The following is a 57671-nucleotide window of genomic DNA, read 5'->3' as shown; positions in this document are numbered from 1 at the left end:
AAGCGAGACTTGAAGTTTTCGTCCATCAAGAAAGATTGCATGAAAATCAAGAGCAAAAAATGAAAAATAGATTCTTTCCACTTTTGATCAAAGCTTTTGCCGGGAAGTAAACCGACTCAACTTCGGAAAAAACGGTTTTACTGAAAGTTTGTCCGAAAACCTAAAATGTAGGAACTCCAATCCGAATTTAACAAGGTTTATCGTCCATTTACGGAGGAAATTTGTGGGAACTCCCCCGCGTTTTTGGTTCCGTGCCTATCTGCGTGTTAAAAACGATTTCATGGAAGGTTTCGGGGTAAATTCTTATAAAACCCTCGCGTTAGGAAACTTTGAATTTCTAAGATTGGAAATGCCCGCGCTAAAACGGGGTTCGTTTTTTGAAAGTATAGATTCTCATTCTTTCTTTTGATCAGAATGAGAACTCAAAACAGGATTTTATGAGCAATTTATAAAAATGTAAATTATGAAAACTGAATTCTTTTGAAACGAGCTCTGGAAAAATTTCAGCCCCAGCGGCTTTGGTAATAATGATTTCCGGAAGGCGCGATTTCAAAACCTTCAGGGTGTTCGACAACAAGGCTGGATTCTTTTAGATCCTCCAGGTGAGGTCTGAGTTGATAGGCAGATTTGGCCGTGTTGATTTCCAGATCTCCCATCGTGATCATCCTTCCTGATTGGGAGGCGTGATAGATATCCTGAAAAATTTGCGTGGAGAGAGGATTCATAACAAAAAGAGCCATCCTTATCTTTCAAGTGCGATTCTTCCGTTGTCAAAACGTTTTTATTTTTCCTCGCAGAAACTCGAATATTTTTTTAATGTATCTTCGGCAAGGATGGCGGAATCCGTTTCCCTTAATTGACGATAGATTTCGATCACGGATTGAATGTCGATCCGAAACTGACATGTATTGCCGATTCTGGATTGAGCGATCGATCTTAGATACAAAGTCAGCGCGTATTCCTCACTTTGCTTTTCTCCCAGTCGTTCTCGAATTGCTAAAGACTGATCATAGAATCGGATCGCGGCTTTGTAATCGCGAAATTTCTGTTTGATAGCGCCTAACGTGGTGAGTTTACTCGCAAGTTGTTTTAGATTTACAGGAGAATATCGATTCCATTCCTCTTCGATTTTTAAAATTTCCGATTTGCCGTAGTTTTCTTCTGGACGAGCGTTCGTTTCGTGATTCGGTTCGGGGAAAAGCTGAATTTTCGGAGCGGTTTTTGTTTCTCTATGGATGGATTCCTCCATCTTTTGTTTTTGTTCTTCTGATTTTTCCATTGAATTCTCAAAGTAGACGACTCGACCTTGAAAGTCCTTGGGGAACAAAGGCTCTTTCATCAGGGTTAGTATGAGAATCATGAGTAAAATCGCTTTTGTCTTCGATTGCATCTTACTCATTAGGATGCAGGATTTGGAAAAAATTACAAGAATCCCGTTCTATTTCCACGTTAGAGATCGCAAAGCGATGTTAAGAATGTATTAGAATTCGCTTTTTCCTAACGAAACGATTTCTTGAATTGAAATCGAAATTCTTTCTTATTTTGTGTTTTAGTTTTTTTATCGAATCCGTCTATTTTTCAAAGAAAAAGAATGGAAAAGGAATCTTCTCTAGTGGATAATCGTGAGCCTATGCGCAAAAAGAACCACATGCCTGAAACAAGAAATCCAACCGAGCTCGTAGAATTTCTTTCCAAAGAAATGGAAAACCCTGCGTTTGACGAATGGCTTTCCGAGCTTGCCGATAAGGCGATCGAAAACGATAAGTTTGTATGGAGTTTTTTGTATCAGGTGATGAGGGACGCCGATTCCGGAAGACTTTCCTGGGGTTATCACAAAAGGTTTCTCTCGGGAGTAGTGCAAATTCTTTCCAGAGTCGGGGATAGCCGGGCTTATCGCGCGATCATCAATTACGTAAAGTCCTTGGATCGTCAGATCCCGATCGGCGCATTGGAGTTGATCACAGACTTGCTCCCTTCTTTTGCGGAAGTGGACGCGGACGAAATTTTAAAAATCGCCTCCCTTTCGGATCCTCTCAAATCCGCGTTTGGAATTCTCGCTCTCTTTCAATTGATCGTACAAGATAAGCTTCCGGCCGATCGTGTGGAAGAAGTAAAAAACTTCCTTAAAAATTATAAGAACTACGCTTATTATTTGGAATCCGTCATCGAACAAGCTCAGGATCATTTGGAAAAAGACGATTCCAATATTCTTACTTTTTTTGAAGGGATAGCGGTTTAGAGCCGAGTTTTTCTTTTTTTCCATTTCGACAAAGATAAGAACCGGGTCTTTCGGAAGTCTCGGTTCTTTTTTTATTTCCTAAGAGTCCACTTCCGTTTAAAAAGAATTCGACCTTTTTACAAGTTTCAGTCATTCTTTGCAAAATCATCAAAGAATATTAGGAGATTAGAATGAACCTTGTACTGAAGGGAATTCAATTTTTAGATCGATTTTCGATCTTGTATAGAATCGGCGGCGTCGGCCTGAGCGCCTTCGTCATTTTGGGAATCGCGGTTCCCGACATGAAGTTTCATTCCGCAAAAAAGAATAAAACCGAATTTACGTTTGCGGAATTCGTTTCTACGCCTGCGGATCAGATCCCAAGGTATATCAAGATCAAGGACGGGGTTGTTCCTGCAAACAACTACGTGATCTCCACAAAAAAGGATCGTCTCCAGCACATCACGTATCCGGTCGCAACTCTTGACAAAGCCGGATCGAAAAAGGTCAAAGTGATCGTAAAAGACAGCGCGGTAACTCAGGAAGAACTCGACAATGGAACTTATTTTTCCTCTCCTGCGTTTGCGATTGAAGGAAGATTTAACGATACTTCTTTGGACAGCGAATCGGAGAAAATTTATAAGGACATGGGATATGTTTTGGATACGCCGATCTATTTGATCGAAAGAGGAAGCGAACCCTTGGGATTTTTTCCTGCGTTGGGTCTTGCGATTGCGGCCTTTGTTTTCGGAATTTTTGTAGCGGCTTCCTTGTTACCCGAATCCGTTTTAAGAAAAATATTTCCTTAAAAACCGCCCCGTTTTCCCGGAAATATTTTGGATTCTAAAAATTCCCCGAATCGGAGAACTCGTTTCGGCGGTTTCTCTCCGGAAGGAAATAGAAGGCAGACGGAAGCTTCGCTCTGCCAATGATGATTCGGAAAAATTCTTTTTATTTTTCCGGATTCGATCTGCTCTTCCACATCCCAGATAGACCGAAAGAGAATTCCGGATCCACCTCTCGCGATGAACTCTGCGAGAAAGGATCCGTTGTTCGATCGGATTCCTCTGTCTCCTGATAATTCGGAAATTGTCTTTTTCAATTCGGGAATTCTTACGTTCGATTGTTCGTCCACGAATAGGATAGAATGTTTTGCCAAATCGGAAAGGCGGGAGGGAGTTCCTACTTTTTCCAGGTAATTCGGAGAAGTTACGGCGATGATTCGGTTCGGCAAAAGAACCCTACAACGTTCTCCTCGAATCGGCTTCATGATACGGATTCCCAGGTCAAAGCGGTCTTCGATCAGATTGAACTTTTCGTTTCCGAACACAACTTCCAATTGAATTTCCGGGTTTTGATTTCGAAACTCCGCGAAGAGGGGAGGCAAAATCCGGGTTGCGAACGGGGCCGGCGCCGTAATTCTAATTTTCCCTTTGAGTTCCTTCTCAAAAACGGTTTCCTTTTCGGCGGCGCGGAGTTCCGTCAGAATTCTTTCAGCGCGAAGTCGAAAACGATTTCCCGCTTCCGTCAATCGGATCGTCCTTGTAGTCCTTTCAAAGAGAGTCACCTTGAGAGCCCTTTCGAGTCTTGAAATTCTTTTGCTGATCGTCGGCAGGGAGGATCCGGTTTTTCTTGCGGCCTTCGCAAAATTTCCTTCTACACAAACCGCTTCGAATAACTCTAAGTCCAAAATACTTTCGATATTCATTCTTTCCAATTTAGAAATAATCTCTTTCAAATTCAAGCCATTGTGGAAAGAATCAATTTCTGTTAGAATCATTTCAAAATTAATTGGAGAATGTTCCCATGAAAGCAATGATCATCCGCAGTTTCGGCGGCCCCGAGGTTTTTGAAGAAGGTGAAGTTCCAAAGCCCGCAATTCTTCCGGGTCACGTTTTGATCAGGGTCAAGGCGACGAGCGTAAATCCGGTGGATTACAAAATTCGAAAGTTCGGTCCGGCGATCGCGCCCGCTTTTCCGGCGGTTCTCCACGGGGACGCCGCCGGAGTAGTTGAAGAGGTGGCAGATAACGTTTCTCGATGGAAAAAGGGGGACGAGGTTTTCGGTTGTGTGGGGGGATTGATCGGAACCGGCGGCGCTTTGGCGGAATACATTCTCGCGGATGAAAGGTTGATCGCGCAAAAACCGAAAAATCTGAGTTTCGAAGAAGCCGCGGTTCTTCCTCTGGTTTCGATCACTGCGTGGGAAGGTCTTTTTGAAAAAGGAAACCTTCAAGCTGGAAATAAAATTTTGATTACAGGAGGAGCGGGCGGCGTCGGACATATCTCAGTTCAACTCGCACGCTGGGCGGGTGCGAGAGTTTTGGCGACCGCAACCGGAGAATCCAAACAGAAACTCGTCTTAAAACTCGGAGCCGAAGCCGTGAGCGGAAGGACGGAAGCCGAGATTCAAGAGATCGCTCTCAAACATTTCGGCTCGTCGGACTTCGATCTTGCTTTCGACACAGCTGGAGGTAGCGGATTTGAAACCGCGATTTCAATGGTAAAAAGAAAAGGAAAGGCGATTACGATCAACGCGTCCGGAACCTTTGATCTCGGAAAGGCACATTCTAAAAGTTTGGATTTGGCCGTGGTCTTTATGTTGATTCCTCTTTTGTATGACGAAGGAAGGGAAAAACACGGTTCTATTCTGAAAGAAATTTCCAGGCTCGCGGAAGCGGGGATTCTGCGTCCGATTCTCGATCCGGAAATTTTCTCCTGGAAACGGATCGGAGACGCACACCGGAAATTGGAAGAGGGAAAAAGTTTTGGAAAGATCGCGGTGGTGATCGACTGACGCGCCTTGTATTCTCATCCGCAATAAAGAAAGAAACCGAAAGATTTGAAAAACGATTGAAGCAAAACTGCATTTCGATTTAAACTCTTTTGCAAGAAGGTATCATCCATGCAGTCGAAACTTTTGATCCTATTTTTCGTTCTCGGAGTTCTTTTCCCTGTCGCCGGAGCTTTTGCGAAAGAAAGTTTCTACGATTTCAAAGTAAAGGACATCCAAGGGAATGAAGTTCCTCTTTCGAAATATAAAGGTAAGGTCGTTATGGTCGTAAACGTTGCTTCGAAATGCGGCTACACTTATCAGTATGACCATCTCGAAAAGGTTTATAAAAAATATAAGGACCAAGGATTTGTGGTCGTAGGTTTTCCCGCGAATAACTTTGGAAGCCAGGAACCCGGTTCGGACAAAGAAATTGAAACCTTTTGTAGAATTCAAAAAGGCGCTAGTTTTGATATGATGTCAAAGATTTCCGTCAAAGGAAAGGATCAACATCCTCTTTATCAATATCTCACGAAAAATTCTCCAAACCCGGGAGATGTACAGTGGAACTTTGAGAAAATTCTTATTTCCAAGGATGGAAAGATCGAGGCTCGTTATCCTTCGGCGGTGGAACCGGACAGCGCGGATGTCTCTCGGAAAATCGAAACTCTTCTCAGATAAGAAAGTTCCATTGAATACAAAATCCAAATTTCGTTTCGTAATTTTCGGCTCGATTCTTTTTGTTCTGAGTTTTTTTTCCCTTCGATCGGAGGATATTCTTAAAACCGAAGAGATTCCACAGCCGGTTTCCATCCAAAAGGGGTTGACGAAGATGCTCATCGCTTCGGAGACGATTTTTAATACATTCCAAAATTATGATATTTTAATTTTTGGAGAAGAACACGACGACTTGATCGGTCACAAGATTCGTTTGGATTGGTTCAAAAAAATATCGGCCTTGAACGAGGTTGTTCTTTCTCTGGAGATGTTGGAGAGGGATCAGCAAAAAACTTTAGATGAATATTTGAGCGGTCAAATCGGAGAAAAGGCCTTTTTTAATTCTTTAAAACTCTGGCCCAATCATCTCAGAGACTATCATCCATTCTTACAATACGCAAAAGATCATAGAATTCCCGTGATCGCATCCAACGTTCCGAGAAAGTATGTGAATCTAGTTTCCTCTTCCGGGCTCGAAACTTTGTTTTCGGTCCGTTCCGTTTTTTTACCTCCGAAATATCTAATTCGAAAATTCTCCCAAGAAGGGTATGAGAATAAGATCAAAAATACTCTCAAAGAACATCCGGGCATGCATTCGGACGAAACTCTCGAGAGAAAATTTATCGACGCGCAGTATCTCTGGGACGCAGGAATGGCCGACACGATCGCGAACTCGTTTTTGACCCGCGGAAAAAAAGTCGTTCATATCAATGGAAGATTTCATAGCGACGAAGGATTCGGGGTTACATATCGACTTCGGGAGCTCGGTTTTAAGGTGCTTACCGTTTCGATGTTCCCTCTCAAAGAAGAAGAATCGATTCCTTTGGAAACCCTTACCGGAAACGATTTTACGGTCGTTACGGAAAGGAAAGAAAAAGAGAATTAAGTGCTTGTCTGGATCTAGAAGATCCTCCGACAATTAAGGGGATGATGGAGACAGGGATTCAAACTCTAAGAAGTCCTCGATTTCTTTGCCCTGAATGCGGGACCGCGTCGCGATTGCCGGAAGGAGTTCCGACGGGATCGGTCTTCCGGCTGACTTGCTATCAATGCGGTCATAAGGCTCTGGTAAGAATGGAACTTTCTCCTCCACCTTTGCCTCCTCGAGAATCGATCGTTTCTATTCCGAAAGTCAATCCTCCGAGGCCGGCGGATCTTTCCCGAAGGGAAGAGCCTCTTCGAAATGCGGGAACTCCCTCGATTTCCACTCCACAAATCGATCCCGAACCCACGGGGCCGGGATTCTTAGAAAGAATTTCGCTCGCTTTTACCCAAATCCGGGTTTTGTTCCGTGAAAAAATGCGGGAACTCCCGCAAAAGATTCGTGACTTACGAAAAAGCCCGAATCCCGATCCGCTTTTTGGCGAGGAACGACCCCTTCTTCGTCGGGAAAAGATTTCCTTCGAAGAAAAACCGTTCTTTTCCGTCCGTCGAGAGATCGAAGAAAATGGTCAGCCTCGGATCAAAACCCTGGCCGAAAGACTTCGGGATCAGATGTCTTCTCATCGCCTTCGACTTCCGAATTTCGTTCTCCTTTTCGCAGGTATCGTCATTTCCCTTCTCCTTTTGGGAATGATCGTTTTTTGGGTGGGCGTGATCACTCGAGAATCCGAACTCCAACAGATGATTTCTCTTTTTTACAATCACCAGCCTTCCGTGATCTATGATCGGGACGGAAAGAAGGTATCGGAGATTTTTGCAAAAAAAACCAGCAATTTAGAATGGGACGCGTATCCCGAGAATCTCAAGAAGATCGTTCTTCTTGTGGAGGATCGAAGATTTTTTTCCCATAGCGGAATCAATTATCTTTCCATTGCGAGGGCGATCCTCGTCAACATCACGAGTTTTCGTTTTAAACAGGGTGCGTCCACAATCACACAGCAGCTCGCGAGAATCCTTTTGGACGACCGTGAAAAAAGCCTGATTCGAAAGATCAAAGAAGCTCAACTCGCTTTCGCTCTCGAATACACGTATGAGAAAAAGCAAATATTCTTATATTATCTAAACAATGTTTATCTCGGACACGGGGCCTTCGGGTTTGCGAGTGCGGCCGAATTTTATTTTAAGAAGAATCCGAACGAACTCACAACCGAAGAGATGATCGTCTTAGCCTCTTTGGCTTCCGCGCCGAATCGATATTCCCCTCTGAAAAATCCGGATTTATCCAGACAAAGGGTCAATGCGATCATTCATTCCTTTCGAGAAGATGAAATTCTAAAGGAGAATCCAAAAACGAAGTTGGACGAACTCTACCTTTCGTTTCACATGCGTTCTCCCGGAGAAACGGTCTTTGGAAATCGAAAGGATCATTCTCCATACGTCACGGAACACGTTCGTAAATTTCTAAATTCTCTCTATCCAGATTCCAATATCTACGAGACCGGAGGTTTTTCGATCTACACTACGATCGCGGAACCGGTCCAGGCCGAACTTCAGAAAATCGTAAAGTCTTACGTGGACAACGTTCAAAAGAACGGACTTGTTCGAAAGACAAAACTTACGGATAATAAGAACTCCAGTGAAACCGCGGTCTTTCGAAAGTATGTTCAGGATCTTTCGCCCGCACTCGAACTTTTTATGGACACGGATTCTTTTTCTGGTGCGAACGAGTCGGGTCTTCAAGCCGCGTTAGTCGCCGTTGATCCTTCCACAGGAGAAATCCTGCTGATGCACGGAGGATCCGAGTTCAAGGCCGATAATCAGTTGGACAGAACCACGGGGATGAAACGTCAGACAGGATCTTCCATCAAGCCCATTCTTTATTCCGCCGCGATAGAAAACGGCCTTATCAACGCTTCTTCTCGAATTTTGGACGCACCTCTCATCTATCGAAATCAAACCGGAAACTGGATGCCGGAGAATATCGGAAATCAATACGACGGAGATATCAGCGTTAGACAGGCTTTAGCCAAATCCAAAAACACGGCCGCGGTTCAGATCGCGGAGAAACTCGGGATTTCAAGAATCCAGGAATTTTTTCAAAAGTTTTTCTTTCCGGATTCTAAAATGCTCCAGTCCAGATTCAGAGGAGATCTTTCTCTGGCTCTCGGTTCCTTGGAAATTTCACCTCTTGAAATGGCGTCGGCGTATTCGGCGTTTGCAAACGACGGTTCGATCAAACGTCCTTATCTGATTCAAAAGATAACGGATCGTTCCGGAAAGATTATCTATGAAAGAAAGGCGACTGACGAGTTCGGTTTAAAAGTTCCCGAAGAAAGAAAGGTCTTGTCCTCTCAAGTTTCTGAGATCATGATCGATCTTCTTCATGGAAGCGCCAACTCGGCCGGAGTAAGAAACACGGGATATAAAGGAGAAGTGGCAGGAAAAACGGGAACTACGAACGATAACCGGGACAACTGGTTCGTCGGTGTCAAACCGGGATTGTCTATGGCGATTTGGCTCGGATACGATGATCCCAGTTTCGGGCTCGGGTCTTCTGCGTTAGGCGGCACAGTGGCGGCTCCGCTTTGGGGCGCGGTTGCGAAAGTTTTCGAATCGGCGGAAGACTCGGAAGAATTAAAACGAAGATATCCGGTAACCGAACACGCGATCACGGCCACTGTCTGCGAAGAATCCGGAAAACTTCCGGGGCCATCCTGCAAACACGCCAAAAAGGAATTATTTAAGAATGGGACCGTGCCGTCCGAAGTTTGTCCACTCAATCACGGAAGCGACGCGAAGCGGGAAGTTCTCAGAAATGTATTCTAAACGTTTTGCTTATATTCTCTTTTTCTTAAGTTTTGTTTTGAGTTTGGAATCTGTCTCCTACGAAGACGCTTACGCGATGGAAAAAGAAGATCCTCTTTTTTCGATTCCACTTTATGAGGAATTGCTCAGAACTTCCCAGAAATCAGATATTCGTAAGACCGCTTCCTCCAGGCTTTTCTTTCTATATGAGAAATATCGCAAATACGTTCCGGCGATCTTGATCATGAGCCGTTCCGGGAAGATCACTGATAAAAAGGGAAAGTATCCTTCCATCGTGACCGAACTCGCGAGCGGATTAAACGTGAGTCCTTCCTCGCTGGTTTCGGTGATTTCAGGTTGTAGTCGGCCGATTCCCGATCCCGATTCTTTTTTGCAAGAACCGGCTCCAAAAGAAAATTCTTCGGAAACCGTCGCGGAAGAATCTCTCGAAACACAGACGACTCCGGTTACCCACGAACTTCCGTTTTTATTCAGGGTTCTTTCTAAAAAGGAAAACGCTCCTCTCTATAAGGCTTGTTATGCGGTAAAAATTAAAACGGGAGATTACGACGGCTGGGAAAAAATTCACGCCTTCGGAGAGATGAGAAATCTTTTAAGTCCTGAAACTTCTCTCGCTCTGAGAATCAGTTATACTCTTCATTCCGATCGCGGAAGCGCTTACAAGAGAATCTACGCAGGCGGTAAGCTAAAATCGTTAAGCGAAGACGGTAAATCGGATATTTTGTATCTCTACGGAAAGTTTTTGAGAAACCTAGGAAAGTTGGATTCTTCCGCGCGTTATTTTTGGATGAGCGGTTCCTATGGAAATAAGGAGCGTGGAAAAATAGAAACCGCAAAAACACTTCTTGTCTCGGGAAGAAAACAAGAGGCTTGTGCTCAAGTCGCAAAAGGATTTTCCGCAGGAGACGAATCCGAGGAACTCTTAAATAGAATCTGTTTTAGAAACTTCGACGACGGTCATCCTGGACAAGAAATTCTGAAGGCCATTAGAATTTTGAATTCGGATGCACCCGATCCTGTTTACGGATATCTTCTCGGAAAAGGTGTCTCGCAAAAGACGGACGACGCAGAGCCGGAAGAGTCTTCCGAAAATTCTTCCCGTTATGCGAAACTTCTGGATGATAAACTTTTTAGCGGTGATAAAAATCCGACTCCGTTCTGGGATTTTAGAAAGGCAGAAACGACTTTCTTTTTGTCAGCAACCCCCGCGTTTCTCTGCAAACAGGGACGTTCTTTGTTATTTAAGAAAAACCTTATACAGCCTCAGAATTGTGTTCCTTTTCAAGGGGCTTCCTCGGAGGCAATTTTAGGGAGCGCCCTTTTTACGACGGACCAAGACGAATGGAGTCTTGTGTTCGCGAATTCCGCGTACAATGCAATTCCCGGACGTCTTGGTTTTCGAAATGAGGTTTCCGAAGAATCCCTTCAAGTAACGAGCATCGTCTATCGTAAAGCCCTAAATCGTTTTTTTGCAGAAGGATATTCCAATGACGGAAAGTATCGTTTTTATTCGATCGATTGGAACAATGCTCAGGTGGACATTTCTGAGGGTAATTGAAGATTGATGTTTTTTGTTCATTTTTGTCTTTCCTACTGATTCCTCAAGCTTGTTTGATTCCTGTCTCAAAGATTCAGGAAAATTGTAAATCTTTCCTATAGTATTAATTTTTCTTAATAGATCCTAAAATTGAATCCTATAAAATGAATCGATTCATTGTTTGAGAGAATGTTTAGAATGAGAAATTAGATCGGATCCATCCTTTCAAGCGGAAGAAAATGTTTTGGCTGGCGCGCGGCTGAATTTAGTGTGTTGTTTTCTAAGGATCACGTGTAAGCAAGTCGTATGTTTTCGCTTCTTACGGAAGCTCAAAACGCTCTCGCTCAAAAATTTCGAATTGGACTCAGCAGAATCTCCCTAAGGGATGATTCCATCTTCCTGATCCGTTTCTGAATATTATATTTTTGTGAAATAGATGAGAAACCAATGGTGGGAGAACTCAGTGCAACGCTCTCTATGGATCGCGTTGCAGGGAAGGATTCGGGTCAACGCAGTTTCGAATCGTGCTCGACGGCGTCTTTTTTGCGCACACATCCATCCAAGGATTCGTATCGTATTTTTTCGCCTCTTACAGAAGCTCAAAACACTCTCGCTCGCAAGCTTCGAATCTCTCCGGATTCGTTTTAGTATATTAGGTTTTTATTGAGTAATTGAAAAATAAATTTGGGCAGGGAAGGATTCGAACCTTCGAAGACATAGTCAGCAGATTTACAGTCTGCCCTCGTTGGCCACTTGAGTACCTACCCGAAGAGAAATGAGCTGCCTATAGGAATCGAACCCACAACCGTCTGATTACAAATCAGATGCTCTACCAATTGAGCTAAGGCAGCAATTTTACTATGTAAACCAGTATTTCGGGCAGTTTTCCTTGGTCAAATAAAAAAACCGAGAAGCCCTCTTGTTGGGATCGATTTCCAAACCTAGGAGTCGATCGCTCTTAAAATCGGATTATTTACGGCTTTCCAAGGAAACGAATCTGAAAAAGTGTTTCGGAAGTCGGAACTCTACCGAAAATGGAATGAAATGATTTTAACCCTGATCAATGTCGGAATGGCGATTTCTCTCCTTAGCTTTTATACGGGTTATTATTTTCGTTTTAGAAAGAATTTTCTTCATCGCATTTTCAATCTGATCGGAACTTCCCTGAATTTAACCACTGCCCTCGGACTTTTGTACGTGAAATACCTAGGTGTGGGTCTAGAAAATGCGGGAATCGTTCCTACAGTCGATCGCTGGATCATCGACACCCACAGAGCTTTTGCCGCGCTGACTTTGATTTTGATGCTTCTGATGGCTTGGTCCGGAATCGCTCGAAAAAAAGAATTTCACAGAAAACTACACTATATTTTCCTTCCTCTATACACCGTGATTTTCCTTTCCGGCCTGGTTCTGTTTCGATCTACGAACTGACCTTCTTTCGGCACCTCTTTCGTGAGGTTGGAAATCTCTATTGCAATCACATAGGAAGAATATGAACGAAATCAACGAACTCAAGAATTTCGCAAACGAACTCAGAAAGAGCGTGATCCGAATGGTGACCGCCGCAAATTCCGGACACCCGGGCGGACCTCTTGGTCTCGCCGATATTTACGCAGTTTTATATAAGAAAATTCTAAATCACAAACCCTCCAATCCGGAATGGGAAGAAAGAGACAGATTGATTCTTTCCAACGGTCACGTCTGTGCGATTCGTTACGCGGCGATGGCTCATTCGGGTTACTTTCCGGTGGACGAACTTCTTACCTTCCGCAAGTTGAACAGCAAACTCCAAGGACATCCTTCCACACGTTATATGAAAGGAATCGAAAGTTCTTCCGGTTCCCTCGGGCAGGGGCTTTCCGTTTCCGTAGGCCTCGCTCTCGGCGCAAGAATGAAAAAACAAAATCATAAAATCTACACTTGTATTTCCGACGGAGAATGTGGAGAAGGAATGACTTGGGAAGCGGCTCAATCCGGCGCCCATTATAAATTGGACAACTTAATCGCGTTCATGGATAAGAATGGAATCCAAATCGACGGATTCACAAAAGACGTGATGAATCTCGAACCTCTTCGAGAGAAATTTCTTTCCTTCGGCTGGAATGTTTTAGAAGCCGACGGTCATAATATCGAGCAGATCATACAAGTATTTGAAAAAGCAAAACTTCACAAGGGTTCTCCAACGATCATTTTGTTCAATACAATCCTCGGGAAAGGTGTTTCTTTTATGGAGAACAATCCCGGATGGCATGGAACTCCTCCAAAACCGGAAGAAGAGAGAAAAGCTCTCGAAGAATTATCGGCGCTTTCCGTTTGAGTTTTACGGCTCCCCAAAAATTTGGGGAGCGTTTGCTTTTTTTAAATTCTTTTCGAATCCTCTTTTCATTTTTTTAGCACTTTCTCCAGTCGACCGTAAGACATAGTAATTTATCATTCGCATTTCATTTTTTCCAAAAACAAATTTCATTCTGAATTGACTCATTTTGTTTTTTGGAAAATGATCTAGTTTATGCCATCATCCGATTTTTACTTTGATTCTCTTTCCTTTCCTCCTGAGAAGTTAGAAGAAAAATTCTATCAGTTAGAATTTGCAGGTGCGGAAGATAAGATTCGGGTGATGCGTGAGATTGCCGAAATGGTTCCCTGGCAATATAGAATCAGCGACTTTGTGGATGAGTTTAAGGATCCGACCTTGAGGGTTTATGCTCGTTCCATCTCTTCGATCGTTCATCTTGAACGTATTAACTCGCGTTATATGCTTCTTGCGGGTAAAGGACATATCAACGACTACTCCGATTTGGAAGAAGCGGTTTTTCTTCTTTCGAGCGTGGGCGACCCGGACGCTTCTTATCACGAATTTAAAATCTATCTCGATCAATTGGCCCTCCGAGTGGAGGAACTCTGCGACCTCAATCCGGAATACGTTTCTGAAGAACTCAAAGTTCATTTTTTGACGAGGGTTCTTTCCTCGGAAGAGAACTTTCAGGGGAATAATGACCAGTATGACGATCCGAATAATTCTTTCGTGACTCGAATCGTCCGCACTCGAAGAGGGATTCCGATTTCCTTGTCTTCCATCTATCTTCTTGTAGGACAAAGACTTTCTCTTCCTCTCTACGGGGTGAATATGCCTCTGCATTTTCTTCTGCATTTTGATTCCCCCGACTATGAGACGTTTATTGATCCGTTTCACGGAGGGGTTCTTCTGGATAAATCCACTTGTATCCGTTTTTTGGAAGCGAACAGCTTTACCCCTAGTGAAAGATATTTCACTCGTGCGAGTACCCTTTCCATCATCAAAAGGATGTATCGAAATCTGATTCATATCTATCGTAAGGAGCAGTTTCGGGATATGGAGGATATTCTCGCTCGTCAGCTCCTGATTCTTGAAAACAAACTGAAAGCCTAAGTTTCCAGCAAAGAGTTCTGCTTGAGCCTGTACAGATATTTTGAATACTGGCCCCACGGGAAGAGGTAGTGAAAGTATCGGTACTGAAAGATTCTTTAGTTCGGAAGTTTGATAAAAAACTGGAAGCGATCATTCGCGAGGACCTCAAAATTCTTGCAGAAATCAAAACTTATACAATCCGATCCGGTGGAAAAAGGATCCGTCCGATCTTACATTACTGCCTTTGTCAACTCCTCGGTTATTCCGGCAAATACTGGCTGGATGTAGGAGCCATCGCCGAACTCATTCATTCCGCGAGTTTGCTTCACGACGACGTCGTCGACGAGGCCGAGACCCGACGCGGTCTTCAGAGCGTGGGTTCTAAATTCGGAAATAAAACCGCGATTCTTGCCGGAGATTATCTCTTGGCCTGCGGAATCGACCATCTCAACGGCCTTGGTTATCCGGAACTTATGGACATTTTTACTCAGGTCATCAAAGATCTTTCGGTTTCGGAACTGATCCAGATGGAATGGGAAAAAAATCCAAAAATCACATTAGAAATATATAATAGAGTGGTTTATGGAAAAACCGCGTCCCTTTTCGGTGCGGTCACTGCTGCGGCCGGAGTTCTTTCCGAAAAACAGGAAAAAGAAAAGAAGAAGCTCAGGCAATTCGGAATCGATCTCGGTTCCTTTTTTCAGAAGAAGGACGACGCGATCGATTATTTTTCTCCAGCGAGCAAGAGCGGAAAGGTTCCTCTCAAGGATTTTTACAACGGTTTGTACACGTATCCGATTCTTCTTCTTTTGGAAAAGGCGGAAAAGAATGATAAAAAGCTGATTCATTCTTTGTTTGCAAAATCGGAACGGTCTCAAGGAGACGGAATCGTAATTCTAAGTTTACTTTCCCGTTATCAAATTCGGGAGAAGATGGATGAAGAGTTTCAAAGTATCGCTGAGAATTTGATGAAATTCTTGAACGGTTTCGAGGAATCCGGAATTCGTAATCTATTAAAAGATCAAATTCTAAAACTCTTAGAAGAATAGATTTTATTCCTCTTATAGAGTTTTTTTCTGTTTTTCGAAGATGACCAAACGTGTGATTTTGTTTCACTTATCCAAGCTGGATTCCAATCCGTAAGGAGACTGAATTTTTCTCAGTCCGAAAGGAGGAGAAATACAAAAAAACATTTCGGAAGAGTTTGTCTCAAGTCGAATACTCGCTCTTATCGTTTCGATTCATATTCGCACTCGCTTTGAGAAGGGTTGGAAATCACCGGAATCTGAAAGAGATATTTTTGCAGAAATTTCCACTCAAGGAAGATCGAGCAATTAGAAAATTATGATTTTATAATGGAGTTCAAGTCTCCGTTTTTTTCTGAAGTCTAAAATCCGGCAAATCCGAATCGATAAATTGGAAAGAGGATTCAGAAATAAGGGGATCTCCGTAAGAATTTTGTAGGAATTCCTACAATTTGGACTTTCTACTTGCAAAAAGTGAAATTCTGTGATAAAGGAAAGTCCTCCGGAATTTTTCCACCACCCACCCCTCCACCCGAAAATCGGGCGGGGCCCGCGACTTTTACGGAAGAGTTGTCGGAGTTCCGACGAATTCTCCTTGAGGTTCAGGTGCTTTTGGAAAAGGACCATTTGGAGTCGAGGAGAATCGGTGTCCTCTGTTGAAAAACTCGACTTTGGAAAATGTGCTTAGAGGAAGGCAAAATCGTTTGCAGCAAACGCATAACCGAAATTGCATATAGTTAAAAGAATGGGAGAGAGTAAAATGGCGCCTAAAATTTTTCCTCAGATCGATTCCGATCTGGATTTGGTTTTCGAAAGAATCGTTGACGTTCCCCGTGAATTGGTCTGGGCTGCATGGACAAAACCGGAACACATCGTAAAATGGTTCACTCCCGCTCCTTGGAGGACAATCGATTGTGAAATCGATCTTCGTCCAGGCGGAATTTTCCGTACCACGATGCAATCTCCAGAAGGAGTAGACTTTCCGAATCTGGGTTGTTATCTGGAAGTGATTCCGAACGAAAGATTATCCTGGACCGACGCATTACAACCGGGTTTTCGCCCTTCACCGGACCCGACAAATCCTTTCGGTTTTTTTACGGGGATCCTCACTTTGGAAACTTACGGTAACGGAACTAAATACGTTGCGACTGCTATTCACGGAAACGAAATCAATCGTAAGAAACACGAAGAAATGGGTTTTCACGAAGGTTGGGGAAAGGCTCTCGATCAACTCGTAGAACTTGCTAAAACAATAAAACTCTAATATAACAAAACGGCGATCCTCTTGATCGCCGTTTTCCCTCTTTTTTTCTCGGAAAAAAAATCTTACTGCGTCGTTGCACTTCCGCTCGGAATTACATTCGGTGCGTTGCAGGAAATATTTCCAGAGATCGTAACCGAAGTTCCTGCGGCAGACGCGGTCGAAACGCAGGTTTGATTGTCCTGAGTAAAACATTGTTGTGTGGTCGTTACGGAAGTACAGTTTACGTTATCGGAAGTATAACACTGATTGAGAATGCCTGTCGTTGTCGAGCTTGCGAGTAGTTTTCCCGTAAGAGAAAGTTCGATGTCCATATACTGAAGCGTCTGTTGCTGGGCCGCGCCGCTGCTGTTTGGATAAACCGGAATTCCGGATGCTCCCCATTCTACCTTACCCACGTTTCCGGTAACCGTCTTTCCAAAGCTTCCTCCGGAATAACTAAAACCCTGTTGCGGATCCACGGAGCCTTGGTATTGGGAAGAATCAAATTGAAACCGAAGCACCAAAGATTCTCCCGTAGTTTTCATGATCAATTGGCTTGTAATCGTATATCTTGTGTTTGTCGAACCCGAGGTGGTCGTAGGAGTGGTGGTTGTCGTCCCCGTAGTCCCGGTGGAGGAGGTGGTAGTTCCGGGAACGGCGACTCCGCAAGAGGATATTTTTTTCCTCATCCACTTCTCCGTTGATAAAAATGATATCGTTCGTTCCTACGGCTAAAACCTTAAGATCGATTTTGTTTTGGTCTTTGTCGTTTTGACAATTGAGAAAAATCACAGAGCTCAGAATCGATATAAAGAGAATAGAATAAATACGTTTCATAGGATGCCTTTAATTCATTCTGATTGGAAAGCAAAAGAAGGTCAAGAATGAAATTGAACTCCGCTTTCTCGTTTCGACCCACGCTTTGGAAGATCGTTCCGTTGCACCCCGATTCTGAAATAAAAATGGAAAGAATGGTTTGACACGTTCGGAAAAAGGAATGAACTCCCGGCGCATGGAAAAAAGTCCGAAACCCGCAGAATACAAACCGGGGATTTTAGAACGCTGGGGTATTCGCGTTTTACAAAATCTCTCACAAAGAGACAAAAGAACCCCCGGAAATTGGACACGTCAAGAATTTGGAACCGGTTCCAGGAAGATCCTCGGTTGGACCGTTTTCTGGGCCTTACAAACCGGTTTTTGGACCACATTCTTTATCATTCTTGTTGAAAAAATATTTCCGGAATCGCCCGAACTTTGGTCTCCCGTCTTCTTGGAAAAATGGTTTTGGACCGGACTGGCTCTTTTGTTCGGAACCGTTTTGGAGTTTTATCTTCTCTATCGGATCGGTCTTTCCTCTGTCTACAAGATGACTCGTCTTGCGGGTTTGGACCTGGAGGAGGATCCGGATCTGATCACGGGTGTCAGCAATCTTCTTTCGAGATTAGCCCTCGAAATTCCGGATCCGGATCTAAGACTTCTGGGAATCGATCCTTACCGCCTCACAAACAAACAAAGTCTTTTTATTACGACCCTACTCTACAAAGCAAAGGTCTTCCTCTCGAACTTGGTCGCAAAAATCGTAATTCGAAAAATTCTCGCGAGAAACTCGTTTCGAGTTTATGCCGACTTCGTTGCGGCTCCCATTACCGCGATTTGGGACGCAATCGTACTTTATATTATTCTTAAGGAGTTGAGGACTCGGCTTCTTACTCGGATTTTATCCAAGGAACTCGTCGAGGATATTCTTTCGCGAAAGAATATCCTAACCCGCGAAGCTAAGATCGCCTGCATGACCGCGATCGGAAATTCTGTGGTTTTTACGCAAAGATTTCATCCGAACCTGGAATACATTCTTATCAAACTTCACAAGGCCTTTCAGATCGAAAATTATCACTTTCGTCTGGATGAATGGGAATCGTTCGAAAAACTTCTGAAGGATTTGAATGAAGAAGAAAAAGAACTCTCTCTAAAAATATTGAGCGTAACTTGCTGTTTTGATGGTAAAATTTCCTCTTTCGAAAGAAAACATCTTCCGCTCGTCTTTGGAGAGAAATCAAAGGAAAGATTGGAATGGGTAGAATCTCTTGCGGGTTCAATCGGACGCGGGGACTTGGAAGAAGCAAGAGAACTGTCCAGATTGAATTTTTCGGTTCCTAGATAGGATCATTGAATGCAGCTATCAGTCCACTGGTTTGAATCTATTTTTCAAACGATTCCCCTTTCTCTCTTAGAGGTCTGGGGAAGTTTCGGCTATTTCCTGGGTTTGATCCTTATGATTTCCGCGTTCGGGGGTTTTACTTACAAACCCGGAGGAAAATTCTGTTTCGGGAGAGAGCGTCAGTCTTGGGATACACAAGCGTTTCTGAGCATTCCTCTCACTTTTGTTCTCATTTTTATAACCGGCTATTTGGGTTCGTTTATCATTTTGGTTCCGGGAGCTCAAACGTTCGAGTCTCTCAAAGACCTTTCCGTTTTTCTCTGTATCGTTTTGTTCGGTTATCCCGCTTTGATCGCGGTTCCTTTTGCCTACGGTCTTTCCGATTTGATAGAAGGAGTTCCACCCGACTTTTTAGCCGATTGGCTTTTGGGATACTTTATAAATCCTGCATGTTTTTGGGTCGCTTATCAATTGATAGGAAGGGATCCCGATTTTCGTAAGGTCAAAACCTGGTTTTACTATTTAGTTTTCGTTTTTGTCTTTATGGCGATCGAGCCTCAACTCTGGGGATATATCTGTGCGAATCGTTTTACACCCGGGATTTCCTATAGAAACATTACTCCGGCTTTGTTTTTTACGACCTCGATCACCTGGATTTTAGCGCCGTTTGCGATGCTTGTCGTATTTCCTCTTGCAAAAAAATACGGGCTCTTCTGGATTCAAATCCCCGGTCATGTGAGAGAATTCGCATTCCATAGAAAGGAATGGCTTTGGAGCGAAGTTAAGGATCGAAACGAAGAGGATGAAAAGCCGATCCTTGGTTTGCCGATCCGAATGTTCATGGTGACTCCGTTTATCTTTCTCGTTATGGTTATGGTCGGAATGACCGCCTATCTCAATCTAAGAAGTTCGGAGAATGCGGCGGATAAACTTGCGGGAAGATTACATCAGGAAATTTCGGAAAATATAAATTTTCAATTGGATCGTTATTTGGAGAATTCCAAAAAACAGGAAGAACCTCTTCGTTTAAAGGGGATTCTTCCCCTTCTAAAATCGACGAGCATAGCTGAACACGGTCGTGCGATCATCATTGATCGAACGGGAGTTCTGATCGCTTCTTCCAAATACGAAAACGCCGGAGGTTGGAAGGAAGGAATAGAAGGGGATCCCGTTTTTGTAAACGCAATCCAGGCTCTGAGAAAAAATCTGGGGGATCTCAACTCTTTAAAATCTCCCGTACAATTTAGTTTTGATGTGATCACGGCAAAACCTTTGTCTTTGGAAACTTGGCTCAATCAGGCGACTCCCTACGAGGACAATCATGGAGATAAGAATTGGATCGTGATCACCTCGATTCCCGCCGCATATTATTTGGAGGGAGTAAGAATCGGGAGTAGTCAATCCGCGATGGTGTTTGCGATCGCGCTTACACTTTCGCTTCTAATCGGAGCGTTTCTTGCCGGGATTGTAACGGCTCCGATTCAAAAAATTCTGAATGCAAGCCGCGCGATGGCTCACGGAGATTTTAAACAAAGGGTTCCAAGCAGCCGTCTGGAAGAATTGGGAACTCTATCCCACTCCTTTAATCACATGGCGGAACAACTGCAGGAATCATTTCGAAGAACGAAGTCGAGCGAGGAAAGATTCCGAGATCTTGTGGACACAACTCCCGGAATCGTCTGGGAAGCCGATGCTACAAACTTTAATTTCACTTTCATAAGTCAACAGGTCGTAAGTATGCTCGGCTATTCCGTCGATGAATGGAAAGAACCTGGCTTTTGGGCGGATCATCTTCATCCCGACGATCGGATTTGGGCCGTCGATTATTGTATCGCCTGCACGGGAAGAATGGAGGCCCACGACTTTGAATATCGGTTTTTGAGAAAGGACGGAAGTTCGGTTTGGCTCCGGGATATCGTAAAAGTGATCGTTTCCGACAATCGGCCAAAATGGCTTCGAGGTGTGATGGTCGACGTGACCGAACTAAAACGAATCGAGGAAAATCTTAGGGAAAGAAATCAGTTTATAGAGTCGATTCTGGATATCACTCCTGATATATTATATATTTATGATATAGTAGAGAAAAAAAACGTCTATAGTAACAATGGGATCGAGATGGTTCTTGGATATTCGGTGGATGAATTGCAGTCGATGGAAGATCATGTGGTTCGAACTCTGATGCATCCGAGCGATTACGAGATTTATCTCAAAGAAATCCTTCCGCGTTATGAGAAGGCAAGCGATAAGGATTTGATCGAACACCAATATCGAATGAAACATAAAGACGGAAATTGGAGATGGTTGATTTCCAGAGAATTGGTCTATAAAAGAAATTCGAACGGATCTCCCACGCAAATATTCGGAATTATCTACGATATAACCAAAAATAAGGAAGCCGAAGAGACGATCTTGGATCTCAATGCAAACTTGGAAAAAAAGATCGATCTTCGAACCGAGGAACTTCGCAGATCGAATATCGATTTGGTGGAAGCGGTTCACAATCTCGAAAAGACGATGAAGGAGCTTCACGGAGCGCAGGATCAATTGCTTTTATCCGAAAAGTTGGCCGCCATAGGTCAGCTCGCGGCGGGAATGACCCATGAACTCAACACACCTCTGGGAGCGATCGTATCTTCAAACCGGGCCATACTTGAAATTCTTCAAAATGAAATTAGGGAAATTCCAAATCTGATTTTTAGTTTTAGCGAGGAAGAGGTTCAGGATTTTAAAATTCTTTTAGCGGAAAGTCTACAGGACGCTTCCCAATCGGAGATCATACCGAATCGGAGTTTGAAAAAGGAACTGGTTCAAATTTTTCAAAACGAGGGAGTCCCGGATTTTGATAACGTAGCGAACTCAGTGTTGGATGCGGGAGTGTATCGATTGAAAGAAAAACTCCCAGATCTTTTGAGGACCGAAAAGAGAATGGAGATTTTGACGGCAGTGTCCTCTTTTTCAACGATCGTAAGATTGAGCAATGTCATTTCGATTGCGAGCGGAAAGGCCTCTCACGTGGTCGAGGCTTTGAAGAATTATCTAAATCCGGGAATCAACGATCAAGAAGGCGAAATCGTTCCGGTGGATATAAAATCCGAAATTGAAACCATTCTTACCTTATATCATACAAAGATAAAATACGGAGTCGAGGTTTATAGGGATTATCGGACGGAAGAACTTTGTCTTGGAAACGGAAACAAACTCAATCAAGTTTGGATCAATCTTTTGAATAATGGTTTGCAGGCGATGAATTATCAAGGCAAGATAGAAATCAGAATTGAAAAACAGGATTCTTGGATTATAACTTCTTTTATCGATTCTGGGAGCGGTATTCCGGATTCAGTAAAAGACAAGATCTTCGAACCTTTTTTTACCACAAAAAAACAAGGCGAAGGAATCGGACTCGGGTTGGATATTTGTAAGAAAATTATAGAGAAGATGGGCGGTAAGATAGAGTTCGAGAGTGTTCCTGGAAAAACGACATTTAGCGTGCGGTTGAAGTCTGCAGGCTCGGTATAACGGAGATACCTTTAATAAAATACTATGAATAATAACGCGATTCTCTGTGTGGACGACGAACCGATTATCTTGATCGCTTTGAAACAAGAATTGAAAAAACAATTCGGAAACGAATTTCAATATGAAACGGCGATCAACGCAAAAGAAGCTCTTGAGGTTGTGGATGAGTTGGTAGGAAACGGAATCAACGTTATTCTTATACTTTCCGATTGGAGAATGCCCGGTATTAAGGGGGACGAATTTCTAATTTTAGTTCATCAAAAATATCCAGAGATACGCTCTATTTTGATCACTGGGCACGTGGACGAAGCCGCAGTGGAAAGAGTAATGAAAGAAGCTGGAACATACGCCGTTCTTCCTAAGCCTTGGGACCCGAAACAATTGTTAGACGCGGTTAAGGTTTGTTGCGGTAAGAATTAGGTCGATTCGGCATTATCCTTCGTCGCACGTGGATTGAAATTTCATTTGCCCGCCTGTGCTCACCGAAAGACTTTGTAATCAAAGAGGTCCGCTCTTTTTGGGAGAGTTTAATGAAAATTCATCGATACGATTCCATACCCGATGTGCAGGAGATCGGCGATGGGATTTTCAAAACTGAAATTCCTCAGCCGTTCTATTCACCTAACAACATTTATATTCTCCCCGACGGCGAGCCTACGATTATAGATTCGGGTTATATTGAAAATCTAGGACTTTTACAAAAAGCGCTCAAGAAGATCGGTCTTTCTTTGAGCAAAATCAAACACATCATCTACACTCACAATCATCTGGATCATATGAGCGCGGCTTTGACTCTTCGTTATTATACCGATGCGAAGTTATACGCTATGGCCGGGATGGCCGCGGGCATCGACAACTACGTGGAATTTGTCCAAGTTTTTCAAAGGGCGATGCGGAGATTGGTCTACAAAGGGCATCACGATAATTCAGTTCGAGCGGAGGAGCTCAAAAGAGTGGACACGGGAATTTTCGAATTCCAAGACGCTCTCAATAATTCGGAAAGGGTCGATCCTTATTTAAACTTCGACGTAGAACTCGTAGAGGGGGACGTGATCGTGGCCGGCGGAAGAGAGATCGGAATTCTTTATACGCCGGGGCACAATCGATGGCATTTGACTCCATATATTCTCGGAGAAAAAATTTATTTCACTGGCGATTTGGTTTTGCAGAACATTTCCTCTATCTATGCGGAAATCGACGGAAATCTCTACGACTATCACCGATCCTTAGATCGGCTTTCCAAACTGCCGATCCGAAGACTTCTTCCCGCGCATGGACCGGAACCGGAAGATCCGCAGAGGGCGATCAAACTTCTTTCTAAAACTCTCAATCTCTTGGAAAGGGGAGTGGTTCGTCGTTTAAAAGAAAACGATCAGGATCTTTCCACTTTGGTATTGGAAGCAATGGGAGAAAAAGTAGCGAATAGCGGTTACTATAACACCGCTTTGGCGATCATGCATTCCCTGATTCGAAAACTGATAGATCAAGGTCAGGTTCAGATTCTGGAAATCGACCCTCCTTATGAAAAGTATCGCTGGATCGGCGGCGAATAGGAATTGCTTTTTCGTTTGAAAATCGACTGATTTTTTCGAGGGCAAAATTCTTCAGAAATAAATAAAATAGAAAGTAGATCAAAGATAAGAATCCCAGATAAAAAGAAATGGAAATTCAGGTTCGTTTCCGTTTGTCTGATTTTTTTCGAAATTAAACTCCGCTCCAGTAACCCTATCTAGGATGGATAACCTTCTCCACAAGTTGTTTGGATCTTCAGAAAGAATTTGTTGGAACTCCGACGCTCCTCCGTGAAAGTCGCGCGCCCCGCCCTGATTTTGGGTGGAGGGGCGCGGTGGCGGGAAAAACTCCGGGAAACTTTCCTATATCAGAAAATTCTAATCTTGCAAGTAAAAAAGCTCCTCTTCTCATCCGTCGGAACTCCGACAAAAATCCACCGCCGCGCGGATCTTGAAGAAGAGGTTTCAAAATCCGTTAAGACCGAAAGTCTCCGGGTTCTCTGATGATTTCTCCATAGAACGCAGTTTCTTTGATTTTTAAATTGTATCCTCTGATGAAAAGGATTTCAAGATTCACAGTGTCTTCCCGGTTGTAACCTTCTAAGATTCTCAGAGCGTCGGTATCGTCGTAGTCTACATATTGTCTCCAGAGTTTGACTGCGTCAGCGCCGTTGATCGCGGCTTCTTCCGGTCTGCTGATTCCCAAGGTTTTTTCGCAACCTTTGAGTCCGCCTTTGATTCCTAGAGACCTTAAGAAAAACATAATATCAATGTGGTTGTTCCTAAAACGAACGTTAAATTCCCTTTCCAGAAAAGGGACGTCAAAGGCGATTCCGTTGTAAGTGACAAAAATTCGATCGGGACTCACATTGTCCAAGAATAAATCCAGGTTGAACCCGCGGGTGTAAGCTTTGTATTCGGTTCCGTCGTAGGTTCCGATCATTGTGGTTCTATCTTCGCTCGCCAAACCGGTCGTTTCGATATCGAGATAGAGCAGTTTTTGACGGATCGTGGGAAATAATCGCCAGTGATGTTTTGCGGAAAGAACGTGGAAGAAGTAAAAAAAATTCTCCCGTTCCAATTCTTTTTTAGAAAATTCTAATGCGTCTAAGATGAGATTTTTGATCGGAACTGATTCAGTTCTTAAATAATCCTTCAGATCTTTCCAGTTAAGAACCCCCTTTTCCCAAAGATTTTTTTCTTCGACCGAATCTATACCCGGTAAATGGCAAAACGTGTGTTCGAGCATTCAAATTTTCCTTCCGCTTCGGAACACTAAGAAGAGCCGAAGTAAAACAATCAGTGAGGAAGCAATCCAAAGAAAAGTATTTCCGATTTTTGTATAAAAGGTTGCGCTGGAAGGATTGAGTTGAATCGAAAACGTGCGGATCGCGGTTTCATGAAATCCGATCGGTTGAATCAATGAAATTCCTCTCGAATCCCAAACATCCGTAATTCCCGATACGGTGGAACGAATCATCGGAATTCCGGTTTCGATCGCGCGCAGACGAACGGTTCCGGAATGTTGGTTCGCTTCCAATTCGGAATCAAACCAGGAATCGTTGGTGAGATTGACCAGAAGATCGGGGCGTTCTTCGGAATTAAAATAATCGAGCACAAGATCGGTGAACATCGCTTCGTAACACAAAAGAGGAAGAATCGAATAAGAATATTCTAAATTTTTAATTTTCTCAGATTGTATTTTCGGAGAATCGAAGCCGATTCTTACTTCATCCGGGACGCCGATTTTTGCGAGATCGCGTCTGTTAGGAGGCGGAACACTTGTTCGGTCTTTTAGGGAGGTTCCTGTTAGAAGTTTTGGAGAATTACCGGGGACGTAACGGGAGGTCTCCCGAAAAATCTTTCTTAAAAACGGAAACTCCGATTCGAAAGGAAGATATTCTCCAAAGGCCAAGAGCCTTCTTTTATTATAACGTTCCGTGATTCCATCCAAGTTTTTGAATAGGCTGATCTGATTTCTCAATAGGCCGTCTTCCATATTCAATTCGTTAAAAAGAACGTCCGCGCCGGTATGTTTGGAGAGATAGAGGACGAGTCCTTCCATCGTGGATGAATAGATGTGTTCGTTCTTATTTTCATCGGAATTAATCGTTCCGTGAAACGGAATCGATGATTCCGGAAGAATGATAAGCGAAGGAGGTTTTTCGGAAGCCATACTTCCTTGGAGCGCAAGGGAAAGTATTTTGCTCATCGTGCTCGCAAGAAAGATTTCGTCGGTTTGAAGATCTTTGGTTCCGGGAGACGTGTCGGGTTGTATCAGCGCAACCGAAAGGATTTTTGTTTTTCCTTCCGCGATCGAGTCGGAAACGAACCTGATTTTATATAAACCGTAAATATAAACGACGGAGATCACTAAGAGGGAGATAACTGCGATTTTGAATTCCTTTTTTTTTCGATCTCTAAAGTGAGCGATGAAAAACATCAGAGTCGAAGAGATGGAAAGTAAAAGAAAACTCAAACCGTAAACTCCGAAAACGGAGGCTAACTGTTCGAATACGATCGAACCGGAGACAAGATTTCCCCAATACCAGGGAAAAATTTGATAAGTGATAAGATCCGCGAGCGTTCCCGCCGAGGGAAATAAAAGTAAAACCCAGGGTTTAGAAGAATTTTGAATATTCGAAAAACGAAATATGAAATAGAAAGGAACGAATTTGATATGCGAAATCAGACCGTAAAAAAGGAAAAAAAGAAAGGAAACCGCCGGTCCAGTTCCGGAGATCCGAGAAACTGATCCCGGAATCCAGAAAAATGTCGTAAAGTTTAGAATTTGGGAGAGAAAGAAAAGCCAAAGAACGGCGCGGGTCGGAGATTCTCGATTGAGAGAAAAAAATAAGGATAACGCGGAAACCGAAGCTAAAATTCCCGCGCTTAGAAAAGAAAAAGGGGAAAGTCCAAAAAGAACGCCGAATCCCACTCCGAAACAAAGGAGGATTCTGTAACGAATTGAATCTAAGGGAACGAATCGATAAAACATCAGTTTTGATTTTTCTTGAGTTCCTCTTCATACTTAAGTCTTCTTGAATATTCTTCGGCTTCTTCTTTTCCGAGGTTTTTAACGCGGATTTCCATGAGAGCTTTTTCTCTCGCTTCTCCCTTTACGTTAGAATTTTTCTGAAGCCAATCGGATTCTTCGGTATGAGTTTGTTTTTCCTTTTTTTCCCTTTCTTCGATTTCTTTATAAACCGCGTCCATACGATCGGCTCCATCCTTACCGAAATACTTTTCCCGAATCGCTCTCGTTTTACCGTTTCTATCGGAAAGATTCATCTTTTCCAATTCTTTATCCCTTAAAAACATTTCGGTCTCGTAAGTATTGTATTTAGGCTCCCGAGTTTTTACGGTATTATAATACTGACCATAGACGTTTTTACGGTAATCTTCGTATCGTTCCATTCTTTTATCGCCGCTGAGAGACTCCGTGTCTTTTAAAAAGCCGCTCAAAGAATCCTGATAGGTTTCTTCCGCTTCCTCCAGACCGAAAATCAACTTAGCGTCGTTATCCGAAAAAAATTCCCTTCTTTTCTTTTTGACGATCTCGTATTTTTCGGCCCGGCTGAGTTTATCCGGAAGTTCGAATTCTCTCATCGTAGTTTCGTATCTCAAGTAACCCGAAAAAAGTTTCATCAGATAATCGGCGTCCTTACCGGAGTAGTGATCTGCGATGAAAGCGCGGATGATTTCGTTACATTGTTCGTACGCGGTGTTTTCCGGACATTGTCTCCGGAGCGCCCAGAGTTCGGAGACAAGATTGACTTCTCCGGTTGCGGCGTATTGCATGAGTTCGTCGAAGGTGAGCCAATTACCGTTCTCGTCGAAAATTCTTCTGGAAGTATCGACTACGGCTTGGTTTAAAATCCATTCTCCCGATTCGGATCTCTGAAGAGTAAATTCGGTTTCAGAATTCGCGGAGCCGCTTTTGGAACTGCCGCTTCCGCTAAAAAAAACGAACCAGACCAACGCGATGAGAATGACGGAGATCAATACGATTACCGCTGGGAATGTAATTCTTTCCTGGAGAGATTTCATGGACCTGTGATTCTCGAAGAATTCTTTCTCAAGGCAAACCTTTTTTGTTTTTTCTGAAAAAGTGGGTTCGGATGAAATGACAAAGTAGTGCAACAGAAAAGACCGATTCTCTATTACCCGGAAGGTACGACGGGAGCGAAGGAGATTTTTTCGCGTTTGGAAAAATTGGATGTCCGCTCTTATACTTCGGATCAGATTTCGCGACTGGACAAGGACGCGCCGGAGATTCTCGTCGCAAACACAAGATTAAGGATAAACAAAGACGCGATCGAAAAATATCCGACGGTAAGAATTTTCGCGACTGTGAGTTCCGGCACGGATCACGTTGACTTTGCCGCGCTCAAAGAAACGGGAAGAATTTTTTTGAACGCCCCCGGTTGTAACGCAGGTTCGGTGGCGGAATATTGTTTTGCCGGGCTTAAGAGCCGATTTTCGGAAAAGGAACTCAAAAGATCTAAAGTGGGAATGATCGGTCACGGCCATACTGGAAAAGAATTTCATAAAATTCTAAAGTCTTTTGAAATCGAGTCCGTTTTTTACGATCCGTTTTATAAGGCAGAATCCACTTCTTGGAAGGAGGTTTTGAATTCGGATATCGTAAGTTATCACGTTCCCTTGACGAAAGAAGGTCCGGAACCGACTTTTAGGATGATCACGGAATCGACGGTCGATTCTCTAAAACTGCGAAGTGTTTTTATCAATACGAGTCGCGGGGAAATTTTCACGCCCGAAGCGTTTTTGAAATTATTGGAAAGAAAAGATATATTCAAAATATTGGATGTGTTTGATCCCGAACCTCCCGCAAAAGAATTCGGAGCCTTTCTCGCGCGTGCGGAAAATTCTGTTTTTACTCCTCATATCGCGGGTTACAGTCAGATCGGAAGAATGAGCGGAACCCATCGTGTAGCCGAAAAATTGTCGATTCTTTATGAGGATCAACCGTTGCCGCCTCTGGAATTCTTTTTGGAAACAAAGGGAGAATTCAAAACAGAAACTTTTCTTCGGGAGGAAGACTTTCTTTTGAGAGAATCTTGGAAGAATGGAGATCCTACCTACTTTGAAAAAAGACGAAATTCTTATCCGATCCGTTTGGACTGGGGATTGGTCTGAGGATTTTTAGCTCTTTTGGGAAGCGGGTTTCAACGAGAATCAACCGCAGAGGGAATCTGTCGCGAACATTTTAGAACCTTGTTCACTGCAATCGAAATTCTGCGTTGATACTTTGTCGGACCAAGTTTGATTTTTGACTGGATTCGATTTTCAGAATGAATTCCGAAATTTTCGGCGGATTCTTCTTGGGACTTTTCCCAAAAATCTCAAAATTCAAAGTTTAGTACAACTCTCTACATCGTTATAAAAACGATGGAGTTCCAACATATTACTTCCTTTGAGCGGTTTCGAACTTGATAATCGATAAAATTTTATGGGAGTTCCTACACTCCGAGGTTTTGGTCGAGCTTATTTTTTTCCCCAATCGATGAATTGTTGTCCTTTTGCCTGCTGACAATTCGGACAAAAAAAGGAATCGTAACCTAAAACGTTCGCCCTTCGGATCGTGGTTCCACAGACGGGACAGGGTTCGTTTTTCCGATTTCTGACTTTGACGTGGTCCCTTACTTTTACTTCCAAGGGAGAGTTTTTCTTTCGTATATAATCGATCGAAGAGGAAAGGACTTCTTTGATACTTTTATAGAGTAATATTTTGTCTTCGGGTGAAAGTTGATTGCAGGGAGTTTTCGGATGAATTCTCGCCGCAAAGAGGATTTCGTCCGCATAAGCGTTTCCTAATACACTTAGCTTGGTCTGATCCATCAAAAATACACGCGTTTGTTTTCGGCTTTTATCCATTAATTTAAGAAAAAGGGACTCGGTGAATTCTTCCGAAAGGAGATCGACCCCCTGTGTTTTGTATTTCGGGATTTGTTTCAATTCTTCCGGTTTTAGAAAATAAACCTTTCCCATCCTAGTGTCGTCCATATAATTCAGGACCGGTCCGTCCGTATGAATCCGAACACAAAGATCCTTTCGTTTGTATTTCGGATCTAACGAAAATCTTCCGGACAACATAGGATGAACTACTATATTCACTTTTTCGAATGAAAAGTTGAGAAAAGGTCCGTTCCTTTCTATCTTTTGAAAGGCCGCGTCTTTGAAGGAGCTTTCCAGAGCTCCTCCGGTAAGATCGCGAACCACGATCGGATCTATGATCTCGATAGATTCGACTTTTCGATCGATCAATTCGGGGATAAGTCTTTCTTGAATGATAACCAAATCCGGTAGTTCGGGCATATCTGCGATAGCATTCTATCTTTTTACTTTCGTCAAGAAGATGTTAAGGAAGAAATCGATCTAAGAATGAAGCAAAAATCAACTCGGTTTGAGGATTCCCTTTTGTAACCCGTATTTCGCGCATAGCTCGTCGGTCTTGTTTTGGAGCGCGATCCGGTAATATGCAGGCATTTGATTCCCTTGGGAGAAGAATTTTTTATATTTTTCGATCAGATGCGGATATTCTTTTTCGATTGTTTTCAAGACGAGGGATTTGTTATCCGAAGAATCCTCTCCTCCAAAAAGAGTGAGGCTCGCGGGAAAAATATAATGAATGCCCGTCTCACGAAACCTCCGGAACATCCGATCCAGATTTTCACCGGTATCGGAAATATGCGGGAGAAGGGGCATCAAACTTACTCCGCTAAACAACCCGCGTTTCAGAGTTTCTTTGAGTGCTTCGAAACGTAAGCTCGGAACGACGGCTCCGGGTTCGAAAATTCGAGCAGTTGAATCCTCGAGGGTGGAGAATGAAAACGTAATAAACGATTTTCGATTCAATCGTTCCCGTAATTCTTCTGGAAGAATGGCCGCCTTTTCTATCTCTAAAAGGAGATCCAGGTCTCGCAAAATTAAATTCGACTTTGTGAGAATATGGACCGGGAATTTGTATTTTAGAATTATCTTAAGTAGTTCCCTGGTAAGTCCCTTTTCCTTTTCAATCGGAATATACGGATCCGTCGCGGAAGAGATTACGATGATGCCGTGTCGATTTTTTTTGGCCTTGTTCCAAAGTTGTCGATCCAGGACTTCCACCGCGTTTTCCTTTACTGAAAGTTTATCTTCGGAGTTGATTCCGTATTTACTTCCGGAAACATAACAATACAGACAACGGAATGAACAACCGCTATAAGGATTGAGCGTATAGTCGTCCAGAAACCAGGGATCTCTCCGTTTCGTCTTATTGAGGATACTTTTAATCCGAATATTTTGAGGCATACTTCGGAGATCGATCGAGTCCGATTTTAATTTTTGTTCTGAAATAAGACTGAACGTCGTCTTCGTTCAGTCTTATTTCGAATTTTTGAACGATATCCGGATGAAATTTAGAAACGGTTTTTACGGCCCAGCCGATCCCTTTTTTTGTGTGAAAGTCTTTCGTATTCGATTTTGTTAAAAGGAGCAAAAACGTCTCCTCTACATATTTTTTTCCGAGTCCTTTTTTGACCGCGTAATGAGTTGCGACGCCGACGGATCGAACGACCCAAGAGTTTGTGTGGTTGATAAAATTTTTCAAAACGGGAAGAGTGATTTCCGGATTTTTTAAAAGGGAATGTCCAAGGACTCTTTCTCCTATAATATCGCAAACGAACCACTGGTTTCCGGATATCATGTATTCGATCATCTTTTCAAAGGATTGTTCGAAATGTTTTTCTAAACGGAGTTGCAGAATCATCGCAGCGACGACGTTGCCTCCCATCGATTGATACTCGATGATTTGATCCGCAAAATCGATCTGATGTTCTTCCGGAATTTTAGAATGGAGTTCCTTTCCGGCGAGTTCCAGTAACGGAAATTTCACTTTATCGGATAAAAGTCTGGACTGGATTCTTTCGAGTAGGAGTTTTTGCTCCAACTCTTCGGAATCGAAAAGATCGGAAAGGATCTTTTTGATTTCTTTTTTAGATTGGATCGTGGGCATTCTGAGAACGTAATCCTGAGACGTTTATAACTCTGGGAGCAAGTCCTTGTCAACGTACTTTAAAACCCAATTCTTCGTCGAAAAGGATGCTCGAATTGTCTTTTTTTCTTCCGGTAAAATCGGATCGGGGATCTGTTTTTTAAAGTTCTATTTTAGCTTTTAAAAAATGGCCTTGTTCTTGAGTGTTCGAATCCGATGAATACTTCTTTTTGTGTCCTTCCAGAATTGTTCCGACAAACAATTTGGTCGTAAACGGCGATAAAACAAAAGATACAGGCCTCCTCCACCCTAAAGATAACTTTACCCACAGATTGGGAGGAAACTCAAGGAGAATTGTCCGACAAGAAGGGCTCTTGAGGAGTTCCTACACGGGGATTTGTGCTTGTAAAAAGTGTAATTCTGTGATAAAGGAAAGTCCGCCGTGGTTTTTTCCACCACCCACCCCTCCACCCAAGATTTGGGTGGGGCGAGCCGCTTCCACAGTAGAGTTGTCGGAGTTCCGACAGATTTTCGTCCGATCCTTGGCCTCCTTCTGCCCTAAAGAATGAATTCTCCCGTAGGGAATCGAGTTTTTCTTTAAAAACGTTTGACATTTTTTATTAAAACTGTGCAGATACACATGTGTATCTGCATTTATGTAATTGCACAGAAAAGTTTTGGAGGCTTTTATGCTTTCTACATTGAACAAAACCGAGTTGTCTCCTTCCGGTCTTTATCGAATCCGGTTTCAGGATTGTGATCCTTTCGGGCACCTCAACAACGCTCGTTATATGGATTACTTTTTAGAAGCTAGGGAAGATCACCTCAGGGATTTTTATGGATTCGATTTGTTCGAACATTCTTCCAGAGAAGGAAAATCCTGGGTTGTCACTCGAACTCAGATCGCTTATCTTGAACCGGCTAAACAAAGCGATCTTGTTCGAATCGTCACAAGGTTGGTCTCCAGGAGCGATGGAGGAATTCGAAACGAAGATTTGATGTATGATCAAGCCGGAAAAAAATTAAAGGCCTTGATATGGATTGATTTTGCATTCATCGATCTTAAAAGAGGAAGGCCGACCCGGCACGGAGAGGAATTGACTCGGTTTTTCGATTCCGTTCTTTATTCGGATTCGGGGCTGCAGAGCGGAAATTTTGAAGAGCGAGTTCGCGAGTTGAAGCGGACGATGGCTCCTGGAATGGAAGCCGTTCTCGTTTAAATTCAATTCGGAGAATTGTATGGTCAAAAAGACGGAATCGAAGGTTTTAAAAAAGAATTTAAAAAAGGAATCTTTCAATCCAACCCGCGACGAACTTTTGACCGTAGGTTTGGGATGTCTGAACTTCAATTTGAAAAGGGCGTCCCGAGCCATCGCTCAATACTTCGATCGAATTTTAGATCCCGTCGGCCTTACCTCGGCCCGCTTTAACATTCTTATGACCCTGGGAACCACGGAAGGTATGGAATTGGCTCCGATGGCGGAACTTCTAGTTTTGGATCGGACCACTCTTCTTCGAAATTTGGAACCTCTGGAAACTTTAGGCTATGTCAAAGACATTCCTTCGGATAACAAAAGAGCGAGAAAGGTCGCTCTGACCGAAAACGGCTGGGAAACTCTTAGACTTGCTTATCCGGTTTGGAAGGAGGCTCACGATCACGTGGTTCAAAATCTCGGAGTTGCGGAATGGAAATCCATCATCAAAGGTCTGAGAACGATTTCTAAAAAAAGAATATTCGAAAATTAGAAAATTTTAAAATAGAATTTCATCGTATCTTTAAACCAACCACTTTAGAATGACTTTCGTAAAATCCGCCTGGATTGCTGGTTTGCTCACGTAGTCGTCCATTCCAGCTTCGATACATTTTTCCCTTTCTCCGGAAACGATCCCGGCGGTCAGTGCGATGATCGGAACTCTTCTTCCGATTTCCAAACCTCGAATTGCCGTGGTCGCTTCGTATCCGTTCATATCCGGCATCTGGATATCCATAAAAATTAAATCCGGTAACGATTTTAAGTTTTGTTCCACGGCCTCTATGCCGTTGCCGGCTTCGATGATCTTTGCGGCCGGTAGAATTCTCGCGATGATACTTTTTGTCAAAAGCATGTTGACCGGATTGTCCTCTGCGATCAATATTTTAACCGCCTTTCGAATCGAAGGAGTCGTTTCTCCGGTTTTGATTTCGCTCTTTTGCATCTGGGGTTTTTTAAGAATTTGGTTTCTTCCGATCAGATCGTAGAAATCCGGTATATAAATCGGTTTTGTGATCACCTCTTGAATTCCGATCTTCTGAGATTCTTCGATGGTGTTCGAATCGTCGGATGCGCTGCTCAGTAGTATGATCGGTTGTTCTTCCGCGGGGATGTTGAGTTTTTGACGGATGATTTTTGCGGTTTCCATTCCGTCCATCAATGGCATGTGATAATCTAACAAGATAAAATCGTATCTGTTTTCCGATGCGATTTTTTCGATCGCTTCGGTTCCGCTCTTTACGAGCTCGCAGGGAATATTCGATGATCTTAACATTTCCTCGAGTATCTTTCGGTTGTTGTCGTTATCGTCCACGACCAATATTTTTTTGACCGTTTCGAATCGAGGCCATCGTTGTGCCGGATCCGATTCCAGGACTTCCATCTTGAGATCGAAAAAGAAAACGCTTCCGATCCCAATCTTACTTTCCAATTCCAATTTACTCTTCATCATTGCAAGAATTTGATTGGAGATGGTAAGACCTAATCCGGTTCCTCCGAATCTTCTCGTTGTGGATGCGTCTTCTTGTGAAAAGGCGTCGAAAATTTTTCTCTGATTTTCCTTGGCGATTCCGATTCCGGTATCACGGACCGAAAAACGAAATAAGGATTCCGTTTTGGAGATTTCCGAGAGAACCTCGATCTTGAATTCGATTTCCCCTTCTTCGGTGAATTTGATCGCGTTGCTAAAAAGATTTATTAGGATCTGTTTTAATCGAATGCTGTCCGTGTTTACGAACTTTGGGATGGCGGGAGATATGTTTACGAGTAATTCTAAATTCTTCTTATGAGCCTGGAATTTGATAGTATTTACAACCTGACTTCCTAATTCCCAAATATCGGTCATCTCATAAGCGAGTTCCAGCTTACCCGCTTCAATTTTAGAAAAATCTAATATGTCATTGATGACTTCGAGTAACGATCCCGCCGATTGATATACGGTCATCATATATTGGTGCTGCGTAACATCCAGGTTTGTTCTGAGCAATAAGTCAGTAAATCCTATAATTCCGTTGAGAGGAGTCCGGATTTCATGACTCATATTGGCCAAGAACTCGGATTTTGCACTACTTGCCCTTTCGGCGACCACTTTAGCTTTTTTTAATTCTTCTCTTTGTACGCAACTTTCGGTGATATCCTGAGTGAACATCATGATCCCGCCGATCGTTCCATCCAGCTGGTACCAAGGTCGAACTTCCCATCTCAGATATTGATCGTGTTCCCATCCTGCGGGTCTCCATACGTCCTCATTGTTTTTGAGAACTTCGCCGGAAAGACATCTTTGGTGAGTTTCTTTCCATTCCTTTGATATGTTCGGGAAAACTTCGTAGTGCGATAACCCTATGATATTTCTTCCCTGGAGATGATATTCCGCGATCCATCTTTCACTGACGGCGATGTATCTGATTTCCGTGTCAAACATCGCGACTGCCGCCGGTGCGTGTTCGACGAAAGCGAGCAATCTCGATCTTTCCTTAAAGAGAGCAATCTCCGTTTTTTTTCTTTCGTCGATGTCATACAACGCGCCGTAGATTCTAGTACAAACTCCGTTTTCAAATTCAGCGTTAGCTACCGAACGGACCCAGAGTTCGTTCCCTTTCGCGGTCACCAACTGCATTTCAACGTCGTAGGGAATTCCTTTCTCAACTAATTTCTTAACCGCCTCGGTGATTTTAGTTCTGCTTTCCCCTTCTTTTACGAACTGAAGTCCGTTCTCAATCGTTGGAATAAAATCGGCCGGGACTTCATGCATTTCTTTCGTAACCACCGACCAAGTGCCGATTCCCGTTTTTAAATCCGCGTCCCAGGCTCCGATACGAACGAGCTTGCTTGTTTGTTCTAAAAGACCCTTCGCTTTGATCAGCTCGCTTTCAAAATTCTTACTTTCCGTGATGTCGTAGGTTAGGATCATTACTGAATAATCCGGGAGGTTCAAAGGTATGGCTGTTACTTTTGTCCAGATCACCGATTGGTCTTCGATTTGAATTCCTACTATCTCGTCTTTAACCACGTTTTTTTTTGTTCTTGCCCTTCGACTTGGAAGCTCGGCTTGAGAATAAAGCGAGCCGTCTGGTTTATAGTATATTCTATTTTTATAATGTCCATTTTGTAGATCTTCGCTGTTAATTGAAAGAATACGCTCCAACGCGGGATTGATTTTAACAACTTCATGATTGTGATTTAACAACGTAACGCCGATGGGAAGAGATTCGAATAACGTATTCAGTTCAATTTCGCTCTTTTGTAAGAGTTCGGTTGTTTGTTTGATCGAAGTGATATCGTTTACGATAACAAAAAAGCCGCAGAGTTTACCGTCTTTCAAATCGGGAATATAATGGGCGATGGTGTCCTTCGCGGACTTTCCGTCCGGCAACGGGATTCTTCTTTCAAAACTTTGCACTTTTCCTTGCAGAGCTTTTTCGATGTAAGGAAGATTTTTTTCATATAGAGAATCGCCCAAAACTTCTCTGATATGTTTTCCGGAAATATCCTGAGGCGAGATCCCGAACCATTCCAGGTAAGCTTGATTTGCAAATCTGTTGATTAGATTGGTGTCCCAATAGCCGATTAGAGCGGGCAAGGCGTCCAAGATCGATCGAAAATATCCGTGCATATCCTGAGATTCCCGTCTATTTTGAATCTCTTCCGAAAGGTCGATTCCGCCTAATAGACGATAGGCGACTCCACGATCGTTATATAGAATCATTAAACGGTTCTTAAATACAATTTCCTTTTCTCCGGAATGAAATGAGAAATTTTCCTCGCTTTCAGAGGATTTATTTTTCCTGATCGCCGAAACGATTTCGGGAATTTTTCGGAGGCTTTCCTCGGTTAAAATCGAGGTTGAACTTTCAAGAGTTGTATCGAGTCCAAGCGTTCTTAAAAATCTTCGGTCGCACCAAAAATTTTTTTCGGATTCTAAATCTAAAATCCACAAACCGTCTAACGCTCGATTTTGAACCCAATCAAAGAGCGCGGAATCTTTTTGAATCCATCGATGGAGTTCCTGTTCCAGAAAATTTGACATATATGTAGATTTTGACGGATGAGAACGTTTGTATAAAGTGTCGAGGATTCTATAAACGGTGGAAAAAAATCTAAGTCAAATGAAAATTAATTTCCTCCTAATCTACGATTTTCTGTTCCAACTCGATTTTGAAAGGAGTGAACGAAGTTCTTAGATAGAATTCCGGCGGATTTTGTCAGAATTTGTTTTGATCCCGTTTTGTTCAATTTATGTCAAAAGCAAGTTGTCTTTTTGTATTTTCTCGTTTCGGAATCCTTTTCAATTCGGAGAATCTAAAAAACGGCCCAACGATCTCATTTCTTTCAATCCGCAGTGAATTCGTGTTCGCAAAAATCGTCCGATTTATGTAGGAATATTCAAAAAATCGAATTTACTTTTGAAAATCAGAGGTTATTCTAAAAAAATAATTTCCTAAGAAATCTCGCTTTTCCTCTAAGAGATTCTTTATGAAAATGGCGCCCCAAATTCCGTTGAAATCATGATTCGTTTTAATATACCTTCTTTTTTGAGACCGCCGGTATTCTCGGACGCGGAGAAAGATTTTTCCGTTCGGCTGATGTATGGAATTATGCTCGCTTGTTTGGCGACGGCTCTGAGTTATCGGATTCTTCATCCCATCCTCGCGGAAAAGCCGAAGTCGGTTTATATCGCCGCTTATCTCATTCCCCTCGCGGTTTTAGTATGTCACTTAATCGCTAAGACCGGAAGAATTTTACTCGCCGCTCATATCATGATCGGAATCGAATGGTTGGCCACGTTCGGGATTATGTTTCGGGAAGGAGCGACCCAGACGGTGGTATTTCCTTTTAGTCTGGTTTTGATTTTGATCTCGGCGCTTCTTCTCGGAACCAGAGCCGTTTATATCTACGCCACCCTTTCTATTTCTCTCGCGATTTTCAGCGAATATCTGATTCAGAACGGAATCATTCGGCCGGTGGAGAGTCCGAAGGGGCCCTGGTCCGTTCTTATGGGGGAAATCTCCGCGTTTATTCTCGTTGCGATTTTGATGAAATATACGTTACTCGGCTTTGCCAAAGTGAAAAAGGAACTTTCCGAAATTCAACGTTATGCGAAATTGGGAGGCTGGAGTTTGAATACCCAAACCTTGGAGCTGACGCTCACAAAGGAATATCAATTCCTTTTGGGCGATTCGAAGGCGACCGAATCCATAAACACTTCCTTTTCGTCTTTTTTAAATTCTTACGTTGTGGAGGAAGATAGGGTAAAACTTCTCACGATTCTCGCGGAAAGTCTGACTCATAAGGAAGATCCTGACTATACTCTGGAATTCGTTTATCAGATCCAAAGGACCGACGAAAAAAGAAGTTTTCTTGCGGTGAGCGGCAGATTCTTAAATTCGTTTATCGCTTTCGGGACCGCACAGGATATCACGGAAAAATATTTAGCGGAAGAAGCGTTACGGCCTACTCAGGAAATCTATTCGAAGGTGTTTACGTTGAGTCCGATTTCCACGACAATTTCGACCGTGGAAGAGGGAAGATATATCGAAGTCAACGACAGCTTTGTCGCTCTTTTCGGTTACTCCAGAGAAGAATCGATCGGAAGAACGAGTACCGAGTTGAACATTTGGCCGGACCCGAACGTAAGAAGGGATTATCTGGAAAGATTGGTCAGGGAAAAAATTCTTATCGATCAAGAATTGATTCTTCGTGCTAAGGATGGAAGAACTATTCACGCGGAATGTTACAGCATGTTCGCGGAAATCAGCGGCAAACTTTGTGTAATCAATCTAGTAAAGGATATTTCCGAAAAAAAAGAAGCCGAGGCTTTGAGAAGATTGAATAAGGAAATCTCGGATCAAAAAGAACTGATCGAAAAACAAAAGCAGGATTTGGAGGAGATTCTTCAGAACTTAAAGAAAACACAGAACCAGCTGATCGTTTCCGAAAAGATGGCCGCCTTAGGACAGTTAGTCGCCGGAATCGCCCACGAAATCAACAATCCGATCGGAGTCATCAAAGCCGCCAACGATTCGATTCAGAATTATTTCGACCATTCTACCGATCGTTTGTCCAGTCATTCCGATATCATTCAGAGTTTGGATATTTCGGTTTTAAAGGAACTCTTCGCCTTTATGAACAAAGGTAAAAGAGATCAAGAAATTCTTTCCCCAAAGGAAGTCCGTTCCAGAATCAAGGAACTGGAGATAAAACTCAAAGATAAGAATATCGACAACGCTCATTCCATCGCCCAGGATTTGGTGGAATCCGGTTTGGAAAACTCTTTGGAAGAATTTCCGAATTTATTCTCCGGAGAATTCGTTCCGATTCTTTTAAACTTCGCGATGCAGGAGATTCAGGCGGCCAAGAGTTCCAAGTTGATCGACATGTCTGTCAACAGAACTTCAAAGGTTGTTTTTGCGCTTCGAAAATTCTCTCATTTCGGTTCGGAGGGAATCAAAACATCCGTGAGCCTTCCTGAAAGTTTGGAAACGGTCCTTACGATTTATCAAAATCAATTAAAGGCCGGGGTAGAAATTAGAAAACACTACGATGAAGTGCCACCTATTCAGGGTTATGCGGATGATTTGATTCACGTTTGGACAAATCTTATTTACAACGCGGTACAGGCGATGTCCTTCAAAGGTGTTCTTGAAATAACGGTTCGCAAAAACGGCGAAAACGAGTTGGAAGCGGTGATTTCCGATTCCGGACCAGGGATCCCTCCGCAAGCGCAGGATCGAATTTTCGAACCTTTTTTTACCACAAAGGCTCAAGGAGAAGGTTCCGGTCTCGGTTTGGACATTGCACGTAGAATCATCGAGACCCACGGCGGTAGTATTCATTTTGAAACTTCTTCTTCCGGGACCAAGTTTTTTGTTCGTCTTCCGATCTCGTAGATCGCAGCCGAACCTGCGTTTTTGGATCGTTCGAATTTTTTGATCGGAGAGTTTTTTCTTACCCTTTCTTTGCAAAAGATACCGCTCATAAAGATCTAAAAATTTATCCGAATACCTATATGAAAAAATCCGGTTTATAAAGTTCTAATCAATTCCTATAAGCTCCCACAAATTGTATCTCATTGATTTTTCGTAAAAGTGCACATCGTTCTTTTATTCGAAATGCGCGAAGAGTTCCCGCATTTTTAGAGTTTCCCAAAGGCTCCAAATCAGAATTCCATTCCGACCCAGAGAATAACCTTCCCTAAAAGTTGGCTGAAATTTTAAGGAAGAATCCGTCGGAACTCCGACAACTCTTCTGTAAAAGTCGCGGGCCCCACCCTGATCTTGGGTGGAGGGGTGGGTGGCGGGAAAAAATCCGGAGACTTTCCTCTATCAGAAAATCAAACTTTTCACAAGAAAAAATTCTTATCTAGGAATTCCTACAAAATTCTTACTTGTCGGACAATTCTCCTTGCAGTTCCTCTCAATTCATGGGATAGCTATCCGAGGTGAGAAGTTTGCTCTCGATCTGTTAGGAAACCGGAAACTAAAAACTTTGAAACGATTTTATTTCGAAAAAGAATCCCTTCTTCGAATTTCGTCTTAGATAGTATATTAAAAAAAAGGAATTTAATTTCTAAAAAATTGCGGTCGCAGGATAGGACAAAGGACTCAAAACATTCTTCTTTTATAAAAATCGGTTTTGTTTAACGGACTAAAGTTTTATCGTTTGGAAACATTCGATTCTTGTCTCGAATGATCGCGAGAATGTCATCGATCGCGAATAGATCCCTGGTTCCCCGTTTCATCTCGAAAGGAGCTTCGTAGAGAAGTCCTAAAAATTCCACGGGGGCTTGTTTCGTAAAAATAATATCGTCTTGTCTGATCTTTCTCACCACGTTGAGTTTGATCTTTTTCCATCCTTCAAAACTCAGATGGGTAATTAGTATTTTCTTAACTTCTAAAGTAGAATCTCTTAACAAAACGTAAAGTGAGGCGCCGGAACCGGAGGAATAGACGTGAAATTGGAATTCCTGAACAAAACCTCGGGTTCTCCAAGGAGATTCCCAGAGGATTTCAAAGGATTGATTTTTTTCTGCGGGCACTTCCAAAAGAAGACTTTTGGAAGAATTGCGCTCCGGACTGAGCAAAAGAGAGGAGGTTCTTATGTCCGGAAAGTATTCTTCCGCCAATCGTGTCTTGAGATTTTTCGTATTCCATTCTTTGGTTTCAAAATCCTCTACGACCACTTGTTTCCAAATTTCCGCCGGTGATTTTTCCTGAGCGTCCACCGCATCGGACAGTTTGAAAAAAAGCAGCATCACGAAGAGAACGTAATTTTGAATCCCGGTCTCTCTCATGGGCCGGAAGGATTTTTTTTTCTTAGAATCAGTTGACACGCTTCTTCCAAAGGTTTCCACTATCCGAATATCGTCAAAAAACTAATTAACCTAATTCATAGGAGTGTAAAATGAAGGGTTCTTATCTCGCAAGACTCGCAATCGCTTTTTTAATGTCCTTTTCCGTGGCTCTCGTAGCTCAGGAAGATCTGGACGAAAATTCTACCCCTCAGGCAACGACCCAAGGGCAAACAGGGGCAACCGCGCCTGCGGCTAGCACTAAAAATGCGGGAAATACTCAAAGTGATGAAGTAAAGAATGCAGATCTTTACGTGAACTCTAAAAGTTCTTTTGAAATTTCCGCAAAAGACGATTCCAGCACAGTGGATTATATTGAATACAAGATCGGCGATGCTGATTACGCAAAATATACTTCTCCGATCGCAATTCTGAAAGAAGGTGTAAACCGTCTTACTTACAGAGCTGTGGATAAAGCTGGAAACAAAGAACCTGCAAAGGCTCTCGTCGTAGTGGTGGATAACACCGCTCCTACCGTTAAAATCGCTCCGAGCGAAATTCTTTACAATCTCGACGGATACAATTACGGTTCTAAGAACGTAACTTATACTATCACCGCGATCGACGGTCTTTCCGGAGTGAAAGAAGTAAAGTATTCCATCAACGGCGGGGATCTGAAAACTTACGACAACCAGCCTATCAAACTTGAGAAAGCCGGAGTAAATCTGATCAAGTATTCCGCAGTGGACAATTCCGGAAACTCGACTTCAGAAGCGATCCTGGTGGTTACCCTGGACGACGTAAAACCGGAAGTTGAAATTCAAGGAAATACTCCTCTTGTGATCATCGACGGAAAAACGTATTCCAGAAAAGGAAACTCTTTCACCATCAAGGCGTTAGACGGACAATCCGGAATCAAAAGAATTCTGATCAAAGTCGACAATGCCGCCGATTTCGTTCCTTATGCAGAATCGATCGTGATCGATTCTCAAGGTGAGCACACAATCGAAGCAAAGGCGGTTGACAATGTTGGAAACGAAAGCGAAACGAAAAAAGTCAGCTTTTCCGTGGATGTAAATCCTCCGACTACGGAAATTCGTAAAGTGGATGCAGGTTCCAGCAGCAACACTCAGCCAGCGGCTCAACCTGCACCGGCTCCAGCGCCTACAACTTCCACCCCTCCAAGAAGATAAGAATTCATTTTTTTTTCAAGGTGGCAAAAAAGCCCGGATTTTCCGGGCTTTTTTATTCTCTTCTCACTCTTCCGAGAACCGATTCGGTTATGGGCTTTTGGAAATTCTTCGATTTATTTCTCCCTTCTTCTTGTGAGTTTTGCGGACGTCACGATTTTTTTTCCTCCAAGATCGGCGTCTGCAAACTCTGTCACAACGAAAATCGAAACCCGGTAACGTTCCAAGGAACGGAATGTAAAATCTGCAAAGAATGGAATCCGGGAGAAGAATGTTCCTTCTGTTCTTCCAGAAATTTTTTTTTCGAGGAATTAAAATTTTTAAGAAGTAGAACTCCGTTTTTGGCAAAGGTAGTCAACTTCGTAAAATTTCAATCGGTCTATTTACTTTCGGTTTATCTGAGTCTTGGAATGAAAAGAGAACTCGTTTCTTGGAAAAAAATTTCCTTCTCGGGAATTGTCGTGATGCCTTCGACACAAACACGTTGGTATCAAAAAAAGAAAAAAAAACCTTTCGAATCCTACGACTTCGCCCTGAAAAGATTGCGAAAATTTCTTCCGTTTCCGTTTCCGTTGCTCGCGCCAGTCGTCAAGATTAGCCGAGAAAAACAGGCGGGTAAAAGTTACGCCGATCGATTTATCCACGCAAGGCTTGCATTCCAAATCAAAGAGGAGTATAAAGGAAGTTTAGAAGGAGATTACCTTCTTTTGGACGACGTGTTTACAACCGGGGCTTCTGCAAACGAACTCGCGAGAATTCTCTTAGAAAACGGGGCCAGGTCGGTTCGAGTTTTGACGCTAATTCGAACAGAAGGAAAAAAGCCTGTTTAAAAAATAGGTTACAAATGTATAGTATTTTATAATTTGACCTGAAATAGAAGATGGAACCACGAAAAATCATTCACGTGGATATGGATGCCTTTTATGCTTCCGTGGAACAAAGGGATTTTCCAGAGTATAAGGGGAAACCTTTGATCGTAGGCGGTCCCCCCGGAAGTCGATCAGTTGTGGCGGCTGCTTCTTACGAAGCGAGAAAGTTCGGCGTTCGTTCCGCAATGCCTTGTTCGAGGGCGGCTCAGCTGGCTCCTCAGGCGATTTTTGTCTTTCCTCGTTTCGAAGCTTATAAGGAAGTTTCCGGACAAATCAAAGAAATATTTTTAGAATACACCGATCGAGTTGAGATGTTGTCCTTGGACGAAGGTTATCTGGATGTTACATTCAATAAAAAGAATATTCCTTATGCGGTCACGATCGCAAAGGAGATTCGAAGTGAAATTCTAAAACGAACTAACCTTACAGCGTCCGCCGGCGTAGGCAATTCGAAGTTTATCGCCAAGTTGGCTTCCGAAAAAAATAAACCGAACGGACTCACAGTCGTTTTACCGGAAGACGTCGTCTCGTTTATCGAACCTTTGCCAGTGAGTAGCTTTCACGGAGTTGGTAAAGTGACGGCTCAAAAAATGGAAGAATTGGGGATCCGGACCGGAAAGGATCTTCGAACAAAAAGTATCGAAGAACTCGTACAACACTTCGGAAAGATGGGAATCTATTATTATAAAATTTCGAGAGGAGAAGACGACAGAGAAGTGGAATCTTCGAGAGAACGAAAATCTCTCGGTGCGGAAATCACTTTTGATCAGGATCGAATCGAAAAAGAAGATCTTTTCAACCAACTCAAATACGTTTCCGGCGAAGTGGAACGGCGTTTGAAAAAACGGGATTTTTCCGGAAGAACCTTAACTCTGAAAATCAAGTTCCACGATTTTACTTTGAAAACGAGGTCCAAAACTCTTCCCGAAACGATTTTTACGGCAGACGATTTGTTCCATATCGCTTCTTCGCTTTTGGAGGAATTTATGGAAATTAAGGACGGAAAATCGGTTGCAAACAAAGCGATTCGGCTTTTGGGAATCAGCCTTTCTCATCCGAACCTGGTCGAGGAAGAACCGAGCTTATTTCCATTTTTCTAATATTCTTAAAATATTTATTTTCTTCCTTGTTTTAATGAATACTTCTTATACGGAGTGGATTTCAAAAACCGCCTTATCCGGTTTTTTACATTCTTATACCGATACCGACTAAAACCAAAGGTTCGTTGAACCGATAAGAGTGAACGGATGCGTTCAAATCGGTAGTTCTATACTGAAAGGTCAGGTTGAAAAAATAAGACCGAACTTCCACTTGTAGACCGGTTCCTATCAACGCGGCTCCGTAGGTCAATTGTTTGGAATAAATCCCGCTCTCGTAACTTCTTCCAAATCCGACTCCGACCTGGGCGAACCAGGATATCGATTCCGAAATCGGAAAAAAATACCGAATACTTGGTGAAAGAGAGAGTGTCGAAACGGTGAACTTCGAACCGGATTGTTTGTCTCCTTTGTATCCGCCCGAATTGAGATTGAGAATTAGAGCAGTTGTAGAGATTGCGGCTAACGTTTGATATTCCGGCATCGTATTTAAACTCGAATTCGTTACGATTCCGACTAACGGAGAGATTGCGGTTTCCGGAAATAGGAAGCTATTATGTTCCAAGGCGAGGGAAAACCCGAAATTGGAATTGATACGGTATTCCCCTTGCAAGCCAACGGATTGAACTTTTAAGGAATACTTTTTTTCAAGATAGGGATCGATGTAGAGGGTGGTTGTGATCAAATCAGTAAACGTATAATGACGATTTAGATTTATCGATTCGGTAACGCGGGAATTCCACTGAGCCCCGATCAGGGAAAAGTAGAATTTTTTGAAATCTTTCGGAGTCGAAGTTTCTTCTTTTTTAATTTCCGATACGAGAATTTTTTCCACAAGCTGAAGATCGATTTTTTCGACCTTCCCGAATTGGTCCTCCACCAACACATGATCTTCTCTTAATGTAGTTTTTACGTTTTTTAAAACGGAGCCGTCTTTTAAGAGAACCGAATTTCCGAAGATCAGTTTTGGAATTATTATCAGAAATAAAAAAAGAATCCAAATTAGAATTCGGAACCGATGTACAATAAGAAAATTTTTCACGGAGTCTTTTGATCTAGAATGAGATGGATTCTACGTCTTCGGCTTTGATGATTCTTTTTGTACCTTCGATTTCAAGGACATACTGATTTTCATATTGAATGAGATTTCCTTTCCACTCCGATCCATCTTTGAGTTTGATCGTCTTATTGCCCAGTCGAATCGGTTCTTCCTTTTCGAACTTTATCTTTTCTGCGCGGACTGAAGTTTTTTCTTTTTTATCGTTTATGACCGGTTCCGCAGCTTTTTCTCCGAGATCAGGGATTTGTAAACTTCCCAAATTTTGCAAAACCTTTTCAAGTTCCTTGAGATTTTGTGGAGTAAACTTCGTAGTTTTGTTTTGATTGAGATCGAGCGTGAGAATGTTTTTAATTTTCCGCAGTTCTTCCAGCTTTCTTTTTTGGTCCGAATCGAAACCGTTTGGGTCGCCAAAAAGAATTTTAGAATCCCCGGTAAACAAGAACGGTTTTGTTTCCAGAATGGAATCCGAAACTATTTCATTTCTGATGTCGTTTAACAAATCTTTGTCTTTTTCACCGATGGTTTGAGTCCAGTCCTTAGGTGGAAAAAGTAAGAATGGAAGCAGATATCTAATTCCCGAACGAACCGATGCGGAACCGTCCCAAACCTTGAGGCTTCGACCTGTTTTGGAATCTTCGATCAAAACTTTTGTTCCCAACAGCTCGATCCGAGTTCCATTCCAGAAGATTTTTGTTTTGTCTTGGGTGACGATCGTTTCGTTTAACAAAAGGCTTCCCTTTTCAAAATACAAAGACAAGGACTCTTTTTCGCCGTTTGTTTTCGGGAGGCTTAAAATTTTTACCGCCGAATTGGGAAAAATTCTAAATTGAATCAAACCTTGAGTTCGAAGAAGTTTCACGTCGCAGAAGTGATTCTCATCCATTCTTATCCAGTCTGCTGCGACGGATTGCGGATCACAATCGCCCAACGTTTGGATCACGATCGAGTCGGTTTGAGAGGGGATTTGAAATCTGATCAAGAGATAGATGGAAACGATCAAAGGAATGGCGGCTGCTAAGAGAAGGGCGCGATTTCTAAAAATATTCTTTTTAGACATTTGGAAAGAAGTCATTTTGGAACGATCGTCTACAGGTTTGAAAAGCGCCTCCTTATGAAGTTTTAATCCTTCCTGCATTCTTATATAGTTTTCGTAACGTCCTTTCAAGGACGGGTCTTGATGAACGATTTGATCCAATCGTCCTTTTTGTTCTTCCGTGATTTCACCGAAGAGGGTTAAGGACACGAGGTCTTCGAATTCTTCTGACAAATCGTTTCTTTCCATCTTTACAAAGCCACTTTTCTTCTTTCTAATTCTTCTCGGAGGAGATCCAAGGCTTTTAATAATTTTCTACTGACGGTTCTCGAAGAGATATTCAGAGCCTGCGAGGTTTTCTCCAGTGTGTAATTGTTGAATTCTTTCAGAAGGATAATGCTCTTTTCCGGTTCCGGAAGAGAAGAGACAATTTCTCTCAATTCTTCCTCTAAAATTTTAGTCTCTAAATCCTGTATAAAATCATCTTTCACACGGAGTGATTCTATTGAAGCATTTTCTTCAAGAATCAAATCCTTTTTACGACTTTTACGATAGGTGAAGTAGGTATTTTTTGCAATGGCCGCCGCCCAAGTATAAAAAGTCCCCCTTTCTTCCGAAAAATTGGGAAAAGCTCTGTAGAGATTGATAAATACCTCTTGCGCTATGTCTTCGACTTCATCGGGGTCGGTCGATAGATATCGAATGACCTTATAAATCGCCTCATTGTATTTTTGGTAAAACAAAGAAAAATCGTGGTCTGGACTTAACTTCATTTTAACCTTTTCTTTTCAAATGCATAAAAAATCCGGGAGGATGCGAAACTCTTGAATATTTTCTCATCCATTTTGAAATTCAACGAGACATCCTTTTTCGTAATGGAAATCCTTAGTCGGGTTTTAATCGAGGCAATTTTTATTTTTAACCTAGCAATTTATCTTTTGGAAATTCACTGCCTTTTCTCAAAATACTTTGAAATCTGAAATACGTTTTCGTATTATAAATTGTTTGCATGTTCTGACATTGATTTAGATGAGATTTTCAAATTCGAACACAGAAAGGAGTTTTTTCCTTTCTGTGTTCGAAGTCACATTGCGAATCCTGGTCTCTTATTTTAGCGAACTTGTTATCGTGGGTAAATTGAAGATCAGGTTTTTTCTGGCATTGTTTGTAAGATTTTCTGATCCACTTGTCCCATTCGGTCTATCGGCGACCTCAGATTCAGGAGAAAATGTATTGTTTCCATCGTTCGAGTCCCAGAATAGGACGTTATCGACGGAGACCTCAAACAATATCTTTCCTCCACCTGCTTTCGAAGTATCGAACGGCACTACTATGATATAAGGATCTTTTGGATCCATTGCTGCCACCGAAGGAGACAATTTGTATTCTAAATTAAGTTCTTCCGAATAAGCGGAACCGGAAAACATAGGCGGATTATAAAAATTTTCCTTTGAGGGCAAGTTCGTTAGGAATAATCCGTTTTTTGAATCGATCATTGCTTCCGAGATTCTACAGTCTTGTGCAGACATCATTTCCATTGGATTGAAGAAAATATATCTATTAGAAGAAACCAATGTTTCAGGACAACCTTTCGAAAATATTTTCGTACCGACCCGTCCTCTTCTGCTACCACCTACGATATTATTTTCCTTAATTAAATTATTCAAAAATAAACTTACATAACGATAAGAAGAATCGGATGTTTGTTCCGTCGACAAATAGTAAACGAAAGAGTGGGCTACGATTCCGATTCTATCAAAGTCCTGCAAGAGTTCACTTGGAATCGGATTGTGAAGATCTAAAAATTGACTTTGTCCACCCGTGAGTCCGACAGGCCACATTCCCGAACAAGGCCCGTATTCACCTCCACCGAAGCGCAAGCTCCAGTTTATATTTTTCAAAGTTTCAGTTCCCGGTGCGGGACCTCCCTTTGCAACCGACTTGTACGCAACGATTTGGCAAACCTCTATGCCGGCAGAATTTGGAGTCATGAAATGATCCGTAAAACCATCGGCTTCCCCGTCTCCATATTGTAACGGATCGTTTCCAGATAGATCAACCAGCTGATTCGAATAAAGTAATGATCTATCCTGCTGAGAGCTTCCAATTCTGCCCGTGGCCATTTTGTTCAAATTCGTAAGTTTGAATTCGGCCTTATTGCCGCCTAATAATGCCGCCATCAACAATAGATTCGTATCGTCTTTTTTGTCCTTTTTGCAACTCGTAATCGAGAACAACAGAGTGGTTGCAAAAGCCGTAATCTGCATTATTCTTCTGTGAGATTTATTCTTGTCTTGTTTCATCGTCTTAACCTCCAATGAAATCACAAAAGAAATATAGAGAGGTTCGAAAACGATTGAGACAAGCTTTGGAAAAAAAATTCCCTTTTGCTGAAAAGCGACGACTTCGGTACCGACACCGAGATCCACATTATTACTGCGTAAAATTAAAAAATTAAACTTTCTCGAAAAAAGAATGAGCTTCGATTGTAGGAAGGATCTGAGCGTATTTAAAGATAAGAGCCTTATTACTTAAATTGAGACAATTTTTTTGATAAAAAAATCAGACTTTGAAATTAGCCGTAGAGTATCGAAAGTTTTTGGATGCGCATATAGATCTGAAACTCATCCGTTGTAGGATCTCCTTCTTTTTTTAAGATGGAACAATGACAAAAACGCTGAAAGGGCAAAATAGGTTAAACCAGGAAATTTTTTCTGAAAGTGTTACGAATTTAGAAGAGATCGCATTCCGTAGAGGAAGATTCGAAGTTATTTCCATTTTTCTAATATTCTTAAAATATCATTTCCGAATTTTTCGACTTTGGCGGAACCCATTCCTTTGATGAGAGAAAGTTCTTCCGGAGTTTCGGGCATTGACTTGGCGATTTCCGCGATCACAGGATTTTGGAGAACCATAAACTTTTTCCACTTTCTTCTTCTTGCTTCTCTATCTCGAAAGTTCTTGAGTTCTTGGACTACGTTTTTTGCCGGAATCGTTTTTCGTTCTGAGTTCGAGTCCTCTTCCTTTTTTTTGCGGGGAGTCTTTACGATCACAGTGGAAGCGAGGATGAGTTTCGGATATTTATCTCCGACGATTTTTACTTTTTTTTCGGAGATCCATTCGTCTATGATTCTTAAGATGGCTTCTTCGGAAATAGAACGTAAGGATCCGTACATCGGAGTTCGATCCAATTTTTTTCTAAGAATTTCGTTCGAGCGCGAACCTCTCAAAACTCCGGCTATCATTCTTTTTCCGAATTTTCCCGGAATGAGTTCGAGCAATTCTTCGATCGTTCTCAATTCTTCCTTTGAAAAATCGTATTTTTCCTTTTGTTCTTTTTTTTGTTTTTTTTCTTCTTCCCTTTGGAGAAATTCCTCTCTTCCTGAAATCGGAAGTTCCTCTTCGGATTCTTTCTCTAAACAGATATCGCAGGTTTTACATTCCGGGATTTCTTCTCCGAAATAGGAACAAAGGATTTGTTGTCTGCATTGATTGGAGATTGCGTATTCTTTCACGTAAGAAAGAAGAGTTTCTCCTCCCTTACGATTGGATTCTTTTCCGATGATAAAACTCTGCGTAACAAGATCGGATGGATGATAGAATAGAATACAATCCGAGTCCTTTCCGTCCCTTCCGGCCCTTCCCGCTTCTTGATAATAACTTTCCAGAGACGCTGGGGTCTGGTAATGAATCACCATTCTTACGTCAGGGCTATCGAGACCCATTCCGAACGCATTCGTCGCGACGAGAACGTTTGTCTTTCCGGTGGAATAACCGTCCTGCGCTTTTTCTCGACTTGAATCGGTTCTTCCCGCGTGATACTTGCCGACTTTGAATCCATTCTTCTTTAGGAAATCATAAACTGATTCCACCTTCTGCCTCGTCGCGCAGTAGATGATCGCTCTTCCGCTCGTCGATTTTTGAAAATTACCTCGGATGAGAATTTTCAAGAGTTGGCTTTCACGGAAGGTCTCGTTTTGAGGAAAAAGAATGGAGAAGTTCAAATTTTCCCTGTAAAAACTTCCTTTGATGAGCGCCGGTTCTTTGAGTCCCAATGAATCGGAAATGTCTTTGATGACCCTTTGTGTAGCTGTAGCGGTTAACGCAATGACCGGAATTTTTTTCGGAAATTTATCCCGGAGTTCGTAGAGTTTTCTGTATTCGGGTCTGAAGTCGTGGCCCCATTGGGAAACACAATGAGCTTCGTCTACGGCGATTCTTTTGAGAGGAAGTTTGGGAAGAATTTCGAGCACCTGTCTGCTCAAAGCTTTTTCCGGAGACAAATAAAGAATTTGGATTTTACCGGTTACTGCCCGGCTCAGAATCCGCAATTGTTCGAGGTCGTCCTGTGTGGAATTGCAATATTCCGCCGTGATCCCCTTTGCTTTGAGAGAATCCACTTGGTCTTTCATAAGAGCGATCAGAGGAGATATGACGAGTGTGAGAGATCCTTCCTCTAAAACCGACGGGAGCTGATAGATAAGTGACTTGCCTCCTCCAGTGGGAAGGATGACTAACGTGTCGTTTCCTTCGATTACGGATTCGATCGCTTCCTTTTGCCCCTTTCTAAAATGAGAAAGCCCCCAGACTTCTTTGAGAGCCGATTCTAAATCTTTAAACTTTTTGTCTGCTTCTGAGTTCATAGAATCCGTTTTCGTAAATTTCTTTCAATGGATTTGGAACCGTGTGGATCGATATTTATTTTTTTCCGCAAATCGTCGGAATTCTCCCGCTCATCTAATTCCGAAATCGCCGTCTTCCTCGCAAGAGAGAAAGTTCTCGTCCGCGTTCCGACAAAGGTTCGAGGATTTATCCTTGGGTTCGAATTTTTCGATATAAGAATCGACTCGGATGCAAGGATTCTAATAACGAGGTTTCGACGGGAGCGGGTTCATCCAGTATCAAAGAGGCTAAAATCTCCGCACCCAAAAAAGAGCTTAAAATTCCTCGAGAACCCAAAGCCCCGAAAACAAAAAGACCGGGAATCGTTTTTAAGACCGGATAACTTTGTTTGCGGTTGCGGGGAAGTTCGATTCCTTGATACCGTTTTGTGAAATCTTGAGGGGAAAAGACCGGACCTAAAATCGGGAAACGGTCCGGAGTTTGCGCCCGAAATCCTACTCTTTCATAAACGATCGATTCTTCGTTCCATCCAAGGCTCGGATACTTTTTTTGCACGTATTGTAGAAGTTCCTTTGTGTCCTTTGTTCTCGTTTTTGGATCGAGATCAAATTCGTCAAATGTGGAACCGAGGATATGTTCTCCATTGATGGAGGGAGTGAGATAATGTTCGGCGCAGAGAATATTTGGAAATCGGGAGGAAGTTTTTGTTTCTCTTAAAACCGATAATTGTCCTCGGACTTTTTTGATCGGTAGAAATTCTTCCCCTAAAATGGGATTTAAAAGCTCTCCAATTCCATAAGAATTACAGAATATAACACAATCAGAATGTATCTTTCCTTCGGTTTCCGATAATACGACCTTCCATCCGTCTCCGTCTGGTTGAACCAGAACCGCTTTTTTTCGGATCAACTCGATCGTAGACCGGTTCGCCATTTTTTTCGCGATCGAGTTCGGTTGCGTCCAGAATCCTTTCGGAAAAAAAACACCTTCTCCGATTTCCTCTTGAAGATCGTTTTCTTTTCGTGAGTTTTCCGATATTTCTTTCCAAGCCGCGATCTTTTCCGAAAGGTGATGATTCTCCAGTCCCTTCCGAAATCTTTCGGAACTCATCTCCTCGGTGACTCCGTGAAAAAGACCTGAGGCTTCGAATTCTTTTTTACCGGCAAAAGAAGATAAAAACTGCAAGGCGTATCGAAAGGCGCGTAACGTGAAAAGGCTCGCGGAAGTCGGAAGTTTCGTGATATGAGGATGGGAAATCGCTCCTGGAATTCCGGAGGCTTCGTTTGCGATCCCGGAAGGGTCAATCAACGTCACTCGAACTCCTCGTTCCGTTAAGGAATACGCCAAGGCTGAACCCGCGATTCCGGCTCCGATGATAGCGGCGGTTTTTGTTTCTCGATCGGAAAAAGAACGTCTGCACCAAGGTTTTTCTTTGGGAGTGGATTCTTCCGAGTCGTTTTCGTTTCGAGAATAGTTTCCCGCGAGCATTTCTCTTTTTCTTCCGAATCCGGGCCGTTTTTCGAGTTCGAATCCGCAGGTCGTCAAAGAGTCACGAACCATTCTTGCAACCGTGAACGTTGAGAAGGTGGTTCCCGGTTTGCAAACACGTCTTAGTCGGATCAGGTTTGATTCTTCCCACATCTCCGGATTTTTGGAAGGTGCAAATCCGTCCAAAAAGATCGCGTCCGCTTTTCCTGAGATTTCGGCTAACGCGTCTTTGACGTCTCCGAGGTAAAGTGTTAGATGTATCTTTCCGTTTTGAAATCGAAAGTAATTCATTCCGGAAACGAGGTCTTGATAAGAATCGAGAAATTCTTCCTGGATCGTTCGAAGCGCCGGAAAAACCGAGAGGGCCTTGGAGATTTCCTCCTTGTTTAGAGGAAACTTTTCAACGGAAATATAATGAAGTCGAAAACGATTTTTGTGTTCGGAATATTCTTTCCAAGTCGTTAGGAAGTTGAGACCGGTTCCGAATCCCAATTCTAAGATTACAAACGAATTTTGCAGACTCGGATCTTTCCATCTTTGTGTGAGATTGTTTCCTTCGATAAAGACGTGTTTGGTTTCTTCCAAGCCGTTTTCCGGAGAAAAGTAAATGTCTCCGAACTCTTCGGAGACCGGAGTTAGATTTTCTTTCCATGACAACATCAGATTCTAGGCGGCACCGGCTCGGTTTGTTTCGGCGGAGAAGATTCCCGCGCAGGGCCACTGTCTTTTCTCAAGGATTCTTCGGATTGGGGAGGGGACAATTGAATTTCTTTTCGAACTCCGATTCGATATGTGTCCATCGTGAGATAGAGATCGGGTACGGCTCCTCCGGTGGAAGTCGGAATCGTTTGTTTGATCGGATCCCTTTCCAGAGTCGAAAGATTCGAAACTTCAAAGTAAAGATAAGTATTATAAAAGATCGAATCTTCGAAAAATCTTCCGATATTGTATTCGTATAACAATCGAAGTCCGGAAACGAAACGAACTCGATTTCTGGTTGAGGAGATTCTCAACTCTTTTTCCAATACGTCGAAGTCGTAGATGCTGAATCCTACATTGATTCCAATCCCTAAATTCCAATTTAGAAATTCCAAAAACGCGAGATAGATCGTTGCATAAGCCTGATAGTCCGCGTAGAGATATTCGGCTTTTCTTCCGAAGGGATCCGGAAGAGGATAGAGGCCGTAAACGACATGTTCTAAAACGTTAGCCGCAACACGTCCGTCGTCCGGAAAGTTCAATAAATTTCCTCGAAAAGTTCTCGGCGCGGTCAGCGTAAATCCGTAGGCCATGTAGTTTAGAACCTTCATATATCCTTCGAACGGAGTTCCCGGAATTCTTCTTGGAATCGATCCGATCGTATAAAACGGCACCGATTTAAACGGATCTTGGTTTACGCGTCGATCCGTGTCAGCGACTTCCTTACTTCCCGCGGCGGTACGAACTAGGTTTTCCAAAGGACTATAGTGTGTGGAAAAAGTCAAACGTGTGGAATCCACACCTCCCGTAAGCACGATCGTTTCAAAAAAAGATTCTAAGGTTCTACAAGAATATTGGAAAAAAAGAAGAATCAGGAAAAACGAAATTCGTATTCTTGGGGCCGAGAATCGAAAGACGGCGGAACATCGGAGATTTCTCTTCGGGAAAGTCATCGTTTTTCGATTCCCGCGTGATGGCCAGTCGAAGGTAGGACGGAGGATCCTTGACCGAAGGCCGTAGAAAAAAAAATCTGGTAGGAAGTTGTATGATCGAGATCGACGCAAAAATTCCTAAACCGTATCCGGTTTCTCTGGCTCCTATGATGGACTGGACCGATCGTCATTTCCGTTTTCTTTTTAGAATGATTTCCAAACATACGTTTCTTTATACGGAGATGATTCATACGGGCGCGATTCTTCACGGAGATAGAAAACGATTCTTATCTTACAATCCGGAAGAATTACCGCTTGCGATCCAGTTGGGAGGTGATAACCCAAAGTCCCTTGCGGAATGTTCCAAGATCAGTGAAGACTACGGATATTCTGAGGTCAATCTGAATGTAGGTTGCCCGAGCGATCGTGTGAGAGAAGGTAACTTCGGCGCTTGTCTTATGGAAACCCCGGAGAAGGTCGCCGAGCTCGTTGCCGCTATGGACGCGTCCGTTTCCATTCCTATAACGGTTAAGTGTAGAATCGGGATTCCAGGAAAGGAAACTTTTGAAGACCTCTGTCGTTTTGTGGAAACGGTAAAGAAAGCCGGCGTCAGACGTTTTATCATCCACGCTAGGATCGCGATCTTAGGAGGTCTTTCTCCAGCACAAAATCGACAGATTCCTCCTTTGCGTTATTTGGACGTGGAACGGATCAAACAAACGTTTCCGGATCTGATCGTTGAAATCAACGGAGGAATCCGATCTTACGAAGAAATTCGAGAAAGATTGAAGAAGAACGACGGAGTGATGATCGGAAGAGCCGCTTATGAAACGCCCTTTCTTTTTTCGGAAATCGACTCTTTGTTTTTTCAAGACGATACTTTGCCTTTGAGTCGAAGAGAAATTCTGAAACGAATGCAGGATTATATCGATCGTTTTCTTTTAAACAACACGAATGCAAAACCTCACTTTGTTTTAAAACATCTTTTGGGTTTGTTTCACGCGGAGAAGGGCGCGCGCAGTTATCGAAGAATTCTTACCGAGAAAATGTTTTCCGATTATTCCCGAGATCTTTTGTTTGAAGCAATAAGAGAGATTCCCGAGTCCGCGTTAGATTTCATTCCCTCTCAAAAGAAAAAACAAAACTCAGAAGAACTGGAATCTACGCTCTTTCCTTCGTAGCCTTCTTTCATTCTTTTATTTCCAATCTAAATTTAACTTTACAGCCGCATACGCGGAGTTAGTTTGATCCCCTCTTTTTGTATGAAACCGATTTTATTCGGATTAATTCTATTATGTCTAATTCCCTTCGCAGTATACTCGGAACCGATCGATCCGGAAAAGGTTCAGTTATTAAGCGAAGGATGGGAATATCATAACGTAGACGGTAGAATTTTTAAGCCCGTTCTTCCGGGGGTCGGTTTAACAAGCCAAGGTTTGGACATTCCGCTTAAGGGCTATTATACGATCTCGATAGAATATCCGAATACGGCGCCTTCCGGTTCTCAAGGAATTTTTTTAGATAGAATTCAGTCGGCCGACAGAGTTTTTTTTAACGAAAAACTGATCGGTAAAACGGGCGAGATCGATCCGTATTCTCCCGCTTGGTTTCGAAGTCGATTGTATAAAATTCCTCTCGAATGGGTTGAAAGAGGAAAGAAAAATACGATTCGAATCGAAATCGAATGTCAAGAGCTCGGTTTTCACTGCGGAATTTTTAGGAGTATTCCCAAGTTAGGCGACTTCGACGAGCTCAAAGACGCTTTGATTCAGGAAGACGCTCTTCAACTCGTGTTGATCGTTTTATTCCTAGGAGTTTTTTTACAACAGTCTATTTCGTATTCTCTCAACCGTTATTCCAGAGCTAGTATTTTTCTTGCGTTATCCGCCGTTCTTTTCGTTTTTTGGAGACTCCCTCTTCTTCATAAGATGCATTACATCGACATTCCCTTTGGAGTTTTGTCAAGATCGTTTTTTTTGGCTCAAACGGTTTTTCCGACTTGTATATTATATTTTTTGTATGCGTTGTTTCGGAAAAAAACCGGAACTGCGGCTAAGATGATTATGAAGTATAGTCTTGTGATCGGAGCTTTGCATCTTCTTGAACTCGATGGGACACAGAGGGTTTTGCTCGTGTATGCATGGGAAGGAATTTTGTTTTCCATGTTCTTACTTCTGGTTCCGATCTTTTATTCCGAGTTGAGAAAAAAACTCATGGAAGCGTTGATCATGGTGGGTGGAGTGGGGTTACTTGCGGTTTTTGCGATCATCGACGTCGTTTTGGATAACGTTTCCGGTAAGAATATATTCTTATCCCAGTACGGTTTTTTCGCACTTTTGATTTCCGGAGCCGTGAGTATTTCGTATCAAAACGCGAGGGCCCATTCCGAACTTAAAAAATTAAACGTCACCCTGGAAGCTAAGGTGGAAAAAAGAACCGAAGAGTTGAAAAAACAAAATCGGATTCTTCACGAGGAATTGGGAATGGCGGCGAATCTTCAGACGAGACTGATCCCTAAACTCGACGGGAGAATCCATCGTTTGTCAGTCAACTCGGTTTATATTCCTGTCGATCAGGTCGGCGGTGATTTTTTAGATTATCATATTCTAAATGAGAAAAAGATAATGTTTATTCTCTGCGACGTTTTGGGACACGGGGTAGCTTCCGCTTTGGTTTCTTCGATGCTCAAGGTTTCGTTTTTGGAGCTGAGTCGAAAGATGGAGGAACCTTCCCGTATCCTTTCCGAATTGAACAACCGTATGTTTCAGGTCTTAGAGAAAAATTTCATCTCTGCTTTTGTCTGTTTATACGATCTTGAAAAGGAAGAATTTCGATATTCAGTCGCGGGACATCCTCCGCCCGTTTTGATTCGAGAAGATCAGGCGGAACCGGAATTTCTAAAAGGAAGAGGAATGATCTTGGGAATGTTGAAGACGATCGAGCCCGAAACCTATACGATTGCGCTCAAAACCGGGGACCGATTTTTCTTTTATACGGACGGGGTCACGGAAGCCCTCAGTCCGGAGAGGGAGATTTTCGGAGAAAGGAGACTTCTGGAAGTTTTGAAAAATAATTTCTTTCTAAATCCTAGAAATCTAAACGAAGAAATTTTGGCGACGGTGCGATCTTTTTCCTCCTCTAAGATTCCCGACGATCTGACTTACTTGACTGTGGATATAATGTAGAAATTCCTTTCTTACATGAGCCGTAGAAATCTCCGCGCCAAGAACGTTTCGAAGAAACGGGTTGGAGTGGGGATTTGATTTTGTGCGAAATGTAAGAAAGGAATTTCTACATTATATCCACAGTCAAGTAAGTCAGATCGTCGGGAATCTTAGAGGAGGAAAAAGA

Annotated in this window: 45 protein-coding genes, 2 tRNA genes and 1 pseudogene (1 of these 48 running past the window's edge); 27 read left to right on the top strand and 21 right to left on the bottom strand. The window is 42.6% G+C overall.

Going from position 1 to position 57671, the window contains the following annotated elements; all coding sequences use genetic code 11:
- Both JWG45_RS11650 and JWG45_RS11645 read left to right on the top strand, forming a co-directional pair.
- Positions 1–13 carry the 3' end of a DMT family transporter gene (locus JWG45_RS11650; protein ID WP_205279875.1) on the top strand. Its footprint begins 893 nt before the window's first position, so only the last 13 of its 906 coding nucleotides appear in the window; the start codon falls outside the window, past its left edge; its stop codon occupies positions 11–13.
- 210 nt (positions 14–223) lie between these two features.
- On the top strand, positions 224–409 hold the full coding sequence (locus JWG45_RS11645) for a hypothetical protein (protein WP_205279874.1): 186 nt from the start codon (positions 224–226) through the stop codon (positions 407–409).
- A 94-nt stretch (positions 410–503) separates the two neighbouring features.
- On the opposite strand, the gene JWG45_RS11640 is transcribed toward JWG45_RS11645, so the two are convergent.
- A complete protein-coding gene (locus tag JWG45_RS11640; protein ID WP_069609078.1) occupies positions 504–725 on the bottom strand; it encodes a hypothetical protein in 222 nt (73 codons plus the stop codon).
- Between the two features lie 56 nt (positions 726–781).
- Positions 782–1390, bottom strand: coding sequence for a tetratricopeptide repeat protein (locus tag JWG45_RS11635; RefSeq protein ID WP_205279873.1), 609 nt, complete (start codon positions 1388–1390; stop codon positions 782–784).
- A gap of 240 nt (positions 1391–1630) precedes the next feature.
- Here JWG45_RS11635 and JWG45_RS11630 point away from each other — a divergent pair, with 240 nt between their 5' ends.
- Both JWG45_RS11630 and JWG45_RS11625 read left to right on the top strand, forming a co-directional pair.
- Entirely contained in the window at positions 1631–2239 is a 609-nt protein-coding gene (locus tag JWG45_RS11630; RefSeq protein ID WP_205279872.1) for a hypothetical protein, read from the top strand.
- Between the two features lie 170 nt (positions 2240–2409).
- Positions 2410–3027, top strand: a complete 618-nt coding sequence (locus tag JWG45_RS11625; protein ID WP_205279871.1) for a hypothetical protein — start codon at positions 2410–2412, stop codon at positions 3025–3027.
- Here the strand turns inward: JWG45_RS11625 and JWG45_RS11620 are convergent.
- Positions 3024–3926, bottom strand: coding sequence for a LysR family transcriptional regulator (locus JWG45_RS11620; RefSeq protein WP_205279870.1), 903 nt, complete (start codon positions 3924–3926; stop codon positions 3024–3026). The genes JWG45_RS11625 and JWG45_RS11620 overlap by 4 nt on opposite strands.
- 98 nt (positions 3927–4024) lie before the next feature.
- Between JWG45_RS11620 and JWG45_RS11615 the strand changes: the two genes are divergently transcribed.
- From JWG45_RS11615 to JWG45_RS11595, 5 genes are all read left to right on the top strand, one after another.
- Positions 4025–5014 (top strand): zinc-dependent alcohol dehydrogenase family protein, encoded by a 990-nt coding sequence (locus tag JWG45_RS11615; protein ID WP_205279869.1) that lies wholly within the window; start codon positions 4025–4027, stop codon positions 5012–5014.
- 108 nt (positions 5015–5122) lie between these two features.
- Positions 5123–5671 (top strand): glutathione peroxidase, encoded by a 549-nt coding sequence (locus tag JWG45_RS11610; protein WP_205279868.1) that lies wholly within the window; start codon positions 5123–5125, stop codon positions 5669–5671.
- A 64-nt stretch (positions 5672–5735) separates the two neighbouring features.
- Positions 5736–6593: a ChaN family lipoprotein gene (locus tag JWG45_RS11605; RefSeq protein ID WP_332476496.1), complete on the top strand. Its 858-nt coding sequence runs from the start codon at positions 5736–5738 to the stop codon at positions 6591–6593.
- Between the two features lie 41 nt (positions 6594–6634).
- Positions 6635–9415 (top strand): transglycosylase domain-containing protein, encoded by a 2781-nt coding sequence (locus tag JWG45_RS11600; protein ID WP_205279866.1) that lies wholly within the window; start codon positions 6635–6637, stop codon positions 9413–9415.
- Complete coding sequence (locus JWG45_RS11595; protein WP_205279865.1) at positions 9405–10973, top strand: hypothetical protein; 1569 nt, start codon at positions 9405–9407, stop codon at positions 10971–10973. Before JWG45_RS11600 ends, JWG45_RS11595 begins: the two co-directional genes overlap by 11 nt.
- 664 nt (positions 10974–11637) lie before the next feature.
- Here the strand turns inward: JWG45_RS11595 and JWG45_RS11590 are convergent.
- Positions 11638–11719, bottom strand: a tRNA-Tyr gene (locus JWG45_RS11590).
- Between the two features lie 11 nt (positions 11720–11730).
- Positions 11731–11803: transfer RNA gene (locus tag JWG45_RS11585), tRNA-Thr, on the bottom strand.
- Positions 11804–11996: 193 nt separating this feature from the next.
- On the opposite strand from JWG45_RS11585, the gene JWG45_RS11580 reads away from it, so the two are divergent.
- The 5 genes from JWG45_RS11580 to JWG45_RS11560 all read left to right on the top strand — a co-directional run bounded on the left by JWG45_RS11580 (position 11997) and on the right by JWG45_RS11560 (position 16629).
- Positions 11997–12383, top strand: coding sequence for a hypothetical protein (locus JWG45_RS11580; protein WP_205279864.1), 387 nt, complete (start codon positions 11997–11999; stop codon positions 12381–12383).
- A gap of 61 nt (positions 12384–12444) precedes the next feature.
- A complete protein-coding gene (locus JWG45_RS11575; protein ID WP_205279863.1) occupies positions 12445–13269 on the top strand; it encodes a transketolase in 825 nt (274 codons plus the stop codon).
- Positions 13270–13461: 192 nt separating this feature from the next.
- Positions 13462–14361 (top strand): transglutaminase-like domain-containing protein, encoded by a 900-nt coding sequence (locus JWG45_RS11570; RefSeq protein ID WP_205279862.1) that lies wholly within the window; start codon positions 13462–13464, stop codon positions 14359–14361.
- Between the two features lie 68 nt (positions 14362–14429).
- On the top strand, positions 14430–15389 hold the full coding sequence (locus tag JWG45_RS11565) for a polyprenyl synthetase family protein (RefSeq protein ID WP_205279861.1): 960 nt from the start codon (positions 14430–14432) through the stop codon (positions 15387–15389).
- Positions 15390–16125: 736 nt separating this feature from the next.
- Complete coding sequence (locus tag JWG45_RS11560; RefSeq protein WP_205279860.1) at positions 16126–16629, top strand: SRPBCC family protein; 504 nt, start codon at positions 16126–16128, stop codon at positions 16627–16629.
- Between the two features lie 62 nt (positions 16630–16691).
- On the opposite strand, the pseudogene JWG45_RS11555 reads toward JWG45_RS11560, so the two are convergent.
- Positions 16692–17445 (bottom strand): annotated as a pseudogene (locus tag JWG45_RS11555) (LIC10920 family plasminogen-binding lipoprotein).
- A 160-nt stretch (positions 17446–17605) separates the two neighbouring features.
- On the opposite strand from JWG45_RS11555, the gene JWG45_RS11550 reads away from it, so the two are divergent.
- The 4 genes from JWG45_RS11550 to JWG45_RS11535 all read left to right on the top strand — a co-directional run bounded on the left by JWG45_RS11550 (position 17606) and on the right by JWG45_RS11535 (position 23835).
- Positions 17606–18769, top strand: a complete 1164-nt coding sequence (locus JWG45_RS11550; protein ID WP_205279859.1) for an LBF_2804 family protein — start codon at positions 17606–17608, stop codon at positions 18767–18769.
- 9 nt (positions 18770–18778) lie between these two features.
- Entirely contained in the window at positions 18779–22282 is a 3504-nt protein-coding gene (locus tag JWG45_RS11545) for a PAS domain-containing protein (RefSeq protein WP_205279858.1), read from the top strand.
- Between the two features lie 24 nt (positions 22283–22306).
- A complete protein-coding gene (locus JWG45_RS11540; protein ID WP_205279857.1) occupies positions 22307–22702 on the top strand; it encodes a response regulator in 396 nt (131 codons plus the stop codon).
- Positions 22703–22812: 110 nt separating this feature from the next.
- Entirely contained in the window at positions 22813–23835 is a 1023-nt protein-coding gene (locus tag JWG45_RS11535; RefSeq protein ID WP_205279856.1) for an MBL fold metallo-hydrolase, read from the top strand.
- A 433-nt stretch (positions 23836–24268) separates the two neighbouring features.
- On the opposite strand, the gene JWG45_RS11530 is transcribed toward JWG45_RS11535, so the two are convergent.
- From JWG45_RS11530 to JWG45_RS11520, 3 genes are read right to left on the bottom strand one after another with little or no spacing between them, the layout of a single operon-like run.
- Positions 24269–25042, bottom strand: a complete 774-nt coding sequence (locus JWG45_RS11530) for a ribonuclease H-like domain-containing protein (protein ID WP_205279855.1) — start codon at positions 25040–25042, stop codon at positions 24269–24271.
- Positions 25043–26791, bottom strand: a complete 1749-nt coding sequence (locus JWG45_RS11525; protein ID WP_205279854.1) for an apolipoprotein N-acyltransferase — start codon at positions 26789–26791, stop codon at positions 25043–25045.
- A complete protein-coding gene (locus JWG45_RS11520; RefSeq protein ID WP_205279853.1) occupies positions 26791–27843 on the bottom strand; it encodes a lipase secretion chaperone in 1053 nt (350 codons plus the stop codon). The genes JWG45_RS11525 and JWG45_RS11520 overlap by 1 nt, the downstream gene beginning before the upstream one ends.
- An 87-nt stretch (positions 27844–27930) precedes the next feature.
- Between JWG45_RS11520 and JWG45_RS11515 the strand changes: the two genes are divergently transcribed.
- Complete coding sequence (locus JWG45_RS11515) at positions 27931–28953, top strand: NAD(P)-dependent oxidoreductase (RefSeq protein WP_205279852.1); 1023 nt, start codon at positions 27931–27933, stop codon at positions 28951–28953.
- A gap of 348 nt (positions 28954–29301) precedes the next feature.
- On the opposite strand, the gene JWG45_RS11510 is transcribed toward JWG45_RS11515, so the two are convergent.
- From JWG45_RS11510 to JWG45_RS11500, 3 genes are all read right to left on the bottom strand, one after another.
- Positions 29302–30132 carry an Fpg/Nei family DNA glycosylase gene (locus JWG45_RS11510; protein ID WP_205279851.1) on the bottom strand — a complete coding sequence of 277 codons (831 nt, stop codon included), beginning with the start codon at positions 30130–30132 and terminating at the stop codon, positions 29302–29304.
- A 78-nt stretch (positions 30133–30210) separates the two neighbouring features.
- Positions 30211–31110, bottom strand: coding sequence for an SPL family radical SAM protein (locus tag JWG45_RS11505; RefSeq protein WP_205279850.1), 900 nt, complete (start codon positions 31108–31110; stop codon positions 30211–30213).
- Positions 31088–31813 (bottom strand): DNA alkylation repair protein, encoded by a 726-nt coding sequence (locus JWG45_RS11500; protein ID WP_205279849.1) that lies wholly within the window; start codon positions 31811–31813, stop codon positions 31088–31090. The genes JWG45_RS11505 and JWG45_RS11500 overlap by 23 nt, the downstream gene beginning before the upstream one ends.
- Positions 31814–32481: 668 nt before the next feature.
- Between JWG45_RS11500 and JWG45_RS11495 the strand changes: the two genes are divergently transcribed.
- Complete coding sequence (locus tag JWG45_RS11495) at positions 32482–33012, top strand: acyl-CoA thioesterase (RefSeq protein WP_205279848.1); 531 nt, start codon at positions 32482–32484, stop codon at positions 33010–33012.
- Positions 33013–33031: 19 nt separating this feature from the next.
- Entirely contained in the window at positions 33032–33538 is a 507-nt protein-coding gene (locus JWG45_RS11490; RefSeq protein WP_205279847.1) for a MarR family winged helix-turn-helix transcriptional regulator, read from the top strand.
- Between the two features lie 30 nt (positions 33539–33568).
- On the opposite strand, the gene JWG45_RS11485 is transcribed toward JWG45_RS11490, so the two are convergent.
- Positions 33569–37069 carry a PAS domain-containing hybrid sensor histidine kinase/response regulator gene (locus tag JWG45_RS11485; protein WP_205279846.1) on the bottom strand — a complete coding sequence of 1167 codons (3501 nt, stop codon included), beginning with the start codon at positions 37067–37069 and terminating at the stop codon, positions 33569–33571.
- A gap of 478 nt (positions 37070–37547) precedes the next feature.
- Between JWG45_RS11485 and JWG45_RS11480 the strand changes: the two genes are divergently transcribed.
- Positions 37548–39929 carry a PAS domain-containing sensor histidine kinase gene (locus JWG45_RS11480; protein WP_205279845.1) on the top strand — a complete coding sequence of 794 codons (2382 nt, stop codon included), beginning with the start codon at positions 37548–37550 and terminating at the stop codon, positions 39927–39929.
- Positions 39930–40678: 749 nt separating this feature from the next.
- Here the strand turns inward: JWG45_RS11480 and JWG45_RS11475 are convergent.
- Entirely contained in the window at positions 40679–41293 is a 615-nt protein-coding gene (locus JWG45_RS11475; RefSeq protein ID WP_408611627.1) for a flagellar filament outer layer protein FlaA, read from the bottom strand.
- A gap of 149 nt (positions 41294–41442) precedes the next feature.
- Here JWG45_RS11475 and ompL47 point away from each other — a divergent pair, with 149 nt between their 5' ends.
- From ompL47 to dinB, 3 genes are all read left to right on the top strand, one after another.
- On the top strand, positions 41443–42522 hold the full coding sequence (gene ompL47 / locus JWG45_RS11470) for a multi-beta-barrel domain surface protein OmpL47 (protein ID WP_205279844.1): 1080 nt from the start codon (positions 41443–41445) through the stop codon (positions 42520–42522).
- A gap of 89 nt (positions 42523–42611) precedes the next feature.
- Positions 42612–43349 carry a ComF family protein gene (locus JWG45_RS11465; RefSeq protein WP_205279843.1) on the top strand — a complete coding sequence of 246 codons (738 nt, stop codon included), beginning with the start codon at positions 42612–42614 and terminating at the stop codon, positions 43347–43349.
- A 50-nt stretch (positions 43350–43399) separates the two neighbouring features.
- Positions 43400–44488: a DNA polymerase IV gene (dinB, locus tag JWG45_RS11460; RefSeq protein WP_205279842.1), complete on the top strand. Its 1089-nt coding sequence runs from the start codon at positions 43400–43402 to the stop codon at positions 44486–44488.
- An 85-nt stretch (positions 44489–44573) separates the two neighbouring features.
- Here the strand turns inward: dinB and JWG45_RS11455 are convergent, their stop codons facing one another.
- The 7 genes from JWG45_RS11455 to JWG45_RS11425 all read right to left on the bottom strand — a co-directional run bounded on the left by JWG45_RS11455 (position 44574) and on the right by JWG45_RS11425 (position 54341).
- On the bottom strand, positions 44574–45527 hold the full coding sequence (locus tag JWG45_RS11455; RefSeq protein WP_332476488.1) for a hypothetical protein: 954 nt from the start codon (positions 45525–45527) through the stop codon (positions 44574–44576).
- A gap of 13 nt (positions 45528–45540) precedes the next feature.
- Positions 45541–46812 (bottom strand): transcriptional regulator, encoded by a 1272-nt coding sequence (locus tag JWG45_RS11450; RefSeq protein WP_205279841.1) that lies wholly within the window; start codon positions 46810–46812, stop codon positions 45541–45543.
- 17 nt (positions 46813–46829) lie between these two features.
- A complete protein-coding gene (locus JWG45_RS11445) occupies positions 46830–47351 on the bottom strand; it encodes an RNA polymerase sigma factor (protein WP_205279840.1) in 522 nt (173 codons plus the stop codon).
- Between the two features lie 333 nt (positions 47352–47684).
- The gene (gene srpA, locus JWG45_RS11440; protein ID WP_205279839.1) at positions 47685–48881 is read right to left on the bottom strand and encodes a sigma factor sigX-regulated lipoprotein SrpA; all 1197 of its coding nucleotides are present in this window, start codon (positions 48879–48881) and stop codon (positions 47685–47687) included.
- A gap of 465 nt (positions 48882–49346) precedes the next feature.
- Positions 49347–51221 carry a RecQ family ATP-dependent DNA helicase gene (locus tag JWG45_RS11435; protein WP_205279838.1) on the bottom strand — a complete coding sequence of 625 codons (1875 nt, stop codon included), beginning with the start codon at positions 51219–51221 and terminating at the stop codon, positions 49347–49349.
- Positions 51222–51387: 166 nt separating this feature from the next.
- Complete coding sequence (gene mnmC, locus JWG45_RS11430; RefSeq protein ID WP_205279837.1) at positions 51388–53349, bottom strand: bifunctional tRNA (5-methylaminomethyl-2-thiouridine)(34)-methyltransferase MnmD/FAD-dependent 5-carboxymethylaminomethyl-2-thiouridine(34) oxidoreductase MnmC; 1962 nt, start codon at positions 53347–53349, stop codon at positions 51388–51390.
- Entirely contained in the window at positions 53349–54341 is a 993-nt protein-coding gene (locus tag JWG45_RS11425) for an LIC10647 family lipoprotein (RefSeq protein ID WP_232380648.1), read from the bottom strand. Before JWG45_RS11425 ends, mnmC begins: the two co-directional genes overlap by 1 nt.
- Before the next feature lie 92 nt (positions 54342–54433).
- Here JWG45_RS11425 and dusA point away from each other — a divergent pair, with 92 nt between their 5' ends.
- Together dusA and JWG45_RS11415 are read left to right on the top strand one after the other, a co-directional pair.
- The gene (gene dusA, locus JWG45_RS11420; protein WP_205279836.1) at positions 54434–55501 is read left to right on the top strand and encodes a tRNA dihydrouridine(20/20a) synthase DusA; all 1068 of its coding nucleotides are present in this window, start codon (positions 54434–54436) and stop codon (positions 55499–55501) included.
- A 63-nt stretch (positions 55502–55564) separates the two neighbouring features.
- On the top strand, positions 55565–57505 hold the full coding sequence (locus tag JWG45_RS11415) for a PP2C family protein-serine/threonine phosphatase (protein ID WP_205279835.1): 1941 nt from the start codon (positions 55565–55567) through the stop codon (positions 57503–57505).
- Positions 57506–57671 lie beyond the last annotated feature (166 nt).

Source organism: Leptospira ainlahdjerensis (genome assembly GCF_016919175.1).
In the GTDB taxonomy this organism is placed as follows: domain Bacteria; phylum Spirochaetota; class Leptospiria; order Leptospirales; family Leptospiraceae; genus Leptospira; species Leptospira ainlahdjerensis.
This window is presented reverse-complemented; position numbering and strand designations above follow the sequence as displayed.

Excerpts from the sequence above, each read along its gene's own strand:
- JWG45_RS11640 (WP_069609078.1), bottom strand. The coding sequence starts at position 725 with ATGAATCCTCTCTCCACGCAAATTTTTCAGGATATCTATCACGCCTCC.
- JWG45_RS11635 (WP_205279873.1), bottom strand. The coding sequence starts at position 1,390 with ATGCAATCGAAGACAAAAGCGATTTTACTCATGATTCTCATACTAACC.
- JWG45_RS11630 (WP_205279872.1), top strand. The coding sequence starts at position 1,631 with ATGCGCAAAAAGAACCACATGCCTGAAACAAGAAATCCAACCGAGCTC.
- JWG45_RS11625 (WP_205279871.1), top strand. The coding sequence starts at position 2,410 with ATGAACCTTGTACTGAAGGGAATTCAATTTTTAGATCGATTTTCGATC.
- JWG45_RS11620 (WP_205279870.1), bottom strand. The coding sequence starts at position 3,926 with ATGAATATCGAAAGTATTTTGGACTTAGAGTTATTCGAAGCGGTTTGT.
- JWG45_RS11615 (WP_205279869.1), top strand. The coding sequence starts at position 4,025 with ATGAAAGCAATGATCATCCGCAGTTTCGGCGGCCCCGAGGTTTTTGAA.
- JWG45_RS11610 (WP_205279868.1), top strand. The coding sequence starts at position 5,123 with ATGCAGTCGAAACTTTTGATCCTATTTTTCGTTCTCGGAGTTCTTTTC.
- JWG45_RS11600 (WP_205279866.1), top strand. The coding sequence starts at position 6,635 with ATGATGGAGACAGGGATTCAAACTCTAAGAAGTCCTCGATTTCTTTGC.
- JWG45_RS11595 (WP_205279865.1), top strand. The coding sequence starts at position 9,405 with ATGTATTCTAAACGTTTTGCTTATATTCTCTTTTTCTTAAGTTTTGTT.
- JWG45_RS11580 (WP_205279864.1), top strand. The coding sequence starts at position 11,997 with ATGATTTTAACCCTGATCAATGTCGGAATGGCGATTTCTCTCCTTAGC.
- JWG45_RS11575 (WP_205279863.1), top strand. The coding sequence starts at position 12,445 with ATGAACGAAATCAACGAACTCAAGAATTTCGCAAACGAACTCAGAAAG.
- JWG45_RS11570 (WP_205279862.1), top strand. The coding sequence starts at position 13,462 with ATGCCATCATCCGATTTTTACTTTGATTCTCTTTCCTTTCCTCCTGAG.
- JWG45_RS11560 (WP_205279860.1), top strand. The coding sequence starts at position 16,126 with ATGGCGCCTAAAATTTTTCCTCAGATCGATTCCGATCTGGATTTGGTT.
- JWG45_RS11550 (WP_205279859.1), top strand. The coding sequence starts at position 17,606 with ATGAACTCCCGGCGCATGGAAAAAAGTCCGAAACCCGCAGAATACAAA.
- JWG45_RS11545 (WP_205279858.1), top strand. The coding sequence starts at position 18,779 with ATGCAGCTATCAGTCCACTGGTTTGAATCTATTTTTCAAACGATTCCC.
- JWG45_RS11540 (WP_205279857.1), top strand. The coding sequence starts at position 22,307 with ATGAATAATAACGCGATTCTCTGTGTGGACGACGAACCGATTATCTTG.
- JWG45_RS11535 (WP_205279856.1), top strand. The coding sequence starts at position 22,813 with ATGAAAATTCATCGATACGATTCCATACCCGATGTGCAGGAGATCGGC.
- JWG45_RS11530 (WP_205279855.1), bottom strand. The coding sequence starts at position 25,042 with ATGCTCGAACACACGTTTTGCCATTTACCGGGTATAGATTCGGTCGAA.
- JWG45_RS11525 (WP_205279854.1), bottom strand. The coding sequence starts at position 26,791 with ATGTTTTATCGATTCGTTCCCTTAGATTCAATTCGTTACAGAATCCTC.
- JWG45_RS11520 (WP_205279853.1), bottom strand. The coding sequence starts at position 27,843 with ATGAAATCTCTCCAGGAAAGAATTACATTCCCAGCGGTAATCGTATTG.
- JWG45_RS11510 (WP_205279851.1), bottom strand. The coding sequence starts at position 30,132 with ATGCCCGAACTACCGGATTTGGTTATCATTCAAGAAAGACTTATCCCC.
- JWG45_RS11505 (WP_205279850.1), bottom strand. The coding sequence starts at position 31,110 with ATGCCTCAAAATATTCGGATTAAAAGTATCCTCAATAAGACGAAACGG.
- JWG45_RS11500 (WP_205279849.1), bottom strand. The coding sequence starts at position 31,813 with ATGCCCACGATCCAATCTAAAAAAGAAATCAAAAAGATCCTTTCCGAT.
- JWG45_RS11495 (WP_205279848.1), top strand. The coding sequence starts at position 32,482 with ATGCTTTCTACATTGAACAAAACCGAGTTGTCTCCTTCCGGTCTTTAT.
- JWG45_RS11490 (WP_205279847.1), top strand. The coding sequence starts at position 33,032 with ATGGTCAAAAAGACGGAATCGAAGGTTTTAAAAAAGAATTTAAAAAAG.
- JWG45_RS11485 (WP_205279846.1), bottom strand. The coding sequence starts at position 37,069 with ATGTCAAATTTTCTGGAACAGGAACTCCATCGATGGATTCAAAAAGAT.
- JWG45_RS11480 (WP_205279845.1), top strand. The coding sequence starts at position 37,548 with ATGATTCGTTTTAATATACCTTCTTTTTTGAGACCGCCGGTATTCTCG.
- JWG45_RS11475 (WP_408611627.1), bottom strand. The coding sequence starts at position 41,293 with ATGCTGCTTTTTTTCAAACTGTCCGATGCGGTGGACGCTCAGGAAAAA.
- ompL47 (WP_205279844.1), top strand. The coding sequence starts at position 41,443 with ATGAAGGGTTCTTATCTCGCAAGACTCGCAATCGCTTTTTTAATGTCC.
- JWG45_RS11465 (WP_205279843.1), top strand. The coding sequence starts at position 42,612 with ATGGGCTTTTGGAAATTCTTCGATTTATTTCTCCCTTCTTCTTGTGAG.
- dinB (WP_205279842.1), top strand. The coding sequence starts at position 43,400 with ATGGAACCACGAAAAATCATTCACGTGGATATGGATGCCTTTTATGCT.
- JWG45_RS11445 (WP_205279840.1), bottom strand. The coding sequence starts at position 47,351 with ATGAAGTTAAGTCCAGACCACGATTTTTCTTTGTTTTACCAAAAATAC.
- srpA (WP_205279839.1), bottom strand. The coding sequence starts at position 48,881 with ATGAAACAAGACAAGAATAAATCTCACAGAAGAATAATGCAGATTACG.
- JWG45_RS11435 (WP_205279838.1), bottom strand. The coding sequence starts at position 51,221 with ATGAACTCAGAAGCAGACAAAAAGTTTAAAGATTTAGAATCGGCTCTC.
- mnmC (WP_205279837.1), bottom strand. The coding sequence starts at position 53,349 with ATGTTGTCATGGAAAGAAAATCTAACTCCGGTCTCCGAAGAGTTCGGA.
- JWG45_RS11425 (WP_232380648.1), bottom strand. The coding sequence starts at position 54,341 with ATGACTTTCCCGAAGAGAAATCTCCGATGTTCCGCCGTCTTTCGATTC.
- dusA (WP_205279836.1), top strand. The coding sequence starts at position 54,434 with ATGATCGAGATCGACGCAAAAATTCCTAAACCGTATCCGGTTTCTCTG.